At 63.0% G+C, this 57,671-nt stretch carries 53 protein-coding genes and 1 riboswitch (2 of these 54 running past the window's edge); of the genes, 10 read left to right on the top strand and 43 right to left on the bottom strand.

The genetic code is table 11. The features are described from left to right. Positions 1-13, top strand: partial view of a beta-ketoacyl-[acyl-carrier-protein] synthase family protein gene (locus ACSSVG_RS19370; RefSeq protein WP_231343257.1) — the 3' end only. 1,223 nt of this gene lie to the left of the window's left edge; only the last 13 of its 1,236 coding nucleotides appear in the window; the start codon falls outside the window, past its left edge; its stop codon occupies positions 11-13. Positions 14-108: 95 nt separating this feature from the next. On the opposite strand, the gene ACSSVG_RS19365 is transcribed toward ACSSVG_RS19370, so the two are convergent. The 17 genes from ACSSVG_RS19365 to ACSSVG_RS19285 form a co-directional block, all read right to left on the bottom strand. After that, positions 109-612 (bottom strand): DUF3145 domain-containing protein, encoded by a 504-nt coding sequence (locus ACSSVG_RS19365; protein WP_026005636.1) that lies wholly within the window; start codon positions 610-612, stop codon positions 109-111. Between the two features lie 237 nt (positions 613-849). After that, the gene (locus ACSSVG_RS19360; protein WP_492419256.1) at positions 850-1,749 is read right to left on the bottom strand and encodes a tyrosine recombinase XerC; all 900 of its coding nucleotides are present in this window, start codon (positions 1,747-1,749) and stop codon (positions 850-852) included. 88 nt (positions 1,750-1,837) lie between these two features. Beyond that, positions 1,838-3,070 (bottom strand): DNA-processing protein DprA, encoded by a 1,233-nt coding sequence (dprA, locus tag ACSSVG_RS19355; RefSeq protein ID WP_492415891.1) that lies wholly within the window; start codon positions 3,068-3,070, stop codon positions 1,838-1,840. Further along, the gene (locus ACSSVG_RS19350; RefSeq protein WP_231343160.1) at positions 3,067-4,608 is read right to left on the bottom strand and encodes a YifB family Mg chelatase-like AAA ATPase; all 1,542 of its coding nucleotides are present in this window, start codon (positions 4,606-4,608) and stop codon (positions 3,067-3,069) included. The genes dprA and ACSSVG_RS19350 overlap by 4 nt, the downstream gene beginning before the upstream one ends. Then, complete coding sequence (locus ACSSVG_RS19345; protein WP_231343161.1) at positions 4,609-4,974, bottom strand: YraN family protein; 366 nt, start codon at positions 4,972-4,974, stop codon at positions 4,609-4,611. It lies immediately after the preceding gene. Between the two features lie 103 nt (positions 4,975-5,077). Then, positions 5,078-5,422, bottom strand: a complete 345-nt coding sequence (locus ACSSVG_RS19340; RefSeq protein WP_090818960.1) for a DUF2469 domain-containing protein — start codon at positions 5,420-5,422, stop codon at positions 5,078-5,080. Positions 5,423-5,500: 78 nt separating this feature from the next. After that, positions 5,501-6,271: a ribonuclease HII gene (rnhB, locus tag ACSSVG_RS19335; protein ID WP_492415890.1), complete on the bottom strand. Its 771-nt coding sequence runs from the start codon at positions 6,269-6,271 to the stop codon at positions 5,501-5,503. Beyond that, entirely contained in the window at positions 6,271-7,149 is an 879-nt protein-coding gene (lepB, locus tag ACSSVG_RS19330; protein ID WP_492415889.1) for a signal peptidase I, read from the bottom strand. The genes rnhB and lepB (ACSSVG_RS19330) overlap by 1 nt, the downstream gene beginning before the upstream one ends. After that, entirely contained in the window at positions 7,150-7,824 is a 675-nt protein-coding gene (gene lepB, locus ACSSVG_RS19325) for a signal peptidase I (protein WP_231343169.1), read from the bottom strand. An 80-nt stretch (positions 7,825-7,904) separates the two neighbouring features. Further along, a complete protein-coding gene (gene rplS / locus ACSSVG_RS19320) occupies positions 7,905-8,258 on the bottom strand; it encodes a 50S ribosomal protein L19 (protein WP_090818948.1) in 354 nt (117 codons plus the stop codon). A 265-nt stretch (positions 8,259-8,523) separates the two neighbouring features. Further along, positions 8,524-9,324, bottom strand: coding sequence for a tRNA (guanosine(37)-N1)-methyltransferase TrmD (gene trmD, locus ACSSVG_RS19315; protein WP_253468444.1), 801 nt, complete (start codon positions 9,322-9,324; stop codon positions 8,524-8,526). Beyond that, the gene (gene rimM, locus ACSSVG_RS19310; RefSeq protein ID WP_492415888.1) at positions 9,325-9,879 is read right to left on the bottom strand and encodes a ribosome maturation factor RimM; all 555 of its coding nucleotides are present in this window, start codon (positions 9,877-9,879) and stop codon (positions 9,325-9,327) included. It abuts the gene before it with no gap. A gap of 129 nt (positions 9,880-10,008) precedes the next feature. Then, a complete protein-coding gene (locus ACSSVG_RS19305; RefSeq protein WP_011775119.1) occupies positions 10,009-10,251 on the bottom strand; it encodes an RNA-binding protein in 243 nt (80 codons plus the stop codon). A gap of 1 nt (position 10,252) precedes the next feature. Beyond that, the gene (gene rpsP / locus ACSSVG_RS19300) at positions 10,253-10,672 is read right to left on the bottom strand and encodes a 30S ribosomal protein S16 (protein ID WP_017199647.1); all 420 of its coding nucleotides are present in this window, start codon (positions 10,670-10,672) and stop codon (positions 10,253-10,255) included. A 237-nt stretch (positions 10,673-10,909) separates the two neighbouring features. Then, positions 10,910-11,347, bottom strand: coding sequence for a hypothetical protein (locus ACSSVG_RS19295; RefSeq protein ID WP_492415887.1), 438 nt, complete (start codon positions 11,345-11,347; stop codon positions 10,910-10,912). A gap of 107 nt (positions 11,348-11,454) precedes the next feature. Next, on the bottom strand, positions 11,455-12,327 hold the full coding sequence (locus tag ACSSVG_RS19290; RefSeq protein WP_253468448.1) for a VOC family protein: 873 nt from the start codon (positions 12,325-12,327) through the stop codon (positions 11,455-11,457). 77 nt (positions 12,328-12,404) lie between these two features. Further along, complete coding sequence (locus ACSSVG_RS19285; RefSeq protein WP_492415886.1) at positions 12,405-13,487, bottom strand: amidohydrolase family protein; 1,083 nt, start codon at positions 13,485-13,487, stop codon at positions 12,405-12,407. An 84-nt stretch (positions 13,488-13,571) separates the two neighbouring features. Beyond that, a riboswitch (TPP riboswitch) is annotated at positions 13,572-13,679 on the top strand. On the opposite strand from ACSSVG_RS19285, the gene thiC reads away from it, so the two are divergent. Continuing rightward, complete coding sequence (thiC, locus tag ACSSVG_RS19280) at positions 13,675-15,564, top strand: phosphomethylpyrimidine synthase ThiC (RefSeq protein ID WP_231343443.1); 1,890 nt, start codon at positions 13,675-13,677, stop codon at positions 15,562-15,564. Its footprint overlaps the riboswitch before it by 5 nt. Here thiC and ACSSVG_RS19275 read toward each other — a convergent pair. Next, entirely contained in the window at positions 15,547-16,269 is a 723-nt protein-coding gene (locus tag ACSSVG_RS19275) for an alpha/beta fold hydrolase (RefSeq protein ID WP_231343444.1), read from the bottom strand. The two genes, thiC and ACSSVG_RS19275, sit on opposite strands and share 18 nt — an antisense overlap. A gap of 69 nt (positions 16,270-16,338) precedes the next feature. After that, positions 16,339-17,919 (bottom strand): signal recognition particle protein, encoded by a 1,581-nt coding sequence (gene ffh / locus ACSSVG_RS19270; RefSeq protein WP_231343445.1) that lies wholly within the window; start codon positions 17,917-17,919, stop codon positions 16,339-16,341. Positions 17,920-17,949: 30 nt separating this feature from the next. Between ffh and ACSSVG_RS19265 the strand changes: the two genes are divergently transcribed. Next, complete coding sequence (locus ACSSVG_RS19265; RefSeq protein WP_231343446.1) at positions 17,950-19,470, top strand: glucose-6-phosphate dehydrogenase; 1,521 nt, start codon at positions 17,950-17,952, stop codon at positions 19,468-19,470. A gap of 137 nt (positions 19,471-19,607) precedes the next feature. Here the strand turns inward: ACSSVG_RS19265 and ACSSVG_RS19260 are convergent, their stop codons facing one another. After that, positions 19,608-19,946, bottom strand: a complete 339-nt coding sequence (locus tag ACSSVG_RS19260; protein WP_017199639.1) for a P-II family nitrogen regulator — start codon at positions 19,944-19,946, stop codon at positions 19,608-19,610. After that, positions 19,943-21,271: an ammonium transporter gene (locus ACSSVG_RS19255; protein WP_231342643.1), complete on the bottom strand. Its 1,329-nt coding sequence runs from the start codon at positions 21,269-21,271 to the stop codon at positions 19,943-19,945. Before ACSSVG_RS19255 ends, ACSSVG_RS19260 begins: the two co-directional genes overlap by 4 nt. Before the next feature lie 252 nt (positions 21,272-21,523). On the opposite strand from ACSSVG_RS19255, the gene ACSSVG_RS19250 reads away from it, so the two are divergent. After that, entirely contained in the window at positions 21,524-22,744 is a 1,221-nt protein-coding gene (locus tag ACSSVG_RS19250; protein WP_231342650.1) for an MFS transporter, read from the top strand. 66 nt (positions 22,745-22,810) lie between these two features. On the opposite strand, the gene ftsY is transcribed toward ACSSVG_RS19250, so the two are convergent. Beyond that, complete coding sequence (gene ftsY, locus ACSSVG_RS19245) at positions 22,811-24,016, bottom strand: signal recognition particle-docking protein FtsY (protein WP_159702305.1); 1,206 nt, start codon at positions 24,014-24,016, stop codon at positions 22,811-22,813. 20 nt (positions 24,017-24,036) lie between these two features. Next, positions 24,037-27,615 (bottom strand): chromosome segregation protein SMC, encoded by a 3,579-nt coding sequence (gene smc / locus ACSSVG_RS19240; protein ID WP_231342654.1) that lies wholly within the window; start codon positions 27,613-27,615, stop codon positions 24,037-24,039. A gap of 357 nt (positions 27,616-27,972) precedes the next feature. Here smc and ACSSVG_RS19235 point away from each other — a divergent pair, with 357 nt between their 5' ends. Beyond that, positions 27,973-32,880 carry a DUF4082 domain-containing protein gene (locus ACSSVG_RS19235; RefSeq protein ID WP_231342656.1) on the top strand — a complete coding sequence of 1,636 codons (4,908 nt, stop codon included), beginning with the start codon at positions 27,973-27,975 and terminating at the stop codon, positions 32,878-32,880. Between the two features lie 44 nt (positions 32,881-32,924). On the opposite strand, the gene ACSSVG_RS19230 is transcribed toward ACSSVG_RS19235, so the two are convergent. The 8 genes from ACSSVG_RS19230 to coaD form a co-directional block, all read right to left on the bottom strand. Next, entirely contained in the window at positions 32,925-33,953 is a 1,029-nt protein-coding gene (locus tag ACSSVG_RS19230; RefSeq protein ID WP_231342658.1) for a TolB-like translocation protein, read from the bottom strand. Then, positions 33,950-35,173, bottom strand: a complete 1,224-nt coding sequence (locus ACSSVG_RS19225; RefSeq protein WP_492419254.1) for an MFS transporter — start codon at positions 35,171-35,173, stop codon at positions 33,950-33,952. Before ACSSVG_RS19225 ends, ACSSVG_RS19230 begins: the two co-directional genes overlap by 4 nt. Before the next feature lie 86 nt (positions 35,174-35,259). Then, positions 35,260-35,976 (bottom strand): hypothetical protein, encoded by a 717-nt coding sequence (locus ACSSVG_RS19220; RefSeq protein WP_253468459.1) that lies wholly within the window; start codon positions 35,974-35,976, stop codon positions 35,260-35,262. Between the two features lie 174 nt (positions 35,977-36,150). Further along, entirely contained in the window at positions 36,151-37,110 is a 960-nt protein-coding gene (gene mutM / locus ACSSVG_RS19215) for a bifunctional DNA-formamidopyrimidine glycosylase/DNA-(apurinic or apyrimidinic site) lyase (protein ID WP_492415885.1), read from the bottom strand. Between the two features lie 6 nt (positions 37,111-37,116). After that, positions 37,117-37,827: a ribonuclease III gene (rnc, locus tag ACSSVG_RS19210; protein WP_159702290.1), complete on the bottom strand. Its 711-nt coding sequence runs from the start codon at positions 37,825-37,827 to the stop codon at positions 37,117-37,119. A 23-nt stretch (positions 37,828-37,850) separates the two neighbouring features. Beyond that, positions 37,851-38,054, bottom strand: coding sequence for a 50S ribosomal protein L32 (rpmF, locus tag ACSSVG_RS19205; RefSeq protein ID WP_011775139.1), 204 nt, complete (start codon positions 38,052-38,054; stop codon positions 37,851-37,853). Between the two features lie 33 nt (positions 38,055-38,087). Further along, positions 38,088-38,615, bottom strand: coding sequence for a YceD family protein (locus tag ACSSVG_RS19200; protein ID WP_231339933.1), 528 nt, complete (start codon positions 38,613-38,615; stop codon positions 38,088-38,090). 165 nt (positions 38,616-38,780) lie between these two features. After that, positions 38,781-39,281, bottom strand: coding sequence for a pantetheine-phosphate adenylyltransferase (coaD, locus tag ACSSVG_RS19195; protein WP_231339934.1), 501 nt, complete (start codon positions 39,279-39,281; stop codon positions 38,781-38,783). Positions 39,282-39,316: 35 nt separating this feature from the next. Here coaD and ACSSVG_RS19190 point away from each other — a divergent pair, with 35 nt between their 5' ends. Both ACSSVG_RS19190 and ACSSVG_RS19185 read left to right on the top strand, forming a co-directional pair. After that, on the top strand, positions 39,317-40,582 hold the full coding sequence (locus tag ACSSVG_RS19190; protein ID WP_231339935.1) for an aminotransferase class I/II-fold pyridoxal phosphate-dependent enzyme: 1,266 nt from the start codon (positions 39,317-39,319) through the stop codon (positions 40,580-40,582). Beyond that, on the top strand, positions 40,579-41,373 hold the full coding sequence (locus tag ACSSVG_RS19185; RefSeq protein WP_492419252.1) for a spermidine synthase: 795 nt from the start codon (positions 40,579-40,581) through the stop codon (positions 41,371-41,373). Before ACSSVG_RS19190 ends, ACSSVG_RS19185 begins: the two co-directional genes overlap by 4 nt. A gap of 17 nt (positions 41,374-41,390) precedes the next feature. On the opposite strand, the gene rsmD is transcribed toward ACSSVG_RS19185, so the two are convergent. From rsmD to ACSSVG_RS19165, 4 genes are read right to left on the bottom strand one after another with little or no spacing between them, the layout of a single operon-like run. Next, positions 41,391-41,957, bottom strand: coding sequence for a 16S rRNA (guanine(966)-N(2))-methyltransferase RsmD (gene rsmD, locus ACSSVG_RS19180; protein ID WP_492415884.1), 567 nt, complete (start codon positions 41,955-41,957; stop codon positions 41,391-41,393). A gap of 51 nt (positions 41,958-42,008) precedes the next feature. Continuing rightward, positions 42,009-44,264, bottom strand: a complete 2,256-nt coding sequence (locus tag ACSSVG_RS19175) for an ATP-dependent DNA helicase RecG (protein WP_492415883.1) — start codon at positions 44,262-44,264, stop codon at positions 42,009-42,011. After that, a complete protein-coding gene (locus ACSSVG_RS19170) occupies positions 44,254-45,309 on the bottom strand; it encodes a DAK2 domain-containing protein (protein ID WP_492415882.1) in 1,056 nt (351 codons plus the stop codon). Before ACSSVG_RS19170 ends, ACSSVG_RS19175 begins: the two co-directional genes overlap by 11 nt. Positions 45,310-45,331: 22 nt before the next feature. Then, positions 45,332-46,369: a thiamine-phosphate kinase gene (locus tag ACSSVG_RS19165; protein WP_492415881.1), complete on the bottom strand. Its 1,038-nt coding sequence runs from the start codon at positions 46,367-46,369 to the stop codon at positions 45,332-45,334. Between the two features lie 124 nt (positions 46,370-46,493). On the opposite strand from ACSSVG_RS19165, the gene ACSSVG_RS19160 reads away from it, so the two are divergent. Next, complete coding sequence (locus tag ACSSVG_RS19160) at positions 46,494-47,003, top strand: DUF3515 domain-containing protein (protein WP_231339941.1); 510 nt, start codon at positions 46,494-46,496, stop codon at positions 47,001-47,003. A gap of 26 nt (positions 47,004-47,029) precedes the next feature. On the opposite strand, the gene ACSSVG_RS19155 is transcribed toward ACSSVG_RS19160, so the two are convergent. From ACSSVG_RS19155 to leuC, 6 genes are all read right to left on the bottom strand, one after another. Further along, a complete protein-coding gene (locus tag ACSSVG_RS19155; protein WP_231339942.1) occupies positions 47,030-48,163 on the bottom strand; it encodes a D-alanine--D-alanine ligase family protein in 1,134 nt (377 codons plus the stop codon). Then, positions 48,163-49,215: an NAD(P)H-dependent glycerol-3-phosphate dehydrogenase gene (locus ACSSVG_RS19150; protein ID WP_231339943.1), complete on the bottom strand. Its 1,053-nt coding sequence runs from the start codon at positions 49,213-49,215 to the stop codon at positions 48,163-48,165. Before ACSSVG_RS19150 ends, ACSSVG_RS19155 begins: the two co-directional genes overlap by 1 nt. Then, entirely contained in the window at positions 49,212-49,982 is a 771-nt protein-coding gene (locus ACSSVG_RS19145) for a lysophospholipid acyltransferase family protein (RefSeq protein ID WP_492415880.1), read from the bottom strand. The genes ACSSVG_RS19150 and ACSSVG_RS19145 overlap by 4 nt, the downstream gene beginning before the upstream one ends. Before the next feature lie 11 nt (positions 49,983-49,993). After that, the gene (gene murA, locus ACSSVG_RS19140) at positions 49,994-51,319 is read right to left on the bottom strand and encodes a UDP-N-acetylglucosamine 1-carboxyvinyltransferase (RefSeq protein WP_159702251.1); all 1,326 of its coding nucleotides are present in this window, start codon (positions 51,317-51,319) and stop codon (positions 49,994-49,996) included. 209 nt (positions 51,320-51,528) lie between these two features. After that, positions 51,529-52,137 (bottom strand): 3-isopropylmalate dehydratase small subunit, encoded by a 609-nt coding sequence (gene leuD, locus ACSSVG_RS19135; RefSeq protein WP_159702248.1) that lies wholly within the window; start codon positions 52,135-52,137, stop codon positions 51,529-51,531. A 10-nt stretch (positions 52,138-52,147) separates the two neighbouring features. Next, positions 52,148-53,599 carry a 3-isopropylmalate dehydratase large subunit gene (leuC, locus tag ACSSVG_RS19130; protein ID WP_231339946.1) on the bottom strand — a complete coding sequence of 484 codons (1,452 nt, stop codon included), beginning with the start codon at positions 53,597-53,599 and terminating at the stop codon, positions 52,148-52,150. A gap of 134 nt (positions 53,600-53,733) precedes the next feature. Between leuC and ACSSVG_RS19125 the strand changes: the two genes are divergently transcribed. Together ACSSVG_RS19125 and ACSSVG_RS19120 are read left to right on the top strand one after the other, a co-directional pair. Then, entirely contained in the window at positions 53,734-54,453 is a 720-nt protein-coding gene (locus tag ACSSVG_RS19125) for an IclR family transcriptional regulator (protein WP_014922101.1), read from the top strand. Positions 54,454-54,460: 7 nt separating this feature from the next. Further along, positions 54,461-54,997, top strand: coding sequence for a DUF1697 domain-containing protein (locus ACSSVG_RS19120; protein ID WP_492415879.1), 537 nt, complete (start codon positions 54,461-54,463; stop codon positions 54,995-54,997). On the opposite strand, the gene ACSSVG_RS19115 is transcribed toward ACSSVG_RS19120, so the two are convergent. Together ACSSVG_RS19115 and ACSSVG_RS19110 are read right to left on the bottom strand one after the other, a co-directional pair. Further along, a complete protein-coding gene (locus ACSSVG_RS19115; RefSeq protein WP_231339948.1) occupies positions 54,994-56,613 on the bottom strand; it encodes a GTPase in 1,620 nt (539 codons plus the stop codon). The two genes, ACSSVG_RS19120 and ACSSVG_RS19115, sit on opposite strands and share 4 nt — an antisense overlap. Next, positions 56,610-57,671, bottom strand: partial view of a dynamin family protein gene (locus tag ACSSVG_RS19110; RefSeq protein ID WP_492415878.1) — the 3' portion only. It continues 720 nt past the right edge of the window; the window shows 1,062 of its 1,782 coding nt (coding positions 721-1,782); its start codon lies beyond the right edge, outside the window; the stop codon is at positions 56,610-56,612. The genes ACSSVG_RS19115 and ACSSVG_RS19110 overlap by 4 nt, the downstream gene beginning before the upstream one ends.

The following is a 57,671-nucleotide window of genomic DNA, read 5'->3' as shown; positions in this document are numbered from 1 at the left end:
CAGGAACGTCTAAGCCCGGTTCGCTGCCGATGAGATGAGACATGAAGAGGGCCCCACCAACCGGTGGGGCCCTCTTCGTTGCTATGGGGTGTCCGTTGCCTCGTCGTGCTAGCCGACCTGGTGCAACCAGCGCACGGGGGCACCTTCAGCTGCGTGACGGAAGGGCTCAAGCTCTTCATCCCAGGCCTCGCCGAGGGCCAGTGAGAGCTCGTGGTAAACGGCTGAGGGATCTCCAGCACCGGACTCGTACGCGTATCGGATTCGGTCTTCGGTCACCATGATGTTGCCGTGGACATCAGTGACGGCATGGAAAATACCCAGCTCCGGGGTGTGGGACCATCGTGCCCCATCCACTCCCTGGCTTGGTTCCTCGGTGACCTCGTAGCGCAGGTGCGCCCAGCCCCGAAGGGCCGAGGCCAACTGCGCCCCAGTACCGGGCGTTCCCGTCCATGACAATTCGGCCCGGAACATCCCGGGAGCGGCGGGTTGAGGGGTCCACTCAAGATCGGTCCGCTTATCAACGACCGATCCGATGGCCCACTCAACATGCGGGCAAAGTGCCGTCGGGGCCGAGTGCACAAACAGGACACCGCGGGTTGTTGCAACAGACATTCCATCCTCCATAGCTGTAGGTACGTCTTCCCCAACGACCTCTGCCTGGATGTTTGCTGTTGCTGCCGGATGCCCTTGGAAGAGGCGGACCCTGACAGGCTATTCAGTTGTGCGAAGTGCTACTGACGATCTTGGCACAGATGTAACCCTCAACTGTGAATCGAAGGTTTCCCCGTGGTGCTCTTATTTTGCCGCACGCTGCCCGTTTCCGCCAGTGCGGCTCTTGGGAGGACTTGTTCACGCCCGTGGGTGTGCCTGCTGATAGCTCTTGCGGAGTCGGTCAACGGAGACGTGGGTGTAGATCTGCGTGGTTGACAGGCTGCTGTGACCGAGAATCTCCTGGACGGCGCGTAAATCGGCACCGCCGTCCAGCAGGTGGGTGGCGGCGCTGTGCCTCAGTGCATGGGGGCCCGTCGCAGAGGTATCCCCCAAAGCCTGCAGCAGTTCGTTCACTACGGACCGGATCTGACGGGGATCAACCCTGTTGCCCCGTGCGCCGAGGAACAGGGCGGGTCCGCTGGTGGCCGTCAGCAGAGCGGGACGACCTCGCCTGAGCCAGTCGTCTACTGCAACAGCTGCCGGAACACCGTATGGCACAGTACGCTCCTTGTTGCCCTTACCCAGGACGCGCAATGTCCGTCGGTCGGGGTCCAGGTCATCCATATCCAGGCCGGCAAGCTCGCCGACCCGGACGCCCGTGGCATAAAGCAGTTCCACCATGGCGCGATTCCGCACGGCCATGGGACCACCGTCTACAGCCGCAGTGTTCAGATCATCCACGATCCGGTTTACCTGTTTCTGTTGCAGGACGCCCGGCAGAGATTTGTCGCGCTTGGGCGCCTGCAGCCGGACGGCCGGGTCGATGGAAATGAGTTCCTCCCTCAACGCCCATCCGGTGAAGGACCTGGCGGTCGCCGCACGACGTGCCAGGGTTGCCCGGGCCATGCCCGCCTCGCTCTGCGCGCCGAGCCAACGCCGTAGGGAACCGAGCTCCAATTGCCCCAGTTCCTCCACACCCTCCTGCACGGCAAATCCGAGGAGACTTTCCACATCAGCGAGGTATGCGCGGACCGTGTGCGCAGATCTGGCGCGTTCACCCTCAAGATAGCGCCGAAAGCCTTCTACTGCGCTTTGCATCGATGCGGGAAGTGATTGTCCGTCCACGGATACAACTGTGCCAGCATCCGGCAAGAACAAGGCGTATCAACATGATCTTCCGGACCGCCTATGTGTTCCTGTCCCTTTTCCAGGCGCCTCGTTCCGATCGGGCCAACCCCATCAGTCCCAGTCGGCCGAGGCCCGCGCGCACGGCATCCACGCTGAGTCCTGCCACCACTGCCAGTTTCTCCACCGAGCTCGTGGAACGGACCGGCAAAGCGTCGAGGAGGAGAAGGTCCTCCAGGGCCAGGCCGTCATGCACTGCCGCATCAGTACTCCTTTCCTCACTGGTGGATTCGCCCATTCCGCCGGCAAGCTCTGCGATCTCGCCTACGTCCGTGACACAAACAGCGCCACCATCCCGGAGCAGGCGGTGGCAGCCTGCGGAGTTGGCGCTGTGAATGGACCCCGGAACTGTTGCAACAACCCTGCCGATGGATTCAGCATGATTGGCTGTATTGAGGGCGCCGGAACGCCAGCGCGCCTCGACCACCACGGTGACTGACGCCAAGGCAGCGATGATCCGATTTCTTTGCAGGAACCTGTAGCGGGTTGGCGCGGATCCGGGGGGAACCTCTGAGATCACAGCCCCTTGGGTGGAGACCGCCCTGAGGAGGTCGTCGTTGCCCGAAGGATAGAATCGGTCCACTCCCCCGGCCATGACGGCTATGGTGGGCAGGTCTGAGGCCCCTCCGCTGAGCGCCCCGCGATGTGCATGGGCGTCGATGCCATAGGCTCCGCCCGAGACCACCGTGTAACCGCGCTGCGCCAATCCATAGGCGAAGTCTCCAGTGACGGAGGCCCCGTAGCTTGTGCTGTCCCTCGATCCCACGAGGGCGATCATTCGACGGGCAGCGGGCAGGGGTTGCTCCGGGCCCCGCCACCACAGGCAAAGCGGCTCCTGGAGCCCAAGGTCCCCTAATTGCTCCGGCCACAGCCCATCTCCCGGAACGATCAACCGGCCACCGAGCCGGCGCATGGTTTCGAGGTCACGGTCCGGGGCAAGGTCGCTGACACGTGGCGCCCATCGCCGGAGGCTGGCTGGAAGCCCTGCCCACGAGGCCGGACCTCCTTCGTCAACGAGCAGGGCGGATATCTCCTGCTCCAGACGCGGACCTGCTGCCAACTCCCCGGTTGCCACCCCCAAGGCGTCGATGGGCCCAACGGCCCGCACCAGTGCGAGCCCCACGGAGTCCTGGGGCTCCATGAGGCGCGCAAGGGCTGCCCTGGCAATCCTTTCCTTGTCCTGCTTCTCCACTGCGGCCACTTCCATCGTTCCCTTCGTGTCGCTATTGCTCATGGTGCGGCCGCCGCCTGGCGGAGCCCGAGGGCTTGGCCAATGTGGTCAATATCCGGAGTCTCGCTGTGTCCCAGGTCTGCAAGTGTCCATGCCAGCCTGAGGACGCGATCGTAGCCTCGAGCGGTCAGGGCGCCCCGTTCCAGCGCGGTGTCCAGAATGCGCGTTGTTCCGGCAGGTAGCCGCAAGTCACCCCTCAAGGTCCGTCCCGGTACCTGCGAGTTGGTTTCCAGCCCCAAAGGCTGCAGTCGCTCGTACTGTCGCAACCTGGCAGCCAGAACCCGGGCGGCCACGGTGCCGGTATCCTCTTCCGTGCCTGCATTCCCGAAATCAGCCAAGGAAACCCGCTCAACCTGTAGCTGGATGTCCACGCGATCCAACAGGGGACCCGAAATCCGACCGAAGTAGCGGCGGCGCATCATGGCAGTGCAGGTGCAATCCATGCCTTTGCCGGATGCCTTGCCGCACGGGCAGGGGTTGGCTGCCAGGACGAGCTGAAAACGTGCCGGGTATGCTGCCGTTCCCGCCGAACGATGAATGACCAGTTCCCCGCTCTCCAAGGGCTGCCGTAAGGCATCGAGGACCCGGCGCTCATACTCCGGGGCCTCATCAAGGAACAACACGCCGCGATGCGCCCGCGAAGCTGCCCCCGGCCGGGGAAGCCCTGACCCACCTCCGATGATTGCTGCTGCGGTGGCACTGTGATGTGGATTCTCGAAAGGAGGCCTGCGTACCAAGCGGACGGCCGAGGACTGCACCGCAGCCAAGGAGCGGATGGCCGTGACTTCCATTGCAGCCGTGTCTGCCAGGTTCGGGAGCAACCCTGGCAAACGCTCGGCCAGCATTGTCTTTCCGGCCCCCGGCGGCCCGGTCAGAAGCATGTGGTGTCCACCCGCGGCCGCTACCTCAAGTGCGCGGCGTGCCTCGCCTTGCCCGGATACGTCGCAAAGATCCGGGACGATGCACGCGGCGTCGGTCTCCTCATCCGGGGCATCCACGTTCGGAGGGTCGTACTCGAGCGCGAGCTCCTTGGGGTCTGCGCCGAAGTCGAAGGCGAGGCGGGCAAGCGTCTTGTAGCCGCGAACCTTGGCACCGGGGACCAGTGACGCCTCAGCGGCGTTGGACTCTGCCACTACGACATCCGGGTAGCCGGCCTGGACGGCCGCCATTACCGCGGGAAGGATGCCCCTGACCGGCCTTAGCCTGCCATCCAAACCCAGCTCCGCAATGAAGACAGTCCCGCCAATGGAGCGGATATCGTTCGCCGCGCAAAGAACTGACATAGCGATGGCGAGGTCAAAGCCCGACCCCCGTTTTGGAAGGGACGCCGGTATCAGGTTGGCTGTGATCTTGCGCCGGCTCAGGGGTATCCCGGAGTTTTGGGCTGCAGATCGGATTCGCTCCTTGGCCTCGTTGAGGGCTGCGTCCGGTAGCCCCAGGATCACGAAATTCGGCAGGGTCTGGCCTATATCGGCTTCTACCTCCACGATGTAGCCGTTGAGGCCAACCAAGGCAACACAGTAGCTGCGTCCCACCCCCATTCAGCCCACGCCCCGCAGGTGTTCAAGCTCAGGCTCGCCCACGCCGTTGTCTATGACCGACACGACGTCGACCCGCCTGCGCGGCGCACTTAGCTCGTGTTCCCGGCACCACGACGATGCCAGCCGGTGGAGCCGGGCCAGTTTGGCAGTCCCCACCGCTTCAAACGGATGCCCATAGTCCAGGCTCCGGCGGGTCTTGACTTCGGCCACCACCAAGGTGTCGCCATCGATCGCAACGATGTCGATCTCACCCTCTGCGCATCGCCAGTTCCTATCAACGATCCGCATCCCCTGGTTCTCCAGGAATCCGGCCGCCAGCGCCTCGCCGGTTCGGCCCAGCAAGTCTTTTGCTCTCATGAGAATCACCTCCGCTGACCAGTTTTCAGGCTGGTGCAGGCGGGCGGCAGGGCCTCACGATGCTATGTGGGTAACCCGGTGGGATCAGTACTGTGGAGGAACAGTGGTGGAGCTAGTTGCCAAGATCTCCGAGGTCGCCGAGGCCGCCATCCTTCGGCAGCGACAACTCTTCGCTACGGGGCAGCTCTTCGACATTGACATCCTTGAAGGTGATCACCCGGACGTTTTTCACGAAACGGGCCGAACGGTATACATCCCACACCCAGGCGTCCTGCAGAGTCAGGTCGAAGTAGACTTCGCCGTCCGCGCTGCGGGCCTGAAGGTCCACATGATTGGCCAGGTAGAACCGCCGCTCGGTTTCCACGACGTAGCTGAACAGACCGACAACATCCCTGTATTCGCGGTAGAGCTGCAGCTCCATGTCGGTTTCATAGTTCTCAAGGTCCTCGGCGCTCATAGTTCCATCTTGCACTATCTGCAGGGCAGCCCGCGCCACCACGGACGCCGGAGGAGCACGGCACTGTTCAGGCTGAGGTCAGTCGGCTTGTGGCCCGGTCAGGTTCCAGCTGGTCCGGTGGTAGGCGCTGGGCCCTTGGAGCCGGATCACGTCCCTGTGCCCGGACGTGGCATAGCCTTTGTTTTCATTCCACCCGTAGGCGGGAACCTCCGAATGGAGATCCACCATGATGCGGTCACGGGCTACTTTGGCCAGGACACTGGCTGCGGCAACACTGAGGCAACTCATGTCCGCTTTGACACGGGTATGTACCGGCGCCTCGCACCAAGGACCAGTAGCGGGCGCATCAAAAAGGGAGGCTTGAAGGTCCGGCGAAAGCCAATTATGGCTGCCGTCCAGCAACACCACATCGGGAGTGATTCCGCCTGCCAGGATCTCAAACCACGCTCGTGTTCCCGCCAGCCGCAATGCAGCGATGATGCCGATCTCGTCAATTTCCCGCGAGGACGCATGCCCCACTGCCGAGGCCACAGCCCAGTCGCGGACCAGGGGTTCGAGCCTGTCCCGGTCTTCGGGCTTGAGCAGCTTGCTGTCCTTGACGTCGGCCAACAAGCCGTGGTCCTCAAGGTTGACCACAGCTATCCCCACGCTGACCGGACCTGCCAAGGCGCCACGGCCTACCTCGTCAACGCCGGCAAGCAAGCGTACTCCCGGCGAGAGGAAAGACCTTTCGATGTCAAGGGTGGGAAAGCCAACAGGGCTTTTGGCCTTTGTGCCCGGTTTGCTCTTCTTCTTGGCGAGGACCTTGACCTGCGTCTTGCCCTTGGGACCGGTAGCCGTTGTTGCCATTACTTTGCCGGGGTGCTCTCAGGGACGTCGCGGAAAACGTCCTGGTAATTGTCAAGAATTGTCCAGCGGTTGACCGGCCAGGCAATGACTGTGGCCTTGCCCTCGACGTCCTCGATGTTGACGAAGCCGCCGTTGGTTTCCTGGTGCGCCCTGGAATCTGCCGAATGGTTTCGGTTATCGCCCATCACCCAGACTTTGCCCTCCGGAACCACGATGTCGAACGGATTGGGCTGTGGTACTTCGGCCGGGTTGATATACGTTTCGTCCAAAGGCACACCATTGATGCTGACGCGTCCCTGGGCGTCACAGCACGAAACCCGATCTCCGGGAAGTCCGATCACGCGCTTGACGAGGTGCTGTTCATTGTCATCGGCAGCCAAGCCCACAAACTCGAGGGCATCCCCTACCCAATCCAGCGGGCCTGCCGGCTTTTTGGCAACGGGGGTCAGCCAGTTCTGCGAGTCTTTGAAAACAACAACATCGCCATGCTGCAGAGCGAAGGGTTCTGGAACAAGGAGGTTGATGAAAATGCGGTCGTTGACATCCAACGTGCTTTCCATGGATTCCGATGGAATGTAGAAAGCCCGGAACAGGAATGTCTTCAAGAGGAAGGACAACACCAACGCGATAGCCACCACCGTGACGATCTCCTTGACCCAAACAAGCACCGGGTTCCTGCGAGGCTTCTCCACTGCATGGGCGCCGCCATTGGACACACGGGCCCCAGGATCGCCGCTGTCTCCACTGTTGCCGGGCGCGCTGGACGCGGCGTCGTCGGCCTGGCGGGGTTCCACCACACCGGCCGAGCTCGCCGTTCCGTCCGAGACCCGGGCGTCGTCGTCGTACCGCTCGGGGGTCTCTGGAGCCTTGTCCGGCATCTATTGTCCGTTCTTCGATGTTTCGGCCTGCGTAGAGCGAGGCATCTCTGCAAATCTATCAAGTGGCCAGATGATCTGGACGGGTCGGCCGATCACCCGTTCCACGGGAACCATCCCGCCACCCGGTGCGCCCAGCAACCCTCGGGAGTCGGCGGAACGCGAGCGGTGGTCGCCCATCAGCCATAGGCGTCCCTCAGGCACCACGACGTCGAACTTCTGCTTGCTGGGTTCATCTCCGGGATAGACATAGGGTTCCTCAACCGGCTGACCGTTGACTGTGAGAAGGCCGTTCGAATCGCAGCACTGAACGTGGTCCCCCGGCGTTCCGATCACCCGCTTGACGTAGATCGTTTCGCTTCCGGTCAGTCCGAACCATTGGCTGGCGGCCGATACTGCGTCGACAAACGGGCCCTTTCCGCTGCTCAGCGGGGCGAAGGAACCGCGGCCGTCGAATACCACGATGTCGCCGCGGCGTATCGGTTCGGTATTGAAGGCCGTCCGCGAGACCAGGATCCTGTCCCCTGTACCGAGCAGGGGTTCCATGGATTCAGAGGGAATGAAGTAGACATCCAGCCACAGGGAGCGGACCAACCCACTGATCGCGACCGCAAGCACCAGTGCGAGCAAAACAAAACGCCAGCCCTGTTTCCGGGGCTGGCGTTCTGTTGTGTCCATGACTCGTATCCCTGTTGCGTTGCGGATTGCTCCGGAACAACCGGGCACGAATCCTGGACCCGTTGCGTAAGTCGCAGGACCTACTTGGCGAAGTCGCGCTTTTCCTTGATCTTCGCAGCCTTACCGCGCAGTGCACGCATGTAGTAAAGCTTGGCGCGGCGGACGTCACCCTTGGTGACGACCTCGATCTTGTCGATGATCGGGGAGTGTACCGGGAAGGTACGCTCTACGCCGACACCGAAGGAAACCTTGCGCACGGTGAAGGTTTCGCGAACGCCGTCGCCCTGGCGGCCCAGGACGAAGCCCTGGAATACCTGGACACGGGAGTTCTTGCCTTCGATGATGTTGACGTGAACCTTGAGGGTGTCGCCCGCGCGGAACTCCGGAACATCGCTACGCAGCGAGGCTGCATCTACGCTATCGAGGATATGCATTAATCCACTCCTGGTGAACGCCACAGGTCATTCACTTTGGGTTACGGCGAACAAGCCCGGGGCACGAAAGCCAGCCGGAAATTTCCGCCGAAGTTTCTTTGTGTCCGGCTCCACCACTGATTGGTGTCGCCGGGTTGTCCGACTGTTGGCTGAACTCCCCCTGTGGCAGGTGTCAGCCCAGCAGACACAAGGGTTAATTCTGCCACATGCGCACGCATCCGGCCAACTGCCGGACTCCCGGAATGTTCGACGCCGGCAGGCACCTTTAGTTTTCGGCGTCGCCACCAGGCCGGGCGCGCAGGCGGCCGTCAACAACCGCGTACCCGAGGTCCGCGAGGGCGTTGCGGTCAGCGCGGCTCAGCGTACCGGCGTCGAACCCTTCCAGGAGGTCAGGCCGGCGTTCCGCGGTGCGACGGAACTGTTCGTGGCGTCGCCACTGGGCAATCTTGCCGTGGTTGCCGCTGAGAAGGATGGCAGGGACCTCATGGTCCCGCCACGCTGATGGCTTTGTGTAGACGGGGTACTCCAACAAACCGTCGGAGTGGGATTCCTCAACCAATGATTCGGGATTGCCGACCACTCCCGGAAGGAGGCGTCCAACTGCCTCCACCATGGCCAGGACGGCTACTTCGCCGCCGTTGAGCACGTAGTCGCCCAAGCTGACCGGACGTACCGTGAAGTGATCATGAGCCCAATCAATAACGCGCTCATCGATGCCTTCGTAGCGACCACAGGCGAACACGAGATGGTCCTGCTCGGCGAGTTCATACGCCAGCGCCTGGTTGAACCGCTCGCCTGCCGGTGAAGGAACGATCAGAACGGGCTTGGAACCTTCACGGACAGTGGCAACCGATTCAAGGGCTTGCGCCCACGGTTCCGGCTTCATGACCATCCCGGCGCCACCGCCGTACGGGGTATCGTCAACCGTCCGATGCTTGTCCGTTGTAAAGGCGCGGAGGTCATGGACGTTCAGTTCCAGCAGGCCATCCTGGCGGGCCTTGCCTATGAGGGAGAGCTCAAGCGGGGCAAGGTAATCGGGGAAAATGCTGACGACATCAATCCTCATTCAGGCATCATCCCCTGCGCCATCGTGGGGCTCCGATGTCGTTTCGTCGTTGACCTCAAAGAGGCCGGCCGGCGGCGTGATGAGGATGAATCCGTCCTCAATGTTGACCTCGGGCACGATTTCCTCCACGAACGGAACAAGGATTTCCTTGCCGTCGCCGGTCTTGACCATCAGCAAGTCCTGGACGGGCATGGTGTTCAGCGCGGCAACCTTGCCCACGACCTGCGAGCCAACCCGGGCTTCCAAGCCAACCAGTTCGTGCTCGTACCAGCCTTCGTCGTCGTCCTCGTCGTCGAGTTCTTCTGTTTCGATAAAGAGCTTCGCGCCACGGATGGCCTCGGCAGCATTGCGGTCGGCTATTTCCTCAAAGCCAAGAAGCAGGATGTCCTTGTTCCACCGGGCACTGCGGATGGTCAGCGGGCCGGCCGAGACCGGCTCCACGACGAATTCGGTTCCTGCGACAAATCGTTCCGAAGGCGCGTCGGTGAGTACCTGCACCGTGACCTCGCCGCGAATGCCGTGGGGTTTGCCGATCCGGGCCACCTGGAGCTGCATGGATTCCTCTGAATTCTTGTGTACCGTGCCGCCGGGCAGCCACGGTGATGAAATGGTGGATAAAGCAATCCGGCCCCTCCACCATATTCGGTGAAGGGGCCGGATCTAAGACAAGTAGTGCTGAGCGCGTTACCGGCGGCGGTCGGTGTCGACGACGTCGACCCTGACCTGCTCGCCACCTGCCAAGGCTGCAACCACAGTGCGCAATGCACGTGCGGTGCGTCCCTGACGGCCGATCACCCGTCCGAGGTCCTCCTGGTGAACACGCACCTCAAGGGATTCCCCGCGGCGGTTGTTCTTGGCACTGACCTTGACATCCTCAGGGCTGTCAACGATCCCGCGAACCAAGTGCTCGAGCGCTTCTGCCAGCAACTTACTCAGCCTCGGTGGTCTCTGCTTCAGCCTCGGCCGGAGCTTCGGCTTCGTCCTTCTTGGCCTTCTTGGTGATGGCTTCCGGGATGATGACGGAACCCTTCTCCGGGGCTACGAAGGCTTCCTTCGGAGCTTTGGTCTTCAGGGTGCCTTCCTGGCCCGGCAGGCCCTTGAACTTCTGCCAGTCACCGGTGATCTTGAGGATCGCGGCAACCTGCTCGGTCGGCTGGGCGCCAACGGAAAGCCAGTACTGGGCGCGCTCGGAAGCGACCTCGATGTACGACGGCTCTTCGGTGGGGTGGTACTTGCCGATTTCTTCGATGGCACGGCCGTCGCGCTTGGCGCGGGCATCCATGACGACAATGCGGTAGTACGGTGCGCGCATCTTACCGAAGCGCTTAAGGCGAATCTTTACGGCCACTTTTGTGGTCACTCCTGTTTCTGAAACGAGGTGAACCCGACGTTCTGCACCCGTGGGGCGGGCCATACTGGACGGTTCGAAGGACAAGATACGAGCACGGAGAGAGGGGCCGCACCGATCGAGTACCTGTCTATTGTGCCAGATGCCCGCAGCAAATACGACTTACGCCACGTGGTGCGGTGTGTTGTTGCTCACTCGCAGGATCGGAACGCTGCGTGCGGCGTGGACTCGATGCCGCTATTCGGACCAGACGTACAGCCCGGAGCGCTCCACCTTTTCGACGTCCGTGGCCAAGGCGGCCAATTGCTGGACGTACTGGCGTGATTGGGCAGCGTCGAACGGCATGTCGTCCTGCGCAGCCCAGGCGGCAGCTACGTCGTCGAGAACATTGGCGTCACCTTCGCTCTCGTACGTCAACAGTTCGGCAAGCGCCCGCACCATGGCTTCAGGGACACCCAGGAGCGCATCACTGGTGACATCGACCAAGGCAAGCTCATAGTCAGCTCCGGCGGCATGGACCGCCTGGCCGGCCAAGTCACCCAGCTGCTCGACTTCAAAATCCGTGATGCCATCGATCCTGACGGCAGGACCCACCACATCCGCGCCCTTATCCAGGGCAGCTGCCCGCTGGAGTGCTTCGTCGTGGGTGGCTACAAAAATTTCGGCAAAGCCCATGGAAAGTACTCTCATTCCTTCGTGCTGACGGGGCGGCGGCACGCGAACCGAGTGGCTCCGCGCCGCCACTGACCAGCCTAGTGCAGCGGGGAGCCGCCAGTGGCGCCTCAGCGCACGGCGACGCGCAGCTTGTTGCTCCAGGGGTCGTCAAAGCGAAGCTCGGAACCGGTGTGATAATGCGCCACGCCTGCTACCTTGAGGCGATCCCCCAAGGCCGCCACGTCTTCCGCGGCGGGGACCTCGATCAGGACTTCGCCCAGGCCGAGCGTATCTTTCCGGGGGCCGGCGCCACGGCTGTTCCAAACGTTCATGGCCATGTGGTGGTGATAGCCGCCGGCTGAGACGAACAGCGCCTGGCCATGCCATCCAGCGGTGCGCTCGAAGCCCAGGGTCCCGACGTAGAACTGTTGCGCAGTCCCAACATCACCTACCTGCAGGTGCACATGCCCGATGTCGGCAGCCGCCTCGCGCTGTCCGGTCACGGCAGCTTCACTCAGGTGCTGCTGCAGGAACCGCTGGGGCGGGAGGGCAACATTGTCCATGACCACATTCTTGCCATCCCACTGCCACAGTTCGCGGGGCTTGTCGTAGTAGAGCTCAATGCCATTGCCCTCGGGGTCGGTGAAGTAGAACGCCTCGCTGACGAGGTGGTCGGCACTGCCCGCAAAGGCGCGGGGCTCATACTCGGCCGCGGTGGCGATGGTCGCCGCCAGCGAAGGCTGGTCCTGGAACAGGATGGCCGTGTGGAACAGGCCGGCTTCGCCGCGCCCGGGAATCTGCAGGCCGGAGGCCGGAGCCAGATGGACCACAGGCTTTCCGACACGCCCCAGATACAGTCCGCCATCCTGTTCGGCAACCACCTCCAGGCCCAGGGCGCGCTGGTAGTAGTCGCTCATGACCTTCATGTCGCCCACCTTGAGCATGACGGTGCCCATGGTGAGTTCGGCAGGCAGAAGATCCTGGCTGATTGGTCTGGTCATGTGAAGCTCCCGTTTCTGAGGTTGCCGCGCATCGGCACCTTCTACTTCTATAAATTACTTGAAGCTTCAATTTATTCCTAACGGACAGTGATGCCCTGGAGGACGACGTGCTTGAGTTCCGATACAGTCTCCGGATGGCGCCTGGGATCGGCACTGCACAGGACGACGTCGGCACCCGCCCCCTCGCTGATCCCCTCCACCCCCAGCCACTTCCGGGCACCCCACGCCGCAGCGTCCAGGACTGCCGCCGGCGGCAGGCCGGCGTCGTGCAGTTCCCGCATTTCATCCGCAATCCGGCCGTGCTTGATCACGCTGCCCGCATCTGTTCCCGCGTAGATGGAGACCCCCGCCTCAAAGGCCTCCTGCACACGCTCGCGCCTACGCTCCCACAGGCGCATCATGTGGTCCGCGTACTCCGGAAACTTTGGCGCTGCCTGCGCGGCGATATCCGGGAAGGTGGCGATGTTGACCAGGGTGGGCACGATGGGCACCGACTGTTCCACCAAACGCGGAATGTGCCGCGGCAAGAGGCCAGTGGCGTGTTCGATGCAGTCGATGCCGGCATCGAGCATGTCATCGATCGTGTTCTCTGCGAAGCAATGGGCCGTCACCCGGGCACCTTCGTCGTGGGCAGCTGAGATGGCATCCCTGACGATCTTTGCCGGAAAGGACGCGGCGAGGTCGCCGACGCCGCGATCGATCCAGTCGCCCACAAGTTTCACCCAGCCGTCGCCGTCGCGCGCTTCCTTGCGCACGGTCTCCACGAGCTGCTCCGGTTCAATTTCGTGGCCCAGGCCACGGAGGTAGCGCCGGCTCCTGGCAATGTGCCGTCCTGCCCTGATCAGGCGGGGCAAGTCTGTCCGCTGCTGAACCCAGCGGGTGTCGCCGGGTGATCCACAATCACGGATCAGCAGCGTTCCGGCGTCGAGGTCCGCCTGCGCCTGCGCCAAGGTTGCCTGCTCGTCAACCGCGCCGCCTGCGCCGAGCCCGATGTGGCAGTGGGCATCAACGAAGCCCGGCAGGACCCAGCCATCCAGTACCCGGTCCGGAGTGGCCGTGGGGCGTTCGAAGGAAAGGACTCCGTCAACAGACCACATCCCCTGGCGCTCTTCGTCCGCCGAGACGAGTACAGGTCCGCTGAATTCGATGATGTTGGCCATTGCAAAAGCCTAGTCCGCCGCAGTGCCTTCGGAGCTGGTGCGTTCATGTGACTGGGTGCCTGTTGGGAGCTGTGGTAGCTTCGTCTACGACCACACGGGGGCCCCTGCAGGGGCTGAGATCGGACTGACGCAGTCTGCGACCGTTGAACCTGTCCGGGTAATGCCGGCGAAGGAAGTGAGTAATCCTTTGAGCACCACCGAAACACAGCACAGCCCTGTCCAAAATCGTTCCAACGCAGGCCAAAATCGTTCCAACGCAGGCCAAAACCAGGCCGGTAACGGCTTGGAATCGGCGGAACCCGTCACGCAATCGCTGAAGTCCCATTCATTGGCGTGGCTGGAAGATCCCGACAACGGGATCCGCGTGCCGATAACCGAGATTTCGCTGGAGCCCTCCCCCAATGGGCAGGCAAATACGCCGTTGCAGGTATACCGAACCGCGGGTCCGGGCAGCGATCCTGTGGTGGGACTGGAGCCGTTCCGCGCACCATGGATCGAAGGCCGGGCAGACACCGAACCATACTCCGGGCGCGAACGGAACCTGCTCGACGACGGCAAGTCCGCGGTCCGGCGCGGTGCGGCGTCAGCGGAGTGGAAGGGCGCGCAACCGGTGCCCCGCCGCGCCGTCGAGGGCAAGACCGTCACCCAAATGCACTACGCGAAAAAGGGCGTCGTGACGCCGGAGATGCAGTTCGTCGCGCTGCGGGAGAACTGCGATGTTGAACTGGTCCGCGGCGAGGTCGCCGCAGGCCGGGCCATCATCCCCAACAACATCAACCACCCTGAATCCGAACCGATGATCATCGGCAAGGCCTTCCTGGTCAAGATCAACGCAAACATCGGAAACTCGGCCGTGACCAGCTCCATCGCCGAAGAAGTGGACAAGCTGCAATGGGCCGCCCAATGGGGCGCTGATACCGTCATGGACCTCTCCACGGGAGATGACATCCACACCACCCGCGAATGGATCATCCGCAACTCCCCTGTTCCGATCGGCACAGTCCCGATCTACCAGGCGCTCGAAAAGGTCAACGGCGAAGCCAACAAACTGACATGGGAGATCTTCCGCGACACAGTGATCGAGCAATGCGAGCAGGGCGTGGACTACATGACCATCCATGCAGGGGTGCTCCTGCGGTATGTGCCACTCACAGCCAACAGGGTCACAGGCATCGTTTCGCGCGGTGGTTCGATCATGGCCGGCTGGTGCCTGGCACACCATCAGGAAAACTTCCTCTACACCCACTTTGACGAGTTGTGCGAAATCTTCGCCCAGTACGACGTCTCGTTCTCGTTGGGCGACGGCCTGCGCCCCGGATCCATTGCCGACGCAAACGACGCCGCCCAGTTTGCAGAACTGGACACGCTCGCGGAGCTGACGCAACGCGCGTGGGAGTTCGACGTCCAGGTCATGGTGGAAGGCCCCGGCCACGTTCCGTTCCACCTGGTCCGCGAGAATGTGGAGCGGCAACAGGAACTCTGCAAGGGTGCCCCGTTCTACACGCTCGGCCCCCTGGTCACCGACATCGCCCCCGGCTACGACCACATCACCTCGGCGATCGGTGCGACCGAAATCGCCCGGTACGGCACAGCCATGCTCTGTTACGTGACCCCAAAAGAGCACCTCGGCCTGCCAAACAAGGACGACGTCAAGACCGGGGTTATCACCTACAAGATCGCCGCCCACGCAGCCGACCTCGCCAAGGGCCACCCTGGTGCGCATGAACGCGACGATGCCCTGTCCAAGGCACGCTTCGAGTTCCGCTGGCGGGACCAGTTTGCCCTTTCCCTGGACCCTGTGACGGCCGAAGCCTTCCACGACGAAACATTGCCGGCCGAACCGGCAAAGACAGCGCACTTCTGCTCGATGTGCGGCCCCAAGTTCTGCTCCATGCGCATCAGCCAGGACATCCGGGACGAATACGGTTCAGCCGAGTCCCAGGCGGCAATCGCAGGCATGTACGACGGCATGCGCGAGAAGAGCCAGGAGTTCCTGGCTTCGGGCGGGAAGGTGTACTTGCCGGAACTCCAGGTCCCTGCAAGCCAAGGCACCACCAGCTCAGGAAGCCTGAACTGACATAGCCCTTCCGACGTCCGCGATAAAGGAGCGGATGGCCCGGTCCCCTTCAGGTGAATCCTGGGGCCGGTGTCCTCCCGCTGCCACGCGGCGGAGGGCACCGGTGTCCTGCAGGTATGCCGCGATTTCCTCGTAGAGGGGTTCCCACCCGCCGGTGAGGACCAACGTGGGAACGCCCGGAACGATGTGGAGCGGCGCCTCCCATGGAGGCGCTTGCAGCCTCAGCCTGCGGGCGGAGCGGCGGGCTTCGGGACTGTCCAAACCTCCGGTTTCGGCAGAGAAGGCCCGGCGGTAGAACTCACGCTGGTAGTCGGCGTCGTTGAGCTGGTTCCTGACGTCGAACAGCGGTTCCATCAGTGCCCGATGGGATCCCGTCGCCGGAAGTTCGGCCGTCAACGACAAACAGGCGGGCTCCACCAGGGTGAGCGAGTGCACCAGATCAGGGCGTTCGATGGCTGCGAGCATGGCGGAGATGGCACCTTGCTCGTGAGCCACGATGTGGCCGCCGCCCGAATCATCCAGTGCGTTGATCACAATTGCGACGTCGGCCGCCACACTGGATTCCACGGGTTCGGCATTGGCATCAAAGCCGTGGCGCCGAAGGAACAGTGCGTCATAGGCCAGGGCCATGCCATGTTGCCTCGGCCATGCCGCAGCGCCGAACGTGCCCAGGCCGTGAACGAAGACTACGCGCTGCTTCTGCATTGGTTCAGCCTATTCCACGGCTCTGACATCCCAAGGGGCCGGAAATCCCGGCTCCTTGGGAAGCAATATCTACTTTCCGAGGAACTTGTCGAAGCCCTTGGGAAGATTCAGCGACGCCGGGTCGAAGTCCGCGGCGCCCTGTCCGAAAGCGGCACCCGTGGGTGCGGCCGAAGCGGCATTGGCCCGTTTGGCCTCGGCATCACGCAGTTCCTGCGCTGCCTTTGCAGGGTTGCCGGAACGGGCCTTCTTCTTAGGGGCGTTCTTACCGTTCTTGCGGCCGCCGCCGGGGCCACCCAACCCGGGCATTCCCGGCATGCCTGGCATGCCGCCGCCTTGAGCCAGTTTTTTCATCATCTTCTGGGCCTGGGCGAAACGCTCCAGCAGTCCGTTGACCTCTGAAACGTGGACGCCTGAACCCCTGGCGATTCGGGCGCGGCGTGAGCCGTTGATGATCTTGGGAGCAACACGCTCGTGCGGAGTCATGGAGCGGACGATTGCCTCGACGCGGTCGATCTCTTTTTCGTCGAAATTCTCAAGCTGCTGACGGATGTTCTGCGCACCCGGCATCATCATGAGCATCTTCTTCATGGAGCCCATGTTGCGGATCTGCTGCATCTGGGCGAGGAAGTCGTCCAGGGTGAAGTCTTCCTGGTCGGCGAACTTCTTCGCCATCCTGGCCGCTTCGTCCTTGTCCCAGGCCTTTTCAGCCTGTTCGATCAGGGTGAGGACGTCACCCATGTCCAGGATGCGCGAAGCCATACGGTCCGGGTGGAAGAGCTCAAAGTCGTCGAGGCCTTCACCGGTGGACGCAAACATGACCGGCTTACCGGTAACGGATGCAACCGACAGCGCGGCACCGCCGCGGGCGTCGCCGTCGAGCTTGGACAACACGATGCCCGTGAAATTGACGCCTTCGTCGAAGGCCATCGCCGTGTTGACGGCATCCTGGCCGATCATGGAGTCGATCACGAAGAGGACTTCGTTGGGGATGATCGCCTGACGGATGCGTCGGGCCTGGTCCATCATTTCGGCGTCGACGCCGAGACGGCCGGCTGTATCGACGATGACGACGTCGTGCAGCTTCTGGCGGGCTTCCTCGACGCCGGCCTTGGCTACGGCCACCGGATCGCCGGCGGGGTGCTCAAGTTCGGAGGTTGCGCCCGGGTGCGGAGCGAACACCGGGACACCGGCGCGCTGGCCAACAACCTGGAGCTGCGTGACAGCGTTGGGGCGCTGGAGGTCGCAAGCTACCAGCAGGGGGCTGTGGCCCTGCGCCTTGAGCCACTTGGACAGCTTGCCGGCGAGGGTGGTCTTACCGGCACCTTGGAGGCCTGCGAGCATGATGATGGTGGGCCCGGTCTTGGCCAGGCGGATACGTCGTGTCTCGCCGCCGAGGATCTCCTTGAGTTCCTCATTGACGATCTTCACGATCTGCTGGCTCGGGTTCAACGCTCCCGAGACCTCGGCGCCCAGGGCCCGTTCGCGGATACGGCCGGTGAACTCGCGGACCACGGACACCGCAACATCCGCGTCCAGCAGGGCGCGGCGAATCTCCCGGACAGTGGCATCGACATCAGCCTCGGTGAGGCGGCCCTTGCCACGGAGGTTCTTGAAGGTTGCTGTCAACCGGTCAGAGAGTGAATTGAACACGCGCCGTGCACTTCTTTCGATGGTCTACGAATGGCGGCCAATGCGGCACACCAGAGTCTTGACGATTCTTGCCCCGGCAAATACGACTCAACTACGGGACTCGACTATCTAGGGTACCAAGTCGCACCTGCAAGATGGCATGCTGGCACAGTGACCAGCAAAACAACTGTAAAAACGTTGCTCATCCTCGGCGCGTCCGGGGACCTCACCGGCAGGCTGCTCCTGCCTGGACTGGCCGGACTGTTGGCTTCAGGGCGGGCTCCAGGTCTCCGTTTGGTGGGCGCGGGATCCGATCCCTGGTCTCCGGAGCAATGGAGGCAAAGGGTCAACGGCGCCTTCGAGGCCGCATCAAAAACAGCCGACACCGCCGGGCGTGCCGCTTTGGCCGCCGTTGCCGAAGGCACCGAATACCAGCAGGTTGATGTCACGGCCGACGGTCCATTGGCCGATCTGCTGGCACGGCTTCAGGGTCCGGTTGCCATCTACTTCGCTTTGCCACCGCATGTCAGCCAGAAAGCCTGCGAGGTACTCCATCCCGAACAAATGCCAGCCGGGACGCGGTTGGTCATGGAGAAGCCATTCGGGTCGGGTACCGAATCCGCACACGAGCTGAACAGGACCTTGGCCGCATTGGTCCCCGAGGACCACATCCACCGCGTGGACCACTTCCTGGGCAAGGCAACGGTGCTCAACATCCTGGGCCTTCGCTTCGCCAACAGGTTCCTGGAGCCGGTCTGGAACCGCGAACACATCGAGAAGGTGGAGGTCATTTTCGACGAGGACCTCGCCCTTGAGGGCAGGGCCCGATACTACGACACAGCCGGGGCTCTTCGGGACATGATCCAGAGCCACCTCCTCCACATCATGGCGTTCCTCGCCATTGATGCTCCCGCCACCATCGAGGAACGGGACCTTCGTGACGCAGTGGCCACCGTCTTGCGGGCAAGCAGCGTCAAGGCCCCGTACGTCGATTCCACGCGACGAGCCCGCTACACAGCGGGAACACTCGGCGAAAGGACCGTGCCGGACTACGCTGCCGAGGAGGGCGTGGACCCGTCACGAAACACCGAAACCCTTGCAGAAGTGCGCGTGGACATCGACAACTGGCGTTGGAAGGGCGTCCCCTTCATCCTGCGCTCCGGCAAGGCCATGGGGCGCAGGCGCAAGGAGGCCGTTATCACCTTCCGCCCTGTCCCCCACCTTCCCAAGGGCTTCTCGGGCGTGGACTCTCCCAACCAACTGCGGATCGGCTTTGGTCCGGACCTGCTGCAGCTCGACGTCGATGTGAACGGCCCCGGCGACATTTTCACGCTGGACCGAACCACCCTGGTGGCCGAACTCAACGAACCCGGAATGCTGCCCTACGGAGAAGTCCTCGAAGGCATCCTGACCGGCGACCCCCTCCTGTCAGTTCGGGGCGACACTGCCGAGGATTGCTGGAGGATCGTCGAGCCGGTCCTCCGCGCCTGGGAAAGCGGCGACGTCCCTCTGGACGAGTACGACGCCGGCAGCGAGGGGCCCGCGGACTGGCCCACCGCCGTCGTGGACTAAAGACAGTCCTGGACTAACGACGATTGGTGACCAGCGAGGGCTGGTGACTGAGCACAGCGGCGACACAACAGCGGGCCGGGTACCTTGACTGGTACCCGGCCCGCTGTGCTGCGTCGGAAATAGGATCCGGTCAGAACCTAGATCGCGGCTGCGCCGCGCTCACCGGTCCGGACCCGTACTGCTTCGTAGACATCCACGGTCCACACCTTGCCGTCACCGGCGCGGCCAGTGTTGGAGCTGGCGATGAGGACATCCAGGATGTCGTCTGCCTGCTCATCCGTGGCGAGGACCTCGATGCGGATCTTGGGCAGCAGATCCACGTTGTATTCTGCTCCGCGATACACCTCGGTGTATCCGCGCTGGCGGCCGTAGCCGCTGGCCGCGCTGACCGTCAGGCCCTGGACCCCGTATGCTTCGAGGCCTTCCCGGACCGCTTCAAGCTTCTCGGGACGGACGATCGCTGTGATGAGCTTCATGCCTGGACACTCTCCTTGCCTTCTGCGGCGGCCTTGGCTGCTGCTGTCTCCGACTTTCCAGTCATGGCCTCGTGCAGCGGCTGGAAGCTGCCACCGTGGCCGTTGACTCCGAATTCGTAGGCCGTCTCAGCGTGGAGGCTGAGGTCGACGCCAACGTTCTCCTGCTCCGTGGAGACCCGGAAGCCCATGGTCTTGTGGATGGCGAAGGCGATGATGGCCGTCATGATGGCCGAGAAAGCGATGGCGATGCCGGCTGCTGCGAGCTGGGCCCACATCTGGGTCATGCCGCCGCCGTAGAAGAGGCCGCCGCCCACACCGTCGGTGGGAAGGGCGATGAAGCCCAGTGCCACGGTGCCGATGATGCCTGATACCAGGTGGACGCCTACAACATCCAGGGAGTCATCGAAACCCCAGCGGAACTTGAGGCCGACTGCCAGGGCCGAGGCTACACCGGCAACCACGCCGAGGCCCAGGGCGCCGACAGGGCTGACGTTGGCACAAGCGGGGGTGATGGCCACGAGGCCGGCAACCACACCGGATGCTGCGCCGAGGGAGGTCGGGTGTCCGTCACGGATGCGTTCAGTGATGAGCCAGCCGATCATGGCCGCTGCGGGAGCTGCGAGGGTGTTGATCCAGATCAGGCCGCCCTGTTCGGCGGTGGTTGCTGCACCACCGTTGAAGCCGAACCAGCCGAACCACAGGATTGCTGCGCCGAGCATGACGAACGGGATGTTGTGCGGGCGGTGGTTCGGGTCCTTGCCGAAGCCACGGCGGTTGCCGATGATGAGAACCAGGACGAGTGCCGCCACACCGGCGTTGATGTGCACTACAGTGCCGCCGGCGAAGTCGATGGCCGGGCCGAGGGCCTTGCCGATTGCACCTTCAGGACCGAACAGTCCGCCGCCCCAAACCATGTAGGCCAGCGGGCAGTAGACGAGGGTGACCCAGACCGGAACAAAGATGCTCCAGGCGCCGAACTTGGCGCGGTCGGCGATTGCGCCACTGATCAGCGCAACCGTGATGATGGCGAAGGTGGCCGCGTAGCCAACCTTGATGAGGCCATCAGGAGTATTGATGCCTTCGAGGCCGAAGGTGGCGAACGGGTTGCCCACGATTTCCATGAAGCCTTCGCCGGAGCTCATTGACGCGCCCCACAGCACCCAGACAACGCCGACGATGCCGATGGAGATGAAGCTCATCATCATCATGTTCAGGGCTGCCTTGGCGCGTGTCATGCCGCCGTAGAAGAATGCCAGACCGGGTGTCATGAACAGCACAAGCGCGGCTGCCACCATGACCCATACGTGACCTGCGGTAAGTTCCATGGTGCACGTTCCTCTCTTGCTAGATCTGCGGTTCAACCGCTGTCCTGACGCCGTTTGCGTCCTGCTTAAGAGTTTTGTGCCGCCGTGTTTCACCTGCGCGGGTTTTATATTGCGCGCCGGTTACAACAACCTCCCCAACGTAAATGGTGCATATCTGCGATGTTACGGATATGTTTCAGGCGTCAGACTTCACCGGAAATACCCAGCTTTTGACCAGATGAGCCCCGAACCACCTTGAAGGACCAACCCCGTATGACCCAGTCGCCCAGATCCGTCAAAGCTCCAAGGGTCCGGCAGGAGAAAACACCCTTGCCCCGCGATATCAAGGTGATGTTGGCTGCGGCGTTCCTGATCGCGCTGGGCTTTGGCCTCGTGGCGCCGGTCCTGCCGCAATTCGCCACGACGTTCGACGTCGGCGCTACCGCCGCCGCCGTGATCGTCAGCATCTTCGCCTTCATGAGGCTCGTGTTTGCCCCGGCGGGAGGAGCCCTGATAGGACGGTTCGGCGAGCGGAATGTCTACGTTTCAGGCCTGCTGATCGTAGCGGTGTCTACTGCGGCATGCGCCTTCGCCCAGGACTACTGGCAGCTGCTGATCTTCCGCGGCCTCGGTGGCGCCGGCTCCGTCATGTTTACGGTTGCTGCCATGGGCTTGCTCATCCGGTTGGCTCCCCCGGAGCGGCGCGGGAGGGTCTCCGGTGCCTACGCTTCGGCTTTCCTGATCGGGAGCGTGCTGGGACCGGTCGTAGGCGGTTTGCTGGCAGGCTTCGGCCTCCGTGTGCCTTTCCTTGCCTACGCCGGCGCCCTGCTGGTGGCAGCCTTGGTGGTCCGGACCATGCTGAGCGGCGAGGGCAATGCGGCGGAAGATACTGCGACGGCACCAGCCATGACCTTGAAGGAAGCACTGACTGACTCTGCCTACCGGGCCGCAGTGTTCTCGAGTTTCGGCAACGGCTGGGTAACCTTCGGCGTCCGCATGGCCACGATCCCGCTGTTCGCAGTGGCCGTCCTGCAGTCGAAGCCGGAAACTGCCGCGTGGGCATTGGCCATCTTTGCCATGGGCAACGCCACTGCCCTGACCTTTTCCGGGCGTTTGGCTGATGCCTGGGGACGCAAGCCCCTGCTCATCCCTGGCCTGGTCATCACCGGCCTGGCCACCGGCGTCATTGGCTTGACCACGGATTTGCCGGCATTCCTCATTGCGTCCGCAGTGGCAGGATTCGGCTCAGGTTTGTTGGGTCCGGCGCAGCAGGCCGCCGTCGCCGATGTCATTGGCCGGGGACGCTCCGGGGGCAAAGTGCTGGCGGTCTTCCAGATGGCGGCGGACACCGGGGCCATCATTGGCCCCGTCGTGGCAGGCCTGCTTGCCGACCGCCTGGGCTATGGCTGGGCCTTCGGCATCACAGGCGGCGTACTCCTCCTCACGGCAGCAGGCTGGTCGCTGGCACGCGAACCCCTTAAACCCAAAAACTGACTGGCATTTGTGGTTGCTCCGAGGACTCAGGACAACCACAAATGCCAGCCAGTTTTGTGCGGAGTGCTAGTTGAGCAGCGCGTCCACAAAGGCTTCGGCGTCGAACGGCGCGAGGTCATCCGGGCCTTCGCCCAAGCCGATCAGCTTAACAGGGACACCCAACGACTTCTGGATGGCGACAACGATGCCGCCCTTGGCTGTGCCATCAAGCTTGGTCAGCACGATGCCCGTGATATTGACAACCTCAGCGAACACACGGGCCTGGTTGAGGCCGTTCTGCCCTGTGGTGGCGTCCAGGACCAGCAGGACCTCATCCACTTCAGCCAGTTTCTCGATCACGCGCTTGACCTTGCCGAGCTCGTCCATCAGGCCGGTCTTGTTCTGCAGGCGCCCTGCAGTGTCCACCATGACCACATCGACTTCCTGGTCGATGCCGGCCTTCACGGCTTCGTAGGCAACCGAGGCGGGGTCGGCGCCGTCGATGTCCGACTTCACGGTGGGCACTCCAACGCGTTGTCCCCATGTGGCCAACTGCTCGGCGGCCGCGGCGCGGAAGGTGTCGGCTGCGCCCAACAGCACATCCTTGTCTTCGGCCACCAGGACGCGGGCAAGCTTGCCGACGGTGGTGGTCTTGCCGACGCCGTTGACACCGACAACAAGCACGACGGCGGGCCGGTCGCCCTTGCGTTCGACATTCAAGGAGCGATCCATATCGGGATCCACCAGCTTGATGAGTTCTTCGCGGAGCATGGCCTTGACGTCCTCGGGGCTACGGGTGCCGAGCACCTTGACACGCTCCCGCAAGGCCTCGACCAACTGCATGGTTGGTTCGGTGCCAAGGTCCGCCAGCAAGAGGGTTTCTTCAACCTCGTCCCACACGTTTTCGTCGATCTTGTCGCCGGACAACAAAGCCAGCAGCCCCTTGCCCAGGATGCTGTTGGATTTGACCAGGCGGGCGCGCAGGCGGGTCAGGCGACCCTCCACCGGTGCCGGAGTGTCAATGGCGATGGTTTCGAGCCCTGCAACGTCGTCAGGCACGTCAGTGCCTTCGACGGTTCCGTCAAACGTCGGCGCCGGCGCCTTGACCGAGTCCGGGCGGTCCTCCACCAGGGTTCCGCCGCTTGCTGCCGACGACTGCAGGGGATCGTTCGCATCCCGCGTCCCGGGGTACTTTGCCCCGGACTTCCGGGCCTTCAGCAGCACCGGCACGAGTCCGCCGACCACCACGAGCGCAGCGAGAATGGACAGAATTATGGGTAGGAAATCGTTCACACCCCTACCTTCTCATAAAGCTATGCCCCGGCACCGAGCCTCTGGCTGATGACGGTGGAGACGCCGTCGCCCCTCATCGTCACACCGTAGAGGGCGTCAGCCACTTCCATGGTGCGCTTCTGGTGGGTAATCACGATCAATTGGCTGGACTCCCGCAGTTCCTCGAAAATGGTGATGAGGCGCCCCAGGTTGGTATCGTCCAAGGCCGCTTCCACTTCATCCATGACGTAGAACGGCGAGGGCCGGGCTTTGAAGATCGCCACCAACAGGGCCACTGCCGTCAGGGAACGCTCACCGCCGGAGAGTAACGAAAGCCTCTTGATTTTCTTGCCGGCCGGACGGGCTTCCACTTCGATTCCCGTGGTCAGCATGTCGTCAGGGTCCGTGAGCACCAGCTTGCCCTCGCCGCCGGGGAAGAGACGGGCAAAGACGTGGTCGAACTGGGCCGACGTGTCGGCGAAGGCCTCGGTAAAGACCTGCTGAACCCTCGCGTCCACCTCTTTGATGATGTCCAGCAGGTCCTTGCGGCTGGACTTGAGGTCTTCGAGCTGCGAGCTGAGGAACTGATGCCTTTCTTCCAAGGCGGCAAATTCCTCCAGGGCGAGCGGGTTCACTTTGCCCAGTGCGGCCAGCTCCCGTTCCGCTTTCTTGAGTCTTTTTTCCTGCTCCGCCCGGGCGAACGGAATACCTTCAACGATTTCGTCGCCGTTCTCGTCCACGGGGGCACGGAGTTCGGCCCACTTGTCGGTGGTGGTACCGGCAGGCATTGGCACAGGCAGGTGGGGGCCAAAATCAGCAACGAGTTGCTCCGCGGAAAGGCCAAGTTCCTCGATGGAGCGCGTTTCCAGGGCTTCGATACGCAGACGCTGCTGGGTCCGCGCCATCTCGTCCCGGTGTACGGAGTCCGTCAGTTCGGCAAGCTCCTTGGCCAGGGCATCGTTACCGGACCGGACGTCGGAGAGCTCCTTCTCAAGTTGTTCCCGTGTCTGCTCGGCGAGGTCACGCTCCCAGCCCGCCACCTCCACTGAGACATCGATGAACCGCAGTGCCTGCTCCACCGCAGACGCAACGGCCGAAGCACGCTGCGCCTGTGCCCGGCGCCGCTGTGCCCTTCGGGCCGCCTCTTCTCGGGCGCGGCGTTCTGTGGCCGCAGCCCGCTCGAGCGAGGCTGCCCGGTTGCTGATGGCGCCCAACTGCTCTTCCGCAGTCCTCAGCGCCAGCCTGGCTTCCGTTTCAAGGGAACGGGCAGTCCTGGCTTGCGCGGCGAGTTCGTCACGCTGATCCGTGGACGGTTCCTCGTCCGGCGCTTCCTGGGCGGCGGCGAGCCGTTCCGCGGCGACTTCGAGGTCCAGTTCGGCGGCAGCGATGTTGGCGTCAGCCTTGGCCATTGATGCGGCGAGCCGATCACTTTCACCCACGGCACTGCGAAGAACGGAATTGAGGTGGCCAAGGCGCTCGGCCACTGCGGCGAGCCGGGCATCGGATTCGTGCAGGCGCTCCAAGGCGGCATCGGCCCTGTCCTGTGCCTCGGCGCGGCGGGACTGGGCGCCGGCCAGGGCGAACCGGCCACGCTCCAAGCGGGACGTGACCTCCTGGAGCCTGGCTGCGGCGTCGTCCACTGCTGCCTGGACTTCCAGCAGGGACGGCGCAGTTGCCGAGCCGCCAGTAACAGTCAGGGCCGTAAAGACGTCGCCCTCGCGCGTGACCGCTTTAAGCGCCGGTTGTTCAGAGACGAGCGCTGCCGCAGTGTGAATGTCATCGACGACGACGGTTCCCGCCAGCAGCGCCAAGGCACCTTGGGCTGCGGGGTCGGAGATTTTCACGACGTCGGAGGCCCAGCGGCTGCCGGGGGGAAGCAACGCGTCGGCTGGGGCTTGGTCATCGCCGGCAAAACTGCCGGCCAGGAGCAAGGCCGCACGGCCGGCGTCGTCATCCTTCAAGGACAAGATTGCTGCTGCTGCGCTGTGCGCATCTGCAACCACCAAGGCGTCCGAGGCACTTCCCAGAGCGGCAGCGATGGCGGGCTCGAACCCAGGCTCGATGGCAACCACGGCGGCCAAGGGGCCAAGGATGCCTTCGGCCTCCAAGAGACTTCCGGAACCATCCTTGCGGTTGAGTCCGAGCTGCAGCGCATCGCGTCGTGCAGTCAGGGCATCCCTCTCGCGGACGGCCTCCCGTTCGGTGGCTTTCAATTCTTCGATCTCGGCGAGGACAGCGTCCAGGACCTCATTCGCATTTTCATAGTCGGCGTCGAGGCTTTCCTCGCCGTCCTCAACCCCGGCCACCTGGGATTCAAGGGCAGTGAACTCGCTTTGGGCCTTGCGACGCCGTTCATCACCGGACGCGAGGGATTCCCGGAGCCGGCCGCGCTCAGCCTCGGCAGCTTCCGCCTTGGACCGGGCGGCGGCCACTTGGCCTGCAAGCTTGGCGAGCCCTTCCCTGCGGTCAGCGGCAGCGCGCAGCATGGCCGTCAATCGTTTGTCCTCGGCCGCCGACAGCGACTCAGCGGCATCCTTTGCCACCGTGGCTTCAAGGAGCGCTGCTTGTTTGGCCAGGATGTCGTGTTCCAAGGCCGACTCTTCCTCACGGACACGGGCCGCTTGGCGTTCAAGCTGCTCCGGGTCCCGCCCCGACTCAGCGGTGGCTTCCGAGGACCCCAGGAGCCTGCGGCGTTCAGAAGCGAGGGAACCCAGGGAACGCAGGCGCTCCCGTCCGGCGGAGAGCTGGTACCAATGGTCGCGGGCGGCATTGAGCTTCGGGGTTGCTTCGGCGGCCTGCTGCTCCAGCGCGGCCTGGCGTCGCCGTCCAAGTCCCAGCCCCGCCTCCACCACCTGGCGGCGCTCCTTGAGCGCGGCTTCGTCGGCAACATCCTGTTCAAGGCTGGTTGTCAGCTGGACCAGGTCGTCCGCCAGGAGGCGGGACCTGGCGTCCCGGACATCGAACTGGACTGTTTGGGCGCGGCGGGCGATTTCTGCCTGCTTTCCCAACGGAGTGAGCTGCCGCCGGATTTCCGCAGTGAGGTCACCGAGCCGCGCCAGGTTGGCCTGCATGGCCTCGAGTTTGCGGACGGTTTTTTCCTTGCGGCGGCGATGCTTGAGGATGCCCGCGGCTTCCTCGATGAAGCCGCGGCGGTCTTCAGGAGTGGCGTGCAGGACGCGGTCCAATTGGCCCTGACCCACAATGACGTGCATTTCACGGCCCAGGCCTGAGTCCGACAGGAGTTCCTGGATGTCAAGGAGCCGGCACGGAGCGCCATTGATGGCGTACTCGGATCCGCCTGTCCTGAAGAGCGTCCGGGAGATGGTCACTTCGCTGTACTCGATGGGAAGAGCGTTGTCCGCATTGTCGATGGTCAGGGACACATGCGCGCGGCCAAGGGGTGGCCGGCCCGAGGTGCCCGCGAAGATGACATCTTCCATCTTGCCGCCACGCAGGGTCTTGGCACCCTGCTCCCCCATGACCCAAGCCAGGGCATCCACAACATTGGATTTGCCCGAGCCATTGGGCCCTACGACGGCAGTGACGCCGGGCTCAAAGTCGAACGTCGTGGCCGACGCGAACGACTTGAATCCTCGGACAGTCAAACTTTTCAGGTGCAAGGCGCTTCGGTTCTCCTGGGTGGCCCGGGTGGTTGTACCCCCTAAATCTACTGCCGATTCTGCGAAATCTACGGATCTGTTGCCGGAACGCCTTGTGGTCGGCAGGCCACACCCCTACACTCCTGCCAAGGGCAACTTGGCCTGTTCGTTCCGGTGATCCGGTGACGGCATGAACTTCAGTTCAGCCGCTGCCGGATCCGGTCCCGATCTTCGGAACGACCATCCAAGTGCAAAAACCCTGAGTTCCATAACTGAAGATCTTGGTTTGACCCTGGCTGGGGAGCGGCAAGCAGGGACCGTGCCTGAAATCGCGGACCCGTATTCGCATTTTCGGCGCGCCACCCCCCAGGAGTTCTGATGCCCGGTACTTCAGCCAACCGACCCCAGCGAGTCCTCAAGGGTTTCTTAGTGCCCATGGTGATCGCGATGGTGGCGGCCCTCTTGCCCCTCACTGCACCAGCGGCGGTGGCTGCGGGTCCCTGTGACCCCGTGGTGAACCTTGTGGCCTGCGAGAACTCCAAGACCGGAAGTCCGCCCTCCGAGTGGGATATCAACGGTGCCGGTGATGACAGCATCCAGGGCTTTTCCACCGAGATCAGCGTCAACGCAGGCCAACCCATACGTTTCAAGGTGGATACGAACGCTCCCAGCTACACCATAGGGATCTACCGGACGGGCTGGTATGCGGGCAACGGAGCACGCAAGATCGCCGATGTGACGCCGTCGGTCCTGCGCCAGAGCCAACCGGCCTGCCGCAGCGACCTCACCACGGAACTCTATGACTGTGGCACCTGGGCAGTATCTGCGACGTGGCAGGTCCCGGCCACGGCTGTGTCCGGCGTCTATATTGCGCTCCTCACCCGCCCTGACACCGGGGCAAAAAGCCACATCACGTTCATCGTCCGAAACGACGGCAACCGCTCCGCAGTGGTCTTCCAGACGTCGGACCAGACCTGGCAGGCCTACAACACCTACGGAGGCTCGGACTTCTACCAAGGCGCGGCCAACGGCCGGTCCTACAAGGTCAGCTACAACCGGCCGATGGCAACCAGGGACGGTCCCGGCGGCAGGGACTTCTACTTCTCCAACGAATACCCCATGGTGCGCTTCCTGGAACAGAACGGCTATGACGTCAGCTATATCAGCGGCCTTGATACGGACCGCAATGGCGCCGAGCTGCTGAACCACAAGGTCTTCCTGTCCGTTGGTCACGACGAATACTGGTCGGGCCCACAACGGGCCAATGTCACAGCCGCGAGGGACGCCGGTGTGAACCTTCAGTTCCTATCGGGCAACGAAATGTACTGGCGCACCAGGTTTGAGCCCTCGACGGTTGACGGTGCAGCCAACCGCACTCTTACCTGCTACAAGGAAACCTGGGGTAATGCCAAGATCGATCCCAGCGCACAGTGGACGGGCACGTGGCGTGACCCGCGCTTCGCTTCCCAGGCCAACGGCGGAGGCCTGCCCGAAAATGCTGTGACCGGGACGATCTATATGTCCAATCACTCTGACCTGCCGGTCACGGTGAAAGCGGACGAAGGCAAGACCCGGCTCTGGCGGAACACCACCCTGGCGTCTCTGCCTGCAGGTTCCTCGGCCGCCCTCGCGCCGCACACCGTCGGTTATGAATCCAATGAGGACCTGGACAACGGGTTCCGGCCGGCGGGACTCATCCGGCTGTCCACCACTGTGGGCAGCGTTCCCGAGTACCTTCAGGACTTCGGTAATACCGTCGCCCCGGGAAGCACCACGCACAACGTGACCCTCTACCGCGCAGCCAGTGGCGCGTTGGTCTTCTCTGCCGGCAGCGTCCAGTGGACCTGGGGCTTGGACCAGGAGCACGACGGCGACGGCGCGGCTGCCGATGTCCGCATGAGGCAGGCGCAGGTCAACATCCTCGCGGACATGGGCGCGCAGCCGGCCACAAGGGCTGCCGGACTGGTTGCCGCCGTGGCGAGCACTGACACCACCAAACCAACAGTGGCCATCTCGGCTCCCGCCACCGGAGCCACCGTGGCACACGGCAGCAGCGTTACCGTGACGGGAACAGCCGCCGACGTGGGCGGTGTGGTGGCCGGCGTCGAAGTCTCTACCGACGGCGGTGCAAGCTGGCACCCTGCCCAAGGAAAGCAGAGCTGGACCTACACGTACATCCAGAAGGGCATGACCACGGCCACCATCCAGGCACGGGCCATCGATGACAGTGCCAACATCGGCGCGGCCGTGACCAGGAGTATCACCCTGAGCGGCCCTTACAGCGTCTTCGGCCAGACGGTACCGGTGGTCAAGGATTCCGGTGACGGCGGTGCCTACGAAATGGGCCTGCGTTTCACCCCTTCAGTGGACGGCTTCATCACCGGCGTCCGTTTCTACAAGAGCACGGCCAACACCGGAACCCACACGGGCTCCCTGTGGAGCTCCACCGGCGAGCGCCTGGCGACGGCCACGTTCACCAATGAAACGGCCTCCGGCTGGCAAACTGCCCTGTTCAGCCAAGCCGTGCCTGTTGCGGCCGGCCAGAAATATACGGTGTCCTATTGGGCACCCAATGGCCACTACGCCACCAAGGACCACCAATGGGCGAGCTTCGGTTCCACGGACGCCCCGTTGAAGGTGGCCGGTGGTTTCGGCGCTGAACCGGCAGGCGTGTACAGCACGTCCCAGGGCTTCCCCACCACCAGTTACAACGGTGGCAACTACTTCGCGGATGCGCTCTTCAGCACTGTTGACAGCTCCCCCATGACGGTATCGGGCCACACGCCCATCCCGTCGTCGTCGAGCGTGTCCGTGAATACCAAGGTAAGCGCCGTATTCTCCAAGCCCGTCATGGCGGCCAGCGTCCAGCTGACGTTGCAGTCGCCGTCGGGTCCAGTGGCAGGAACTACGGCGTACGACGCCGCGACGCGGCGGGCGACCTTCACGCCGTCGAGCGCGTTGGCGTTCAACACCCAATTCACGGCTACGTTGTCCGGCACCGATTCGATCGGCGGTCCAGTGACTGCCGGTGGAACCTGGTCCTTTACGACAGCGGCAACGCTGCCGGTTCCCGGTGCGTGCCCTTGCAGCCTCTTCGATGACTCCGTCACGCCGGGGATCGCCGAGCTGCGTGAAGGCGTGCCGGTGACCTTGGGCGTACGGTTCTCGAGCGTTTCTGCCGGCGAGGTGCTGGGTGTTCGTTTCTACAAGTCCGCAGGAAACACCGGCACCCACAATGGCGCCCTGTACACGGCCGCAGGGCAGCAACTGGCAACAGTGGCGTTCACCAACGAGAGTGCGTCCGGGTGGCAGACTGCCATGTTCAGCCAGCCGGTCCAGATGGCTGCGAACACCGACTACATCGTGTCCTACAAGTCCCTGACCGGAACGTATTCGGCAACTGCCAACGGATTCGGTTCCGGGCTGAGCGTCGGACCGCTCCGGGCAGCGTCTGACGCCGGCGCCTACACGTACAGCGGCGACTTTGCGTCGTCGCGGTCCACAGCCAGTTACCTGGTGGACGTAGTGGTGACGGTGCCCAACACGCCGTTCACCGTTGGTTCGCATTCACCGCTGCCCAGTGCCTCCAGCGTTCCGCTGAACACTGTAGTCAGCGCAGTGCTGTCCGAGGCTGCAGTAGCGTCCAGCGTCAGCATGGCAGTGAAAGTGACCAGCGGCGCCGCAGTCGCCGGTACATCGGCCTACGACTCCGCAACCCGTAAGGTCACGTTTACGCCGACGGCTCCGTTGGCGGCAGGGACCTCGTACACGGCGACGGTGACAGCTACGTCTGTCTCCGGTCAGCCGATGTCCGCTGGTGGTACGTGGACCTTCACCACGGTTCCTGCACCGCGCACGCCGGGCGTCTGCCCGTGCACGCTGTACCAGGACACTGTGACACCCACAACGCCCGACGCCGACGACGGCGTTCCGTTGTCCCTCGGTGTCAGGTTCGCCAGCGACACTGCGGGCCAGATCACCGGCGTGCGTTTCTACAAGGCGGCCGGCAACACGGGAACACACACCGGATCGCTCTACACGGCCACGGGACAACTCCTGGCAACTGTCACGTTCACCAACGAGTCAAGTACGGGCTGGCAGACCGCAACGTTCAGCCAGCCGGTGACCATCGAGGCCGACACTGAGTACGTGGCCGCGTACAAGGCTCCCACCGGCAAGTACTCCTACACGGCCGGCGGATTTGGTGCAGGATTGACCAGTGGACCACTGCGCACGGCCGCTGACTCGGGCGCTTTTGGCTACAACAGTGACTTCCCGGGTTCATCGTCCACCGCCAGTTACCTGGTGGATGTGGTGTTCGCTACGCCAACGCAGGCGCTGACAGTGTCCGAACAGGTACCGGCCCCGGGCGCCACAGGCATTCCGACAGACGTGAAGCCTTCCATCACCTTCTCGTCCGCCATTAATCCAGGAGCATCGTTCACCCTGACCGCGAACGGCAATCCGGTAGCCGGTTCAGCTGCCCTTTCTGCGGACAGCAGGACCGTTACCTTCACACCGACCGCGGCATTGCCCAACAGCACCGTGATATCCGCCAGCGTGGCCAACGTCGTCTCCCAACAAGGGCAGGCTTTCCCCACCACCAACTGGCAATTCACCACCGCCGCCCCCACCGTCCAGGTGTCCACGATCTTCGGCTCGCTGACGCCCCAAACGGTCTCGGCGCCGGACATCCTATCGGTCGAGCTGGGGACAGCCTTCACCGTTTCCCAGGCGGGGAACGTGACAGGCATACGTTTCTACAAGGGGGCTGGCAACACCGGAACCCACGTGGGATCGCTCTGGAACTCGGCTGGCACCCGCCTGGCTCAGGTGACGTTCACCAACGAGACGGCCACGGGCTGGCAAACAGCTACGTTGGCTGCGCCGGTGGCGCTCGTGACAGGCCAAACCTATGTGGTCTCGTACAGGGCACCCAACGGCCGGTACTCCTACACCTCGGCGTTCTTCAACCAGACCTACACCAGTGGTGTGTTCACGGCCAGTGGCCCGAACAACGGCCGGTACCGGTACGGCTCCGGCGGAGTCATGCCGGCCAGCTCCTGGAACGCGACCAACTACTTCGTGGATGTGGTGTACTCCACCACCGCTCCCCAACAGTTGGTTGCACCGTCACCATCGCCCACAGCTACTCCGACGGCCACGGCTACTCCCACACCGTCACCCACGGCGACGTCCACTGCCTCACCGAGTCCTTCACCGAGCCCCTCGCCAAGTCCAACGCAGTCCGGCGGGTTGCTCTGCGGGTTGCTCGGGCTCTGCTGAGGCTACCGGACGGCCAGCAACTGCTTTCAACCGGACAACTGCCTTCAGCGGACTACGCTGGGTGACCACGCATGGGCAATGAACATAGCCGGTTGGTCACCCGGAGTGGTGCCCAGCTGCCAGATGTTGCTGTCCCCTTCCACGGCCTCGTCTGCCAAACCGTAAAGGAGGTTCTGGTTGTCCAGCCATTCAATCTGGTCATCCACGCTGCGCTTCTCGGAAAGGACCACTTCCTGTCCCGTAGCGAGGTCAAGCACAGCGACTTTCCAATGGGCAGCCAGTGCCCCGCCGTCGTTCTTCTTGTAAGCGATCCGCTTGCCGTCGGGCGAGATCGATGGGCATTCCACGTTGTCGTGGATGGCAGTCAAGGTCTTGGCGGACAGGCTCCCCCGGACCAGCCAGATTCGACCCGATGATGCAGCGGTGGCATAGAAGACGTCATTTTCGCCCGGCGCGAAGGTCACCCCCCAGATGTTCCTGTCCGTTGCTACCAATCGCTCACCGTTGACCATCAGCGCGAAGTCCTCGAGGTTCCCTGAGCTCCCACCCGGCAGGCTGATCTCGGTGGCCGTGGAAAAGCCGGCCGTCGCATAGGAGTGCCCGGTAACAAAGACCGTCGTGGCGATCATGGAGCCGTCAGGGCTGATCCTTGTCCTGCTCGGAATACCAGGGACGGGCCACGAACGCTGCACCTGCCAGTCGCGGTCCAGGACGGCCGCTTCGAAGGTGGTCACCAGCCCACGGTTTGTCTTGAGGCACACCACGGTTTCGGCTGCCCCATAGACCCTGTCGCACTCTTGTTCACTCACGGCCCGTGTACCCCCGGGAGCGGACAGCGGAACTGTTGCCGCGTTGCCATACCCCTGGCCCGATGCCGTGTTCCGGAAGAGGACGAAGGGAGCATTGGGAAGCGGCTGGCCCGCCGTGACACCCACTGATGAAGCTGCGGTCCGGCTCTCTTCAAAACGCTGGTAAGCCCCAAAGGCGTAGATTCCTGCCCCCACCAGGACAATGACGGTGACAGTGAGGAGAATGCCCCATCGCATCTTTCCTCCGGCCAGCGCTCCGCTCATGCGCGGCCGCCCGTGTCCGCGCCAACTTGGGGCCGGGCACTTCTCAAGATAAAGACGACAGCCACCACTGCACAAGCCAACAAGCCCCCTGCCACCACCATGGCCGTCGGTGCCCCCACGGCATACCAGAGCACTCCAAAGCCTGCAGAAGCAGTCATCCTGCTCAGGGCCACCACCGTTTGTGCCGACGCAATGCCGGTGGCAAGTCTGCCCGCAGGCGTGAGTTGGCTGGCCAAGGCAGCCAGTACGCCATCGGTCGCGGCGTAGAACGCTCCCAGCAGGACCAAGCAGCCCAAGGTTCCCCACAACCCTCCAAAGGGTGCGGCGGCGAGGAGATATGTAGCGAGCAACGCGATGTGTCCGCCGACGAAAACCGGCACCTTGCCGACCCGGTCAGCCAGCCGCCCCAACGGAATCGCGAGAGCCAGGAAGACCACATTGGTGCCTACAAACAACAACGGAAACCACTGGACAGCGAACGAGTCCCTGGCTTGGAGCACCAGGTAGATGAAGCCGTCGCCGACGGTCACCAAGCCCAAAAGGCCGGCAGAGATCAGAAGTTTGCCGAGCCCGGGTTCCTTCAAATGACTCCACGAAAAGGCGAAGAGCCGCATGCCCTCCCGCCCGTCCGCGCTTTTCAGGCCATGGGCCCGGATATCCGGAACAACCAAGGCCAGGACGGCAACCCCGATCACTGCGAACGCCAGGGACACCACAAAGACGGTGCTGAATCCATTGGGAATCATCAAGAGGACAAAGAATGCGATGAGCGGCCCCGCTGCGGCCCCAATGTTGTCCAGCATTCTGTGGACGCCGAAGGACCTGGCCAAGTGTTCGGGCTGGGCGGACACCGAGATCAGCGCATCCCTGGGGGCCGTGCGAATGCCTTTGCCAATCCGGTCGCCGGTCACAATGGCCGCGATTGCCCAGAACCCTCCAGCGAAAAGGAATCCAACCCTGGCAAGCATCGACAAGCCATAGCCGGCCAAAGCTATCCGTTTTGGATGGCCGCTGCGATCGGCTGCCCAACCGGCCGCGATCCTGACGATCGCACTGGCACCCTGGTTGATGCCGTCAATAAAGCCAAAGGCGATGGTTGACAGTCCGAGGAACCCCGTCACATACAAGGGAAGTACTGCCGTGACGGATTCAGAGGAAACATCGGTCACCATGCTCACGATGCCCAACCACAAGATGACCGGAGACAAACGGAACGGCACCTCTGCTTTCAGTGCCGTTCCGTTGCCCTGTGATTTGTCCCGTTTACCGCCGCTGCGATCTGAGAGCGAAATGTACATGGGTTCCCCTACTCCGCCGTTGTGTGCAGGCTGCCCAACAGCTGGAAGCGTGAGCTCCCTGTCCCCGTCGTCGACACAGAAACAGTCACCGTGTCTGTGCCTCTGACGAACCGTGCGGCCACGGCACCGTCCGCCGCCGGGGCTTCCTCTGACCAGAAGCCGTGGGAGACCAGCGATTGGCGGAAGGAATCCAGGACCTCGGCCCGCGGCTTGGCAATGATGCCGTCCGCTGTCAGTTGGAGGATGTTGCCCGATGTTGAAACAGACGTGGACCCGATGGTGGTCCCGGATGGCAGCGAAAGGACACCGTCCGGCCAACCGTCCACCAGTTCACCGTCCGCGCTGCCAGGTGCCGGGAGTGCCCCGGTAATAAGGGGCGCCGGTGTGGTCGGTTCAGGCAATCCAGTAGGAGTAGCGGTCACTGGCGGCAGGACCTCGAGTGGCTTTGAGGTGGGTGCGCTGGCATTACCATCGGCGCCGCCGGACCCAGTGCCGCCGGCCCCGCTGCCGCTGCCCTCGGTTCCGCCGTTCGCAACCCCCGACGGCGTACTACCGGGGGTGGGCGTGGCGGCACCGGTGGAACCCGTGCCGGGGCTTGAACTGGACGATGACGGCCCTTGCGCGGAGGTGGATCCTGGCTTTGCCATTTGGTCCAGCACAATGGCCACGGCGGCAATGAGCACAGCCAGGCAGAGACCAGCTATGACCAGCCGCCGCGCCATCATGGCGTACCTGGACTGCGAAGAGGTCGACCGGTCCGGGATTCAAAAACGGCTGCAGGTAGAACTGACGCCACCCACTTTGTGGTGGCGTTGATCCTTGCGATGGCGATTCGAAGCGCCAAGCTGTTCATGGGGACAGTCTGCCATTGTGATCCCGATTCCGGAACAGTTTTGGCGCTACCAACGTCCGTTCCGTGGCCGGGGTTGGCACACCGGGCATGTATAGGAGGAACGGTTCATGAACTGTTCCCTTTTCATGATGCTGTGCAGGCCGATTGCCTCGCAGCGGCCGCACAATTCGCCCGCACGCCCATAGGCATTGAGCGACCGGGCGAAGTACCCGGAATCGCCGTTGACATTCACATAGAGGGAATCGAAACTTGTCCCGCCTGCAGCCAACGCAGCGTTCATCACGTCCCTCACCGCCTCTACGAGCCGCTCTGCATCGGCACGGCGCATGGTGTCCGTGGCCCTGGCGTAGTGGAGGCGGGCGCGCCACAAGGCTTCATCCGCATATATGTTGCCAATGCCCGAAATGACGGACTGGTCCAGCAGCGCCCTCTTGATGCCAGTCTTGCGGTTCCTGATCTTTCGATGGAACGCGTCGAACGAAAAGAACGGGTCAAGCGGATCCCGGGCAATGTGGGATGCTTCCTCCGCGATCTCAGGCAAGGGCGTTTCGCCCAAGCCGCCGGGGCCGCCGTCGGACGTCGGTACCAGGGACGTCACGAACAGGCCGCCAAAAATCCTTTGGTCCACGAACCGCAGCTGCTCCGGCATGTCATCCAACGGGCTGAGCGTGATCCTGACCTTGAGATGCTTTTCGTCCGGCACGGCCGGGTCCTGCATCAGCAACTGGCCGCTCATTCCCAGATGCGCCATCAGCGCCACTTTGGGGAGCTCTCCGGCTGTGGCTTCGTGTGGAGTGTTCATGGCAAGGGGCATCCAAAGGAACTTTCCCCGGCGAACGACGTCCAGCACAGTGGCGTGCTCAAGGTTTCCGATGAAGTCTTCCGTGCCCAGGGCATGCCGCCTGATGGAACGCGGATCGAGGACCTCGACGGCGGTAATGGAACGTCCACGGACCCAACGGGCCAGGCCGCGACGCACTACCTCTACTTCGGGAAGCTCAGGCATGGGCGTTCAGGCAGACGCAGGGCCGGCTGGCGTCGGGTCCAAGGCGGTCAAGGCGCGCCAGGCATCAGCGGCTGCTTCCTGTTCCGCTTCCTTTTTGGAATGGCCTGAACCGCGGCCGTAAGGAGTGCCGCCGATGTTCAGTACTGCCTCAAAAGTGCGGGCATGGTCCGGCCCCGAACCTTCCACTGCGTAGTGGATGGCACCAAGTTGCCGGCTGGCAGTCAATTCCTGGATGCTCGTCTTCCAGTCGGTCCCGGCACCAAGGGCCCCGGCGTCCTTGAGGAGCGGACCCACCAAGCGCATGACCAACTGGCGTGCGGTTTCCATGTCATTTGACAGGTATGTGGCGCCAATCAAGGCTTCCATGGTGTCAGCCAGGATGGAGGCTTTGTTCTTACCGTCGGTCAGCTTCTCGCCTTGCCCGAGGTAAATGAACTCACCAACACCGATTTCGCGGCCGATTCCGGCCAGCGCACGCGTGCTGACGACAGCGGAGCGCCGTTTGGCGAGCTCGCCTTCGGGCAGCGTGGGGTTCTCACGGTAGAGAGAATCGGTGACGGAGAAGCCCAGGATGGAGTCGCCGAGGAACTCGAGGCGCTCGTTGGTGGGAATCCCGCCGTTCTCATACGCGTATGAGCGATGTGTCAGAGCAAGACGAAGCGTCTCGGTGTCAATCGAGACACCGAGACGCTTCAGAAGCTCTTCAGTTGAAGACATCCTTTGTCAGCCTGTACGGCAGATTAGGCGTCTGCGACCTTGCGGCCCTTGTATTCAAGGAACAGCGCGGTGCCGGCAGAGTCAGTAACGACCTTTGCCTGGTGCGGCAGGCTGTAGGTAACCTGACCGTTTTCGATGGTCTTGACCAAGTTGGGGGCAGTTGCCTTCCACTGGGCACGGCGGGCGCGTGTATTTGCGCGAGACATTTTCCGCTTGGGAACAGCCACGGCTATCTCATTTCTCTCTTAGACGAACACTTACTAATCGGTTTGCCGGTCAGTCTTAGCCAGATCAGCTAGGGCAGCCCAGCGAGGGTCAATGACCTCGTGGTGGTGCCCCGGCTCGTCTTCCAGGCGCGCTCCGCATTCGGAACACAGACCCTGGCAGTCTTCCCGGCACACCGGCTGGAACGGCAGCATAGTGACAACTGCGTCCCGCAACACCGGCTCAAGATCGATCAGATCGTACTCGACTCGACGTTGCTCTTCATCGTCTCCTTCACCCGAAAGCTCAACGCCTTCGTAGAAGAAAAGTTCTTGCACATTGACCTCAAGGTCATACGCAAGGGGATCCAGGCATCGACCGCATTCGCCAGTTACTTCGACGTCCACGGTTCCAGATACCAGAATTCCTTCGTGTACGGCCTCAAGACGAAGATCCAGCTCGATATCCGAGCCTTCCTTTACGCCAATGAGCGCCACACCAAGGTCACTTGGCGCAGGTACATGCTCGTTGAGTGTCCGCATGGTCCCTGGACTGCGTCCAAGGTCCTTGACTACCAGCGCCAAGGGCGAACTTGCATCTCGCTTAATGAGAACTCCTGTAGAACATATGACCGACGTACCATCTTAGCCTGATCACGCTTGAGGACTCAAACCGACGCCGGGCGCGCGCAAATGCACGTGGTTTCAGCTTGGGGCACTCCGCATAAGGGCGCGAGGTACCCGTCAAGCTTACCCTTTGCGCGGGTGTTCCGTTGGCGGCTCGCCAGCGAGCAGCCGCTTCAGCACGGATTTGGGGACAAAATCAGAGATATCCCCTCCCAGAACGTTGACCTCTTTGATGAGGGTGGAGGACAGGTGGACGTAGTGTGCTTCCGCCGGGAGGAAGACGGTCTCCACTCCGGCCAACTGGCGGTTCATCGTGGCCATCGGCAACTCGTAGTCGAAATCCGAGGACGAACGGAGGCCCTTGACGATGGCCGAGACGCCCCTGTGCCGGCAGTATTCCGCCAACAGTCCTTCACCCATCGGCTCGACGATTATCCCGCGAAGCGAGGCCAGCGTTTCGCGGGCCATCTCCATCCGGTCTTCGAGGCTGAACCGGTACTTCTTGGCGTAATTGGTGGACACGGCCACAATGACTTCGTCAAACAAGCCCGCGGCCCGGGCAATGACTTCGAGGTGTCCATTGTGGATAGGGTCAAAGGATCCAGGGCAAACCGCGCGTCTCATGAGACGAACCTACCCCATAGCTTCACCGGGATACCATGGCTGACATGGCATCCGCAGGCAGCAGCCCCTCCCTAGATATCAGCGCAGGCACCACCCCGGACGCCGGTCCAGCACCCTGGCAACGGGCTGCCATCGGAGCCAACCTGCTCTCGCCTGAGGGAGGGCTGGGAGTGACCATCTTCGAGGAGATGACCACGCTGGCACTCTCCACCGGCGCCATCAACCTGGGCCAAGGCTTCCCCGATGAAGACGGACCCGACGAGATCAAGGCAGCAGCCCGGACTGCCATTGAATCCGGGGCAAACCAGTACGCACCCGGCAAAGGCGTTCCCGCCCTCAGGGAGGCCATCGCGGCACACCAGCAGCGCTTTTACGGGCTGACCCCGGATCCGGACACTGAAGTCCTTGTCACCACCGGCGCCACGGAAGCGATCGCCGCCACTCTGCTTGCCTTCGCCCAGCCTGGCGACGAAGTACTGACCTTCGAACCCTTCTACGACTCCTACGGGGCCATTATCGGGATGGCAGGTGCCACCCACGTCACCGCTCCCCTTCTGGCCCCGGATTTCCTTCCTGACCTTCCGGCATTGGAAAGCGCCTTCAGCAGCCGCACCAAAATCGTCCTGCTGAACAACCCGCATAACCCCACAGGTGCCGTTTTCCCCGAAGGCGTCCTGTCCAGGATCGTGGAACTGGCCGCCAAATACGGCGCCATCATTGTCAGCGATGAAGTCTACGAGCACCTGACGTTTGGCGTGGCCCACATCCCCATTGCGTCCCTGCCGGGGGCATCGGAACGGACCATCACCATCTCCTCCGCCGGGAAGACCTTCTCCTTCACGGGCTGGAAAATAGGCTGGCTCAGCGGACCGGAACACCTGGTCTCGGCCGTACGTACCGTGAAGCAATTCCTGACTTACAGCTCCGGCACGCCCTTCCAGAGCGCCATTGCCGTGGGCCTCGGCCTTCCCGATGAGTTCTACACGGGTATCGCCACGACGCTCCACCACAAACGCGACATCCTGGCCGAAGGGCTGCGCGCAGCAGGGTTCGGTGTGTACACCCCCAGCGGTACCTACTTCATCAACGTGGACACAGCACCGCTGGGCATCCGTGATTCCGTGGACCTGGCACGGCGCCTGCCGGGCCTTGTTGGCGTGGCAGCCATTCCCGTTCCCGTCTTCTGCCACCCTGAAGGAGCCGAGCGGACACGGAGCCTGCTCCGGTTTGCCTTCTGCAAGAAGACTGATGTCCTGGAAGAAGCCGCCAGCCGCCTGGCAACGCTCAAGGACCGGCTCTGAATCCCGCAGGCTCCGGCCAGCACTACGCCAGGCGCTTCCTCCGGACGACGGGGCAACACGCCACCATCGAACCTGACTCCCTCATTGAGGGCAGCTTCGTCCTCAGCATCGGCGGCGCCGAGCAATCACACGTGAATCTCACGGAACCAAGCGAGGTCTTCTACGAGTACTTGCGGAGGATCGGCCATGTGGTGGACCTGGCCGCTGAACCAGGAACATCCATCAGAGCCCTGCATTTGGGCGCAGGCGCGCTCACACTTGCCCGCTATATCGAGGCCACGCGCCCGGGCTCTGAACAGTACGCGGTTGAACTCGAACGCGAACTCCTGGACTTCGTGCTGCAAAAACTGCCCATGCCTGAGGGCACCACACTGCACACCCATATTGGCGACGCACGCGATGCCTTGGCGGAGCTTCCCGCCAAGGTGCTGTTCGACGTCGTGATTCTCGACATCTTTTCTGGGCCTGAGGCCCCGGCGCACATTGCCTGCAAGGAGTTCTACGAAGAAGCTGCGGTGCGGCTGCAGCCCCATGGGGCGTTGATCATCAACGTGGGCGATGAACCTGCGCTGACACTGGTACGCAGCCAGGTGGCGGCCATGCGCGAATCCATGCCTGACGTCGCCGCCTTTGCTGAAACGGGAATGTTCGCAGGCCGTTATCCGGGCAACATCATCTTGGTAGGCACCCGCGGGCAGTGGCCGCCGGAGTGGACAACAGAGCTTCTGGCGCGGGGTCCGCATCCAGCCACCGTCCTCACCGGCATGGACCTGGACCGGATAACCGGCTAGCGGGGTTGCTTGGCCTGTCAGGCCGGTTCAGCGAACCAGAGTTTGGTCTCGCCATACTTCTTGTCCGCGAAGCATTCCAAGGACTCAGGCCACTCTGGTTCGGGGCTGCGTGAACTTCGTTCCACCACAATGACGGCGCCCTCATCCACGTGGGGCGCCAATTTTGCGAGCACCGCGCTCAGGGCCGGTTCGTCCAAGGGGTAGGGCGGATCAAGGAAGACCAGATCCCACACGTCAGCGTCCCCCGCGCGTTCCAGGAAGGATTCCACCTTGGAGCGATGGACCGAGACCTTCCTGCCGCCCAAAAGCTGGTTGACCAAATCGGCATTGCGCTGGCACACGTCGCTTGCCTTGGCATCGAACTCCACGAGATCCACGGTGCGGGCACCCCGGCTGGCGCTTTCAATCCCCAAGGCACCCGAGCCCGCATAAAGGTCCAGGACCCGGGCGTCGTCAATGGCCGCATAGGATTCCAAACGGGAAAACAGCGCTTCCTTCACCCTGTCCGTGGTGGGCCGGGTAGCGGTTCCGGGGACGCTGGTGAGCGGGTTTCCGCCGCCCACCCCGGCAATGATCCGGCTCACAGGCACACTCCATGAATGGGCTCCACGTGGCTGTGGACGGCCCTTGGATGACTAACCGCGTTCAAGGAACGCCTCCTTTTCGGGGTTCAAGTATTCGTCGATTGCCGCAGCAAGTGCCGGCTGGTGTTGCAGGGCAGGGTCCTCTGCCACAAGGCTTTGGGCATCCGAACGCGCGCGGGCAATGATGTCCTCGTGGTCAAGGACGCGGAGCAACTTGAGCGTGGAGCGCCCACCGGATTGCGAAGCACCCAGGATGTCGCCTTCGCGGCGGAGCTTCAAGTCTTCCTGTGAGAGTTCAAAGCCGTCAGTGGTCGAGGCAACTGCTTCAAGCCGCCGGCGGCTCGGGTGTCCGGGTTCCAGCGTGGTCACCAACAGGCAGGTACCCGGCAGTCCTCCACGGCCCACCCGGCCGCGGAGCTGGTGAAGTTGCGAAATTCCAAAGCGATCGGCGTCCAGGATCACCATCAAAGTGGCGTTATGCACATCCACACCCACCTCAATGACAGTGGTGGAAACGAGCACCTTGGTCTGGTTGGCTGCGAACGATGCCATGGTCTCGGACTTCAGTTGCGGGTCCTGCCGGCCATGGAGCGGCGCCACTGGAACACCCGCCAGTGCCGGCTCCTGCAGCAAACTTTCGACGACGGCCGTCACCGACGCCAGCTCCCGCGCCGACCCTTCGTCTGCGAGGTCGGCGTCGCTGGGTTCCGCTTCGCCCGGGCTGAAGTCACCGTCGTCGTCGTCTCCGATTTTGGGACACACCACGTACACCTGGTGGCCTGATTCGACTTCTTCGCGCGACCGCTTCCAAATGCGGTCCACCCACCCGGGATTCTCCACGAGTCCCACCACGTGCGTGGAAATGGGTGCGCGCCCGGCAGGAAGCTCATCGAGGATGGAGGTCTCAAGGTCACCGAAAACCGTCATCGCCACCGTGCGCGGAATAGGGGTGGCAGTCATGACCAGCAGGTGGGGTGGCCTCTGCGCTTTGGCCCGGAGGGCATCACGTTGCTCCACGCCGAAACGGTGTTGTTCATCAACCACGATCAAACCGAGGTCCTGGAAGCTCGTCTTATCGCTCAGCAACGCGTGGGTGCCGATCACGATTCCGGCATTTCCGGAGGCCGCATCCAACATTGCCTGCTTGCGCGCCGCAGTGGGCATGGAGCCCGTCAAGAGTGTCACGTGCACGGAGTCCGGCGACGAGTCCCCGCCGAGCATCCCTGCGCCACCGAAAACATGATCGCCCGCCAAGGACCCCAAAGTCCTGCGGATGGACTGGAAGTGTTGGGCCGCCAACACCTCGGTAGGCGCCAGGAGCGCAGCCTGGCCACCTGCGTCAACCACCTGCAACATGGCGCGCAAAGCAACAATGGTCTTGCCGGAACCCACTTCGCCCTGCAGCAGCCGGTTCATGGGTGCGTCCCGGGCAAGTTCTTCAGCAAGTGTCTTTCCGACGGCGGATTGGCCGGCGGTCAGCGTAAAGGGCAGGTTCTGATCAAACTTGCTGAGCAAACCACCCACTCTGGGCCGGCGTGCGGTGGCTTCCTCCGCTGCAAGTTGGGCGCGGCGGCGGGCCAGGGCCGTTTGCAGCACGAGGGCTTCCTGGTACCGAAAGCGCTCCTGGGCCCGTTGCCAATCCTTGGAGGTCTCTGGTGAATGGATCAAGCGGTACGCCTCAGCGACGCTGAGCAACCCGTCCCTCTGGACGATGCTTGAAGGAAGAGGGTCCGCCAATGCATCAAGGTCCACGGTCTGGAGCAAGGCAGTAATCACTTTGTGGATGGACCAACTGGTCAGCTTGGCCGTTGCCGGATAGACCGGGATGGGCATCGCTGCAAGCTTTTCGGGGTCCACGGAGCCACCCGCCGCCGGATCCTCGTCCAGCAGCAGGAAGTCCGGGTTGGTCAGGCCGAGCGCTCCGCCATAGCGGCTTACCTTGCCCGAGAACATTGCGCGTCGGCCGGGAAGGAGTTCTGCCTTGGCCCGGAATCCATTGAAGAAGCTGACCTTCAAAGTGCCAGGAACGCCGCTTCCCCCGGCCTCGTCCGTCACCACCACGTCCGTGATGGAACCACGGCGGGCCCGCATCTGGCGCGTGCTGTTGGACAGGACACGTGCAATGAGGGTGACTTCTTCATCCAGCGGCAGATTGCTGATAGGGGTCAGCTCACCGCGGCTCAGATACCGGCGCGGAAAGTAGTTCAGCAGGGCACCTGTGGTCTTGAGGTCCAGGTGCTTTTCGATGACCCCTGCCGAACGCTTGCCGATTCTCCGCTCGAGGGGTAGTTCCAGCTCAGTAATCATGCCGTGACTGGCCTGTAATGCTGGGCTCGTGATCCTCGGCTGGATCCTGTGCAGCCGAATCCTGCGTGTTGCCGCGGGCCAGGGCCAACTGGCTGACGGCGATGTCCGTGGGCTCGCCCAGCGAACGGATAAGGGCTACTGCCGGCTCCGGGTCAGGGACGTGGACATGGACCCTCCACCGGTAGCTGACTTCCACCGTCGATTCGTCGTCGTCATCCTGGTTTTGGGCACCTCCCACCTGGCTCATGATGACCGAATCGCCCATCTCATCCAACCGCTGCCGCAAAATAGCTGCATTCAACGGAGAGAGGTTGATAGTACACATGACTTCCACGCCGTCATCGGCCGGCATGTGCTCATGGATGTGGGGATCCTGCAGTTTGTAGCCATGGAGGCCGTCCAGGAGTTCGTCCTGGAGCTCCTCACCCAGGACCGCTGACCGGAGGCAGTCCAGGACAAGCAGCATGCCAACGCCACCAGCGTCAACGACGTGGGCTTCGTGCAGTTGTGCGAGCTCGTCCTCAGTGCGGACCACGGCCTGGAAGGCAGCTTCCACTACGGCATCGAGTGCCAGGCCCAGTGCATGGTTGCTGTCGTCGGCGTTGTGGGATGCGTCCACGGCCTGTGCAGCATGGGCAGCTGCCTCCAGGACCGAGAGCATGGTCCCGGCTACAGGTTCGCTCAACGCGGACCAGGCCCGGATCTGGGCCCTGTTCAGGGCAGTGGCGAGAAGCGGCGCGCTAAGGCGTGATTTGCCAGCCAACGGCTCAGCGGCGGCACACAGGAAGACAGCAAAGAGAGTGCCCGAGTTTCCCCGGGCCTGCTCCATGGCTGCCTGCCCGGCACGCGACAAAACCGCGCCGACGTCGTTTCCGGTTTCGCTCGTTTCCGGCCCAGCGCCGTCAAGGGCGGATACAGCCGCCCGAACCGTGAGATACAGGTTGGTGCCGGTATCACCGTCAGCCACCGGGAAGATGTTGATCGCATTGAGGCGGTCGCTGTGGTTGCCAAGAACCACCTCCGCCTTGCCGAGCCAACGTTTCATGGCGTGCGCATTCGCGGCGATCTTAGTCTGCAAAGTGATCCCATCCAACGGTGTCAGCAGCTTGCCCGGCAACCCGGACGCCGCTGCCTGGCGGCCCGACAACGGCTTGAACTGAGCCTATCGCAGTGAACCCCTGCGGCAGCTGAATTCCTGCTGGGAACGTAGCGAGCAATCCGTGGTCCTCTCCCCCGCCGAGGACCCAAGGCATGGCGTCCCGGCCCAGCAATGCTGCTGCCGGTTCCAAGGGCAGCGCGTGGATCCTTAAGGCCACCGGATCAAAATCCAGGACCACCTGACTTGCCGCGGCCAACCTGCTGCCGTCGCGGAGAAGGCCGTCTGAAATATCCAACATTGCGGTGGCACCGCCCTGCGCAGCCAGTGGTCCGGCGGCAAGTGGTGGCTGCGGACGGCACTGGTTGTCCACCAATCCGCGCAGCTCCGGCGTCAGGCTTTCCAAGGGGACATTACTTTCCAGCAGCGCCCAGCCGGCCCCTGCACGTCCCAACGTCCCTGCGACCGCGACGACGTCACCCGGCGTGGCCCCGGACCTCAGCACCGGTGCCATTCCGCCCAGTGTTCCCATGACGGCTACAGTCACCGTAAGTTCACGCCCCCTTCCGAGGTCTCCCCCGGCGACAGAGCAGTCAGGAGCGCCCAAGCCGATAATCGCCGCCGTGAGGCCATCGGCGAACGCCTCCACCCATTCCACCGGCGTCGATGGTGGCATGGTCAGGCTCACTACCAGGGACGTAGCCCGGCCGCCCATGGCATTGATGTCACTGAGGTTTTGCGCTGCAGCCTTCCAGCCGACGTCGAACCCGGTGGTCCGGTAACCGTTGTTCCACTCCAGCCTGAAGTCCTGGTCCTGGGTTTGGGTATCGATGGAGATCAGCGTTCGGCCGTCCGGGGCCGCGATCAGGGCAGCATCGTCTCCCGGACCCAACAAGACGCCGGGACTACGGTTCAGGCGCGGAAAAATCCTGGCAAGGAGCTCGGATTCCGAAAGGTCTTGGACGGTCAACTGTTCTGCGGGCACTGCACTCAACTGTTCTGCGGGCACTGCACTACGCTATCGCGATCCGCTGACAGAATAACGCCGCGCCCCCATCTCCAGGGGAGGATCTTCAATGTGACCACGGATACACGAAATCCGGTGGACAGTGCCCGCGGGATAGGCTGGATGGATGCATCAAATGACCCTCCGCCGGACTGCGCTGGCTGTTTCCGTGGCCTCAGCTTCCGTCCTCGCTTTGTCGGCTTGTTCACCCGCAGTTGACGTCACGGCTGCTACAGACGCCGCCAATCCTGCCTGTGCCCCCATGATGGTCGCCCTGCCGGACCAGATCGGGGATGCAGCACTCCGCAAGACCAACAGCCAGGCCACCGCGGCATGGGGTGACCCTTCGCAGGTCATCCTCCGGTGCGGCGTGAACGTACCGGGTCCCACCACAGACCGTTGCGTCAGTGTCAATGACATCGACTGGGTCATCAAGGAAGGCGATCCGGTCTACACCCTGACCACTTTCGGCCGCGAGCCCGCCACCGAGATCCTGATTGATCCGGCCAAGTTGGAGACCGCCAACATCAGCTCCGCAACAGTCCTGACCGAACTCGCAGCAGCCGTCGGCAAGATCAAGGCCACGGGAAAGTGCGTAGGCCAGGAAGACCTGCAGAACCTGCCCACCAGCAAGTAGCAGCAGTTCCGCAGGCCGCCTGGCTGCTAGCGAAGACCCGTCTTGCGGGTCAGTGCCAGATAAATCAGTTCATCGATCAACTCGCCGTAGGCGAGGCCTGATGCCGCCCACATTTGCGGGTACATGCTCTTGGGTGTGAAGCCCGGCATGGTATTGATCTCATTGATGATCAGTTCACCGGCAGGGGTGTAGAAGAAGTCCACCCGGCTGAGGCCCTCGGCTCCCACGGCGTCGAAAGCCACGGCGGCAAGTTCGCGCACACGGCTGATCGCTTCGTCCGGCATGTCGGCCGGGCAGCTCAGCGCAGCGGCGCCGTCCTCCACGTACTTGGCCGCGAAGTCATAGAACTGGTGCTCGCCGGCGGCCACCGCAATTTCACCGGGCATTGACGTCCGGGGTGCCTCCGTGCCGCGTCCTTGCAGGACTGCGCATTCGATCTCGCGGCCAACAATTCCGGCTTCGATGACCAGCTTCAGGTCATGGCGGCGGGCTTCTTCAATGGCGGAGTCGAGACCCTCCATCGAATCGACCTTGGAGATTCCCATGGACGACCCCGCCCGGGCCGGCTTGACGAAGACAGGGAATCCGAGCTTGTCGACGCGCTTCCGGACGGCCTCCGCATCCGTCAGCCATTCACGGTCCGTGACGGCAATGTACGGTCCAACGCCCAGTCCGGCAGATTCGAACACCACCTTCATGAAGTGCTTGTCCATGCCAACAGCCGACGCCAGGACACCTGCGCCCACATAGCGGGTATCGGAGAGTTCCAGGAGGCCTTGGATGGTCCCGTCTTCTCCCCAGGGCCCGTGAAGAAGGGGAAACACAACGTCCACGGAACCCAATTCCTGCGGAACGGCATTGGGCTCGGTCACGATGAGCTGGTGTTCGCCACCAACTTCGGCCAAGGTGACGGTCTTGCCCGAAGGCGCCACCTCGGGAAGCGCTGTGGAACTCAACGACCATTGGCTGGTATCTCCCGAAGCAAGGACCCATTGTCCCGACTTGGCGATTCCAATGGGTATGACCTCGTATTTGTCCTTGTCGATGGCCCCCATGACACCGGCCGCGGTGACGCAGCTGACGGCGTGTTCGCTGGAGCGCCCGCCAAAGAGAATTGCTACGCGGGGGCGGCCCGCAGGGGTGGAGTTATCTGTCACCATCAGTAGTCGCCTTCGGACTTCAGGGCCCGGGCCAGCAAGCGTGGTCCCAGGTCGTCAACGGACATTCTGCCTTCCAGCACCGCTACCACGGCCGCTGTGATGGGCATTTCAACGTTCAGTTTGCCAGCCAGCTCGTGCACGGCCGGGCCGGATTTGATGCCTTCGGCAGTCTGCGTCATCTGCTCGGCCACCTGCTCCAGGCTGAGACCCTCGCCGAGCAAACGGCCAGCGGTGTGGTTGCGTGACAGGGCCGAAGAACATGTTGCCACCAAATCGCCAAGCCCGGCCAGTCCGGCCATGGTGTGGGCTTCTCCGCCAAGGGCCAGCGCAAGCCGGGAGGTCTCAGCGAGTCCTCGCGTAATCACCGAAGCCTTGGTGTTGTCACCCATTTGCCGGCCCTCGCAAATGCCCACGGCAAGCGCGATCACATTCTTGACGATCCCGCCGATCTCAACACCCACCACGTCGGTGCTGGTGTATGGACGGAAATAGGGAGCGGTGCAGCACAGGGCAATCGCAGCGGCCGTATCGGCGTCGCTGCAGGCAACCACGGACGCTGTGGGTTGCTCCCGGGCGATCTCCATCGCGAGGTTGGGGCCTGAAACCACTGCCACCCTGGAGGCAGGAAGCCCCAGCTCCTGGGCAATGACTTCACTCATCCGGGCGTCAGTGCCCAGTTCCAAACCCTTCATCAGGGATACGACCACGGCATCGGGGGCCAGCAACGGCTTCCACTCACCCAGTTGCGGGCGCAGTGATTGGGCCGGCACCGCCAGGACCACCAGGGTGGCGCCTTTGAGGACCTCGGCCACATCCGTGGATGCGGAGACGGAGCCTGGAAGCTCGATGTCTTTCAAGTACTGCTCGTTGCGATGCAGGGAATTGATCTGCTCCACGACTTCTGGGCGACGGCCCCAGATCCGGATGCTTCGTTCGGTACCCGTGGCTGCTGCAGCGTCCGCCAGGATCTTGGCAAACGTGGTGCCCCATGATCCGGCACCCAAAACCGCCACAACGTCCGGCGCTTGGACAGTGCCTTGGAGAATGGTCATTTACCTTCCTCAGGTTCCGGCGCCTCTGATCCACGTTCAACGAAGCGGCCGTGCTTGGACTGTTTGTGGACAGCCGGATCCCAGCGTTCAGCTGGGGCGGCCTCGTTGCGCAGTGTGGCCAGAAGTCCAGTGATGGCTGCCATGATGACTTCTGTGGCCTCGGTCAGGGTGGCGCGGTCCATCGGCCGGTCGCTGAAGGCGCTGAGGTCCACCGGCTTCCCGATCAGGACACGTACGGTTTTGCGCGGGAAAATGTGAAAACGCTTGGCATAGCGCGGGAAGACTTCGTGGGCACCCCAGTGCGCCATAGGCACCACAGGGGCACCTGTTTGCAGGGCAAGCCGGGCAGCCCCGGTGTGTCCCTTCATAGGCCAAAGGTCGGGGTCGCGGGTCAGGGTTCCCTCGGGATAGATGATGATGGCACCGCCGGCATCCACCACCTCTTTGGCAACTTGAAGCGAACGGTTCGCTCCCGCCGTCGAGCGTTCAACCGGAATCTGTCGGGTGGCATGCAGCAGGGCTCCCAGGACAGGGACCTTGAAGAGGCCGGTCTTCGCCAGGAAGTGCGGCGGACGCTTCTGGTTGTACACCATGTGTCCGATCACGATGGGATCGATCTCGGTGCAGTGGTTCGGCACTGCGATGAAACCACCCCGTGGAAGGTTCTCGATTCCCTCCCACTTCTTGGCCATCAGGATGTTCATCAACGGACGCGCGAGGCCCGCCAGGATAATGAACGTGGCACGGCTCTTGGCCGATTCCTTCAAAGGATCCCCCGCTACTTGGTGGTGGTGATATCGAAATCGGCGCCGAGGCCGGCCAGCTTCTCGGTAAAACGCTCGTAACCGCGGTTGATGATGTCGATGCCTGTGACCCTGGAGGTTCCGGTGGCGGCAAGAGCCGCTATGAGGTGGCTGAAACCGCCGCGAAGATCAGGAATGTCGATGTCGGTGCCACGGAGCGGTGTGGGGCCCGAGATCACGGCTGAGTGAAGGAAGTTCCGCTGCCCGAAGCGGCAGGGCACGCTGCCCAAGCACTCACGGTGCACCTGGATGTTGGCACCCATCCGGGCCAGGGCATCAGTAAATCCGAAGCGGTTCTCATAAACGGTCTCGTGGACGATCGACACACCCTCGGCCTGCGTCAAGGCCACCACCAGGGGCTGCTGCCAGTCCGTCATGAAGCCGGGGTGAACATCCGTCTCAAGGACGAGCGGGGAGAGCTTGCCGCCTTGATGGTAGAAGCGGATGCCGTCGTCGCCGATGTCCATCCCGCCGCCTACTTTGCGGTACGTGTTCAAGAACGTCATCATGTCGCGCTGGGACGCACCTTCGACGAAGATGTCACCCCGGGTGACCAAGGCAGCTGATGCCCAGGAAGCGGACTCATTGCGGTCCGGGAGTGCGCGGTGGTTGTACCCGCGCAGGTCCTTGACGCCCTCAATCCTGATGGTCCGGTCAGTCTGGACGCTGATGATGGCGCCCATTTTCTGCAGGACCGCAATGAGGTCGATGATCTCGGGCTCCGTGGCGGCGCCAATGAGTTCGGTAATGCCCTCCGCGCGCGTTGCGCTGAGCAGGACCTGTTCGGTGGCGCCAACCGAGGGATACGGCAGGGAGATCTTGGCTCCGTGCAGACCGTGCGGGGCGGAGATGTGGATACCACCAGGGCGCTTTTCCACTACTGCACCGAACTGGCGCAGAACATTCAAGTGGTAGTCAATGGGCCGGTCGCCAATCTTGCAGCCACCCAGATCCGGGATGAAGGCCTCGCCAATGGCGTGGATCAGGGGTCCACACAACAGGATGGGAATCCTGGAATCGCCGGCATGGGCATCAATGGCTGTGCTGGAGGCCGTCTTGGCATCCTTTGGATCCAAGGTGAGATCACCCGTTACCGGGTCCTTCGCGACGGTCACGCCGTGCAACTGCAGCAGGCTGGTGACAACCTCTACATCCTTGATTTCCGGCACGTTCCTCAGCACCGATGGTTCACTGCCCAGCAACGCCGCCACCATGGCCTTGGGCACCAGGTTCTTGGCACCGCGAACGGTCACTCGCCCTGTTAACGGGACGCCACCGCGGATTGTCAGAACACTACTCATCTATACCGGTTTCCTCACGACTACTCGCCCCCCAAACTTACAAAGGCTCCAGCTAAGCATAGAAGCTCGCGTTACCGAACCGAAATGGACGCACCCTGCGGCAAAGGTCTCAGGTATCAGTTGAACGTTGACGAAAAAGGACCGGCGGGCAGTCCCCAAGGGTGCCCACCGGTCCGATAGCCACAGAGCTGCGGCCTCACAACAACAAGCTATCCGGCGTCAACTTTCGCGGGAAGCGTCTTCGGCTTGAAGGAAGGACGCGTGGCCTCGTAGGCGGTGATGTCCTCTTCGTGCTGCAGCGTCAGGCCGATGTCGTCGAGGCCTTCCAGGAGGCGCCAACGGGTGTAGTCATCGATGTCGAACGGCGCCACAATGTTGCCGCACTCCACGGTCTTGCTGACCAAGTCAACCTTGACCTCTGTGCCCGGATGATTTTCCAGGACCTTCCAGATCAGTTCGATGTCGTCCTGTGCCACCTGGGCTGCGAGGAGCCCCTGCTTTCCGGAGTTACCCCGGAAAATATCGGCGAAACGGGAGGACAGGACGGCTTTGAAGCCATAGTCCTTCAGGGCCCAGACCGCGTGCTCGCGGGACGATCCCGTGCCGAAATCGGGTCCGGCCACCAGCACGGAGCCGGCGTTGAACGGAGCTTGGTTGAGGATGAAGGACTCGTCCTTGCGCCACGCGGCAAACAGGGCGTCTTCGAAGCCTGTGCGCGTGATGCGCTTGAGGTAGACGGCGGGGATGATCTGGTCGGTGTCCACGTTGCTCTGGCGCAGCGGAACTCCGATGCCGGTGTGGGTAGTGAATGCTTCCATGATGATCCTCCTAGACTGCGATTCCGGTCAGGGTGCCTGCAGCAGCGGACTCAAGGTCCGACGGCGAGCTCAGCGTGCCACGGACGGCCGTGGCTGCGGCCACTACAGGAGAGACCAGATGGGTTCGGCCACCCTTGCCCTGGCGACCCTCAAAGTTGCGGTTGGACGTTGAAGCGCACCGTTCACCCGGCTCAAGCTGGTCAGGGTTCATGCCCAGGCACATGGAGCAGCCGGCAAAGCGCCATTCAGCACCGAATTCCTTGAAGACCTTGTCCAGGCCTTCAGCTTCGGCTTCCAGGCGGACACGGGCTGAGCCGGGAACAACCAGCATGCGGATGTTGGGGTCCTTTTCACGGCCGCGGATGATGTCCGCGGCAACGCGGAGGTCCTCAATCCGGGAGTTGGTGCAGGACCCCAGGAAGACCGTGTCCACACGGATGTCCTTCATGGGAGTGCCGGCTTCCAGGCCCATGTACTGGAGTGCGCGCTCGGCGGCGGCCTTGGCGTTCTCGTCACCGAAATCTTCCGGGGAGGGAACCTTCGCTGAAAGGGAGACGCCCTGGCCGGGGTTGGTACCCCAGGTCACGAATGGCTCCAGTGTGTCCGCGTCCAGGTCCACCTCAACATCAAAGGTGGCGTCGGCGTCGGTGTGGAGCGTGTTCCAATACTCGACGGCTGCATCCCAATCAGCGCCTTCGGGCGCATGCGGGCGGCCCTGCATGTAGTCGTACGTGGTCTGGTCCGGAGCCACCATACCGGCGCGGGCACCGGCTTCGATGGACATGTTGCAGATGGTCATGCGGGCATCCATGGACAGCGCCCGAATGGCGGAGCCACGGTATTCGAGCACGTACCCCTGGCCACCACCGGTGCCGATCTTGGCGATGACGGCAAGGATGATGTCCTTGGCCGTGACCCCGGGACGCAGGGTGCCTTCAACGTTGATGGCCATGGTCTTGAACGGCTTCAAGGACAGTGTCTGCGTGGCCATGACGTGCTCCACCTCGGAGGTGCCAATACCCATGGCCAGCGCACCAAAGGCGCCGTGGGTAGAGGTGTGGGAATCGCCACATACCACCGTCATGCCCGGCTGGGTCAGTCCCAGCTGCGGGCCCACGACGTGCACAATGCCCTGTTCCTTGTCACCCAGGGAGTGGAGGCGGACGCCGAATTCCTTGCAGTTGGCGCGCAGGGTTTCAATCTGGGTGCGGCTGGTCAGATCGGCAATGGGCTTATCAATATCCAGCGTGGGAGTGTTGTGGTCCTCAGTGGCAATGGTGAGGTCAACGCGGCGTAAGGGCCGGCCTGCCAGCCGGAGGCCTTCAAATGCCTGCGGGGACGTCACTTCATGGACGAGGTGCAGGTCGATGAAGAGAAGGTCGGGCTGGGCATTGGCTCCTTCGCCCTCGCCTTTGCGCACGACGTGCGCATCCCAGACTTTCTCGGCCAGTGTCTTTCCCACGGCCTTGCTCCCTTCACTGCGGTTGGATGGAGGCCATCCACTTGAACTGTTCTTCATCTACTGAAGCAGCAGGCTCGTGAAATAGGCCAGTGAAACAACTTGCATCTCAGATAATGAGACGGCAATATCATTACATGGACAATTCTAGTGGAGTCGGTGTCATTGATAAAGCGGCCCAGGTACTCGATGCACTCGAGGCCGGGCCCACGACACTCGCGCAACTTGTAGCGGCCACGGGCCTTGCCCGTCCCACGGTTCACCGGCTCGCGCTGGCACTGGTTCATCACCGGCTGGTGAGCCGCGACATCCAGGGACGTTTTGTCCTCGGCAGCCGTCTGGTGGAGCTCGCATCCGCCGCCGGTGAAGACCGCCTCATCGCCTCGGCAGGCCCGGTCCTCATCCAGCTGCGTGACGCAACCGGTGAAAGCGCCCAGATCTTCCGCCGGCAGGGCGACTGGCGTGTTTGCGTGGCCTCGGCAGAACGCCCCATCGGCCTGCGCGACACCATTCCGGTAGGCACCCAGCTCTCCATGAAGGCCGGCTCCGCCGCCCAGGTACTGCTGGCCTGGGAAGATCACGACCGCCTCCTGGAGGGGCTGCAGAACGCCCGCTTTACGCCCACCGTCCTGGCAGGAGTACGACGCCGGGGCTGGGGTCAGAGCCTCGGCGAACGCGAGCCTGGGGTCGCCTCGGTTTCCGCTCCCGTTCGAGGCCCGTCCGGCAGGGTCATCGCGGCTGTGTCCATTTCAGGTCCGATCGAGCGCCTCACCCGCCAGCCGGGCCGACTGCATGCCGAAGTGGTCTGTAACGCCGCCCGGGTGCTGACCGAGGCCCTCCGAAAGAACAACGACTAGGTTCACCATGAACAGCTACGCGGTGTTCCTTCGCGGCATTAATGTGGGCGGCATCAACATCAAGATGGCTGACCTCAGGACAGCGCTTAATGACTATCCGTTTGCCAAGGTCAAAACCCTGCTGGCCAGCGGAAACGTTGTGCTGCAGAGTGCTCTCAGCGCCGAGGACGTCAAGGCCCGGTTCGAAGAGTGCCTCCGGAAGACGTTCGGCTACGACGCATGGGTGGTGGTGCTCACGGCCGCCAGGGTTGCCGAACTGGTCCACGCCTGCCCCTACCCTGCCGACGACAAATCCACGCATAGCTACGTCACACTTGCTTCCGATACCACGATGCTTGATGACCTTTTCGAGGCCGGCGCGGCCCTTGGCGGGGTGGAACAAGTGCGCCTGGGCCCCGAAGCCTCCGCCTGGCTGGCACCGGCAGGCGGAACCTTGGACAGCCCGTTCAGCAAGCTCTCCGCCAAGGCACGCTACAAAGCCAGCACCACTACCAGGAACCTTCGCACGCTCATCAAAGTCCGGGACGCCGCAGCAGCACTCTAGGCCGAACGTGCCGCTTTCAACGCCGCATTGAAGGCCTTCAAGCGCGTGATCTCCACGTCGACAGGCTCCACAATGCGCTGCTCGGCAACACGTGCCACTGCGGACTTCAAACGTTTCGCTGCCCCTGATGCCCGCGCCCTCGCAGCCCAACCGCCTACGATGCGGCCAGCAATGGCCAGCACAATGCCCAGCAGTACTCCCCCGGCCACCATCAATGTCGGCCAGGGCCAGCCCTCCGTCCGTGGCACCTCCGGCACAGGCATCTGGAAGTACCCAAGGGCAGCCAGGACGCCGAGCCAGCCCAGCCCGCCAACGGCGAGGAGTAGTGCCAGCCATTGGAGGGTATTGAACAGCACCCACCACAAGGGACGCTTCATCGCTTTCAGGTCCGTTCCGGCAATGGCCTGATCCAAAGCATCAGACAGTTGTTCCCTGCCATCACGTGCCACACTCCGAATGGCTGCCCGCCAGGGTCCCGGCGCTCCGGTGGATGCCTCGTCCACAAAATCCCGGACAGCCGCATCCGTCCGCGCGCGCTCCGGTGCGCCGGCAGGCGGTAATGAGGTCCGGCTGAGCTCAGGCCTGGTATCCGGCTTGCCCAGGTTCAGTCGCCGAAGCGGGTCCGGTCGAAAGCGCAACAGCCACCGGGTCACAGGCCAACCCGTCCTGCGGGCCGATTCCCTCCGGAACGACCGCTGCACGGCGTCCACCACGACAGGTACGTTGGCCGCCGTCGCCAGTTCAGATGCGAGCCGGGATTTTGCCCGTCCGTTGATGCCCCGGGCTTCACCTTCGCCGGAGGCACGAGCGAGTTCCGCGGCGGCCTTGGCTACATCGGCTGCAAGGCGCTGGGTTGTTGCCTCCCGCTGTACTACGACGTTCCTGATGGCCCCGCGGACGGCCGGGACGCCGTCGCCAGTTACGGCCGACGCGCCCAGAACGCGGACCTTTCCCAGTCCATCACGCTGAAGGATTCCCTCCAGTGACTCCATGACGGCGGAGGCGTCGGCGGCGCTGAGCTTGTCCACCTGGTTCAGGACAACCAAGGTAACGGCGCCGTGGGAGGCCATGGGCCGAAGGAAGTCATTGTGCACGGCGGCGTCGGCGTACTTTTGCGGATCCAGGACCCAAACCAGGACATCCACCATGCCAACCATGCGTTCGGTGATCTCACGGTTTTCCACCCGGGTGGAGTCGAAGTCGGGCAGGTCCAGGAGCACCAGGCCAGTGCCCTCATCAGCCAACCCCGGAACCGGCGGCAGTGTGTGGCGTTCCTTGACGTCCAACCAATCGAGCAGCGGCCCGCTGCCGTCTTCACCCCAGATTCCTGCCAACGGCGCGGATGTCGTGGGTCGTCGGGCCGTCGCGGTGGCGAGCCCGCTTCCAGACACGGCGTTGAACAAGGACGATTTTCCGCTGCCGGTTGCACCGAAAAAGCCCACCACAGTGTGTCCGGCGGACAATGACCGCCGCGCCGTTGCCCGATCCAGGACGTCATAGACAGACTGCAGGTCCGCGTCCGGGAGCACGCCTTCGGCGAGTTCGCGGGCTGTGTTCAGCGATTCGAGGCGGCGCTGCAACTGGGAAGATTCACGGACCTGGCTGTGGCGGCTCATGCGGCTCCCGCCAGGCGGCCGAGTGCCTTGGCGTGCCGGGCCAGGTCATTACCGGAGCTTGGATGGGCGGCCTCAAGCCTGTTCAGGAACCGCTGTTTCTCATCGTCCAGAAGCCTTTGGCACTGCGTGTGCAGGTCATCCCGTGCCTGTTGGGCAAGGCGACGCACCGCGTCCTCGCCGAACACTGCCTCCAACAGCTTCTGGCCAACCACAGCCGTTCCACCTGCGATGCCGATCTCCAAACCACTCAGGCCGGCCGTCATGGAGAACACCACCACCATCAGCGCTGCGCCAAGCCCGTTGACGCCGAAGGACAACCACCGGGCTTGGGTTCGCTTTCCTTGGCCCTGTGTACGGATCATCTCCATCAGACCCACCTGCCAGGACCGGATCGCAGCAGCAGCCTTTGCATCAAAGTCGTCGCTGGTTCCGGACAGGTCATGGGCGCCGAGGAGTTGTCGGCCTGCGGGGTCCGAACGCCATCGCCTGTCCACGTTCTCTGCTGCGTTGGCAGCTTCATCCAGGATGACGGCCTGAAGCCCGGTTTCGATGGCGGTCTCAACCTTCACTGCCGGGGCTGGTTCGCCGCGGAAGAAAGCCCCCACACGGTCCCGGAAGCGGCCAATGTTCTGCTCGACAGCCCTAAAGAACTCGCCGGTGCCTACGAAATCCTGCCACCTGGCCAGCACTTCCCCGCGCAGCAATGCTCCATCCTTGGTCGCATCAAGAATGCGCAAAAGTGCCTGCTCATACTCCGCGATGCACACTGTCTGGAGTTCATGCGCAGCGGCATCCTGTTCCGCGGCAGCGTTGGCAATTCCTTCCAAACGGACGCTGACTACCTTGACGGCACCGTTGAGTGTCCTGCGGGCCACGTCCGCCCTTCCCGCCGCATTGGCGGCGAGGGCGGCCAACCACTGCCCCAGTGGCGCCACCGATTCCGCGGGGAGCATCCCGAGCCCGTCCAGGTCGCTTTCCGGAACGACGAAGAGCTTCGCTGCCCCGAGCCCCTGCCGGTCAAGCATTGCCTGAAGGTCGGCCTTGACTTCGTCTTCAGC

The organism is Paenarthrobacter sp. E2MeOHC11 (assembly GCF_058744955.1).
This window is presented reverse-complemented; position numbering and strand designations above follow the sequence as displayed.

Coding starts and splice junctions, on each gene's coding strand:
- ACSSVG_RS19150 (WP_231339943.1), bottom strand. CDS start 49,215: ATGACCATTCTCCAAGGCACTGTCCAAGCGCCGGACGTTGTGGCGGTT.
- rplS (WP_090818948.1), bottom strand. CDS start 8,258: ATGCATATCCTCGATAGCGTAGATGCAGCCTCGCTGCGTAGCGATGTT.
- ACSSVG_RS19365 (WP_026005636.1), bottom strand. CDS start 612: ATGTCTGTTGCAACAACCCGCGGTGTCCTGTTTGTGCACTCGGCCCCG.
- leuD (WP_159702248.1), bottom strand. CDS start 52,137: ATGGAAGCATTCACTACCCACACCGGCATCGGAGTTCCGCTGCGCCAG.
- ACSSVG_RS19265 (WP_231343446.1), top strand. CDS start 17,950: ATGGCGGCCAATGCGGCACACCAGAGTCTTGACGATTCTTGCCCCGGC.
- dprA (WP_492415891.1), bottom strand. CDS start 3,070: ATGAGCAATAGCGACACGAAGGGAACGATGGAAGTGGCCGCAGTGGAG.
- ACSSVG_RS19190 (WP_231339935.1), top strand. CDS start 39,317: ATGGCTGACATGGCATCCGCAGGCAGCAGCCCCTCCCTAGATATCAGC.
- ACSSVG_RS19175 (WP_492415883.1), bottom strand. CDS start 44,264: ATGATTACTGAGCTGGAACTACCCCTCGAGCGGAGAATCGGCAAGCGT.
- ACSSVG_RS19230 (WP_231342658.1), bottom strand. CDS start 33,953: ATGAGCGGAGCGCTGGCCGGAGGAAAGATGCGATGGGGCATTCTCCTC.
- lepB (WP_492415889.1), bottom strand. CDS start 7,149: ATGCCGGACAAGGCTCCAGAGACCCCCGAGCGGTACGACGACGACGCC.
- rimM (WP_492415888.1), bottom strand. CDS start 9,879: ATGCAGCTCCAGGTGGCCCGGATCGGCAAACCCCACGGCATTCGCGGC.
- ACSSVG_RS19235 (WP_231342656.1), top strand. CDS start 27,973: ATGCCCGGTACTTCAGCCAACCGACCCCAGCGAGTCCTCAAGGGTTTC.
- ACSSVG_RS19260 (WP_017199639.1), bottom strand. CDS start 19,946: ATGAAGCTCATCACAGCGATCGTCCGTCCCGAGAAGCTTGAAGCGGTC.
- murA (WP_159702251.1), bottom strand. CDS start 51,319: ATGAGTAGTGTTCTGACAATCCGCGGTGGCGTCCCGTTAACAGGGCGA.
- ACSSVG_RS19275 (WP_231343444.1), bottom strand. CDS start 16,269: ATGCAGAAGCAGCGCGTAGTCTTCGTTCACGGCCTGGGCACGTTCGGC.
- ACSSVG_RS19115 (WP_231339948.1), bottom strand. CDS start 56,613: ATGAGCCGCCACAGCCAGGTCCGTGAATCTTCCCAGTTGCAGCGCCGC.
- rnhB (WP_492415890.1), bottom strand. CDS start 6,271: ATGGCAACAACGGCTACCGGTCCCAAGGGCAAGACGCAGGTCAAGGTC.
- rnc (WP_159702290.1), bottom strand. CDS start 37,827: ATGTCTTCAACTGAAGAGCTTCTGAAGCGTCTCGGTGTCTCGATTGAC.
- ACSSVG_RS19360 (WP_492419256.1), bottom strand. CDS start 1,749: ATGCAAAGCGCAGTAGAAGGCTTTCGGCGCTATCTTGAGGGTGAACGC.
- coaD (WP_231339934.1), bottom strand. CDS start 39,281: ATGAGACGCGCGGTTTGCCCTGGATCCTTTGACCCTATCCACAATGGA.
- ACSSVG_RS19290 (WP_253468448.1), bottom strand. CDS start 12,327: ATGACCAGACCAATCAGCCAGGATCTTCTGCCTGCCGAACTCACCATG.
- trmD (WP_253468444.1), bottom strand. CDS start 9,324: ATGAGGATTGATGTCGTCAGCATTTTCCCCGATTACCTTGCCCCGCTT.
- lepB (WP_231343169.1), bottom strand. CDS start 7,824: ATGGACACAACAGAACGCCAGCCCCGGAAACAGGGCTGGCGTTTTGTT.
- ACSSVG_RS19285 (WP_492415886.1), bottom strand. CDS start 13,487: ATGGCCAACATCATCGAATTCAGCGGACCTGTACTCGTCTCGGCGGAC.
- ACSSVG_RS19155 (WP_231339942.1), bottom strand. CDS start 48,163: ATGGTGACAGATAACTCCACCCCTGCGGGCCGCCCCCGCGTAGCAATT.
- ACSSVG_RS19120 (WP_492415879.1), top strand. CDS start 54,461: ATGAACAGCTACGCGGTGTTCCTTCGCGGCATTAATGTGGGCGGCATC.
- ACSSVG_RS19255 (WP_231342643.1), bottom strand. CDS start 21,271: ATGGAACTTACCGCAGGTCACGTATGGGTCATGGTGGCAGCCGCGCTT.
- ACSSVG_RS19220 (WP_253468459.1), bottom strand. CDS start 35,976: ATGATGGCGCGGCGGCTGGTCATAGCTGGTCTCTGCCTGGCTGTGCTC.
- ACSSVG_RS19295 (WP_492415887.1), bottom strand. CDS start 11,347: ATGGGCTTTGCCGAAATTTTTGTAGCCACCCACGACGAAGCACTCCAG.
- ACSSVG_RS19250 (WP_231342650.1), top strand. CDS start 21,524: ATGACCCAGTCGCCCAGATCCGTCAAAGCTCCAAGGGTCCGGCAGGAG.
- ACSSVG_RS19340 (WP_090818960.1), bottom strand. CDS start 5,422: ATGAGCGCCGAGGACCTTGAGAACTATGAAACCGACATGGAGCTGCAG.
- ACSSVG_RS19350 (WP_231343160.1), bottom strand. CDS start 4,608: ATGGGGGTGGGACGCAGCTACTGTGTTGCCTTGGTTGGCCTCAACGGC.
- ACSSVG_RS19170 (WP_492415882.1), bottom strand. CDS start 45,309: ATGAAACGTTGGCTCGGCAAGGCGGAGGTGGTTCTTGGCAACCACAGC.
- ACSSVG_RS19160 (WP_231339941.1), top strand. CDS start 46,494: ATGCATCAAATGACCCTCCGCCGGACTGCGCTGGCTGTTTCCGTGGCC.
- mutM (WP_492415885.1), bottom strand. CDS start 37,110: ATGCCTGAGCTTCCCGAAGTAGAGGTAGTGCGTCGCGGCCTGGCCCGT.
- ACSSVG_RS19125 (WP_014922101.1), top strand. CDS start 53,734: ATGGACAATTCTAGTGGAGTCGGTGTCATTGATAAAGCGGCCCAGGTA.